The organism is Roseovarius pacificus (assembly GCF_900142665.1).
Taxonomy (GTDB): domain Bacteria; phylum Pseudomonadota; class Alphaproteobacteria; order Rhodobacterales; family Rhodobacteraceae; genus Roseovarius; species Roseovarius pacificus.
In genome coordinates this window covers 1-55,969 of sequence record NZ_FRBR01000003.1, presented here as the reverse complement: position 1 = coordinate 55,969, position 55,969 = coordinate 1, and the positions used below count along the sequence as shown (strand labels likewise).

Here is a 55,969-nt window from a genome sequence, read left to right as displayed (position 1 = left end):
GGGGATCATGGCCTGCATATGCGTCTCTGTGCCTCTGGTTGCGCGGGGAAGTCAATCCTTGTCCCGTCGGATACGAAGGCTCATATAGGGGTGAACGTAACGCCGGAGAAACCCATGCAAACCCGCAACAAGGTGCTCGACGACATTTCGCAGCTGATGACCAACGCCATGGGCGTGGCCCAGGGCGCCCGGAACGAGGCCGAAACGGCCATGAAATCCATGATAGACCGCTGGCTGGCCGACCGTGATTTCGTCACGCGCGAGGAATTCGACGCCGTCCGCGCCATGGCCCAGAAAGCCCGCGAGGAAAACGAGACCCTCAAGGCCCGGATCGAAGCGCTGGAAAACGCCGCGAAGTAATCCCCTCGCGCGGCCCGCCCCCCCTGCGTGATCCGGGGAGGGCGGTTTCCATGCCGGAATTTCAGCCCGGCATGGCAAGACCCCTTCACTGGCTTCGAATATGATCTGCACCCCACAGGGGGACCGGCCAGGGAACATGGCCGGGGCAGGGGTTTCACCGACCTGAAGACAGCGATTGAACGCGCGGCCCGACCGGGCCGGGGTGTCGTCCGGCAGGCGGTCGAACTGGCCGGGCAGGCTGCTTCGGACCGCCCGGCGTCCGGTTTGCGTCCACAATGGACGCACCTTCCCTTCAGGCCCCTCGGTTTCGTACAAAACCCGCGTACACATCGTACGTTTTGTACGAAACGGCAGGGGGCGTGTGCGGTTGGGCAGAAAAGGTGCCTGATCTTGCGGCCTTTTTTGAGTCATCCACAACTTATTGCGGTTATCCCCAACAAATAGCTTTACAGGTGCTTCCAAACTGCGCACCATATTTAGTAGGACAGGCGGAATTCTCCCCTGTCTGTTGAGCAGGCACCTAGCGCTTGGGGCGCTGCCAAGCCCCGGCGCTACGTAAAAAACGAGGTGGCGCCATGGCATTGTCCGAGCAGTTCTTGCAAGAAGACCTTCATCCCATTGATATCGTTGAATATCTCGCCGAACACCACGAGTGGGATTTCGACAGGATCGCTGACGATCAGATCGCCATGGCGGTCGAGGGCCAGTGGCGCACCTACTCCATCACCCTCGCCTGGTCGGCTTATGACGAAACCCTGCGCATGGTTTGCACCTTTGAAATGGAGCCGCCAGAGGATAAAATTCCTGCGTTATATCATATACTTAACGATGTGAACGATCAGTGCTGGGCCGGCGCGTTCACCTATTGGGCCGAGCAGAAGCTGATGGTTTATCGCTACGGTCTGGTGATGACCGGCGCGCAATCCGTCAGCCCCGAACAGGTCGATACGCTGATCCGTGCCGCCGTCACCAATGCCGAGAGATTTTATCCGGCATTTCAATTGGTTATCTGGGGCGACCAGCATCCGAAGAACGCTATTCAGGCCGCCATTGCCGAAGCCTACGGCCGCGCCTGACCCCACCACCCCGCAGGGCGCCATTGCAGAGACCCGGCGCCCCGCGTATCTCTTGCCTTGGGAATTTTGCGAACAGGCAAGAGGGAATTAGTCATGGATATGCAGGACCTGGCCCGCAAAGGCCTTGTTTTATTGGGGTGTGGCAAGATGGGCTCGGCCATGCTGCAAGGCTGGCTCGATGGCGGATTGCCCGCCGGATCGGTCTGGGTGATCGACCCCAACCCGTCGGACTGGCTGCAATCCCGTGGCGTTCACATCAATGCCGACCTGCCCGAAACCCCTGCCATCGTCCTGATCGCCGTCAAACCGCAGATGATGGGCGATGCCCTGCCCGCCATCGCGGCCATGGGAAACGGCGAAACCCTGTTCGTTTCGGTCGCTGCGGGAACGCCGATTTCCTCTTTTGAACAAGCACTTGGCGCGCAAAGCCCGATCATCCGCGCGATGCCCAACACCCCCGCTGCCGTGGGCCGCGGGATCACCGCCGTCATCGGGAACGACCATGCAAAGGCCGGGCATCTGGACATGGCCGAACAACTGCTCAGCTCGGTGGGGCAGGTGGTGCGCCTTGATAACGAGGACCAGATGGATGCGGTGACCGGCGTGTCCGGCTCCGGCCCGGCTTATGTGTTTCACATGATCGAATGTCTGGCCCGTGCAGGTGAGGCGCAAGGGCTGGCCCCCGATCTGGCGATGCAACTGGCCAAGGCGACTGTCGCCGGGGCCGGGGCTCTGGCGGAGGCCGCCGATGAAACGCCCGCGCAGTTGCGGGTCAACGTCACCAGCCCCAATGGCACGACGCAGGCGGGGCTTGAGGTTTTGATGAATGAAGACAATGGCTTACCGCCATTGATGACAGATACGGTCCGGGCCGCCGCCGACCGTTCAAGGGAGTTACGCAATGACTGATCCGATCGGTGTCGAGGATTTTCTCAAGGTCGATATCCGTGTGGGAACCGTGGTGCGCGCCAAATCCTTCCCCGAGGCGCGCAAGCCAGCGATCAAGCTGTGGATCGATTTCGGCCCCGAATTGGGCGAGAAGAAAACCAGTGCCCAGATCACCGCTCATTACACGCCCGAGGAATTGCAGGGGCGGCAGGTGATCGCCGTGACCAATTTCCCGCCGCGCCAGATCGGGCCCTTCATGTCCGAGGTTCTGGTTCTGGGCCTGTCGGATACGAATGGCGATATCGTGCTTTTGGGGCCTGACAGTAACATTCCCAACGGGGAGAGAATGCATTGAGCCGTGTTTACCTGACCCGCCCGCTGCCCGAGGCGGTTCTCACGCGGGCGCGGGCGTTGTTCGACGAGGTCGAAGTGCGCCACGATACCGCACCGCTGAAGATCGGCCAGATGCGCGCCGCCCTGACGCTCTATGACGGGGTGCTGCCGACGCTGGGAGATATGTTCTCGGCCGAGGTGTTTCGCGATGCCGAAAGTCCACGCTGCAAGGTGCTGGCGAATTTCGGGGTGGGTTATAACCATATCGATGTGGCTGCCGCCAGGGCCGCCGGGGTCATGGTGACCAACACGCCGGGCGCGGTCACCGACGCGACCGCCGACATCGCCATGACGCTGATCCTGATGAGTGCGCGCCGCGCCGGAGAGGGTGAAAGGCTGGTGCGCGCCGGTGGTTGGGCCGGATGGCATCCGACGCAGATGCTGGGCCTGCACGTGACGGGCAAGACGGTGGGCATTATCGGTATGGGCCGGATAGGTCAGGCCATCGCGCGCCGATGTCATTTCGGGTTCGGCATGAACGTCATCTATTACAATCGCTCCGAAAAGGATCTGGGTTTTGACGCCGACCGTGCCGAAACGATGCAGGATCTGGCCGCCAAGGCGGATATTGTGGTGGTGGCGGTGCCGGGTGGGGTCGAGACGCATCACCTGATCGGCGCCGATCTGTTTTCCGCGATGAAACCCACGGCGCATTTCGTCAACATCGCACGCGGTGATATCGTGGATGAGGCCGCGTTGATTGCCGCTCTTGGGAGCGGACAGATCGCAGGGGCAGGGCTGGACGTGTACGAGCATGAGCCGAAGGTGCCCGATGCCCTGCGAGCCCTGGAGAATGTCGTGCTTTTGCCGCATCTGGGAACGGCAGCGCTGGAAGTGCGCGAGGCGATGGGGCTGATGGCGGTGGAAAACCTGAGCGCGGCCCTGAATGGCGAAACGCCTCCCAACCTGATATCCTGAAGGCCACCCTGATCAATGCGGTCGTCAGGTTCGGGGATACCCTGCCGCGTCGTCACACTTGACGCGGGGGCAGGGCTGCGTTGATCTTGCGGGACGTTTTGGAAAGGTCCGCCGATGTTTCAGCCTGCGATCACAGGTTCCGGGGTTTTCACGCCCGACCAGGTCATCACCAATGAAGAACTGGTCGCGACCTTCAACGCCTATGCCGAGGCGTTCAACGCCCAGAATGCCGCGGCCATTGCTGCGGGCGAGGTCGAGGCCAAGGGAGTGTCGTCGCCCGAGTTCATTGTCAGGGCATCCGGGATCGAACAGCGCTATGTGATGGACAAGACCGGGGTTCTGGACCCCGCAGTCATGCACCCGCTGCTGCGTCAGCGCAGCGATGATGAGCCTTCGATCATGGCCGAAATGGCACTGGATGCATGCGGCAAAGCGTTGAATCAGGCCGGATGCGATGCGGGCGAGGTCGATCTGGTGATCTGCGCCGCCTCGAACCACGAGCGCCCCTATCCGGCGATCGCGATCGAGATACAGCAATTGCTGGGTGCAGGCGGTTTTGCGTTCGACATGAACGTGGCCTGTTCCTCGGCCACGTTCGGCATTCAGGCGGCGGCGGATATGATCCGGTCAGGGTCGGTGCGCCGTGCGCTGGTGGTGAACCCCGAGATATGTTCGGGCCATCTGGAATGGCGTGATCGCGATTGTCATTTCATTTTCGGCGATGTCTGCACCGCCGTGGTGCTGGAACGGGCCGAAGATGCAAACGGTGCGCATTTTGTGATCCGCTCGACCCGTTGTGCGACGCAGTTTTCCAATAACATCCGCAACAACAATGGCTTCCTGCGCCGTACCCGTCCCGACGGAATGGCGGACCGGCGTGATATGCAGTTCATGCAAGAGGGGCGCAAGGTGTTCAAGGAGGTGCTGCCGCTGGTATCGCGTCATATTGCGCAGCATCTGGAGGAGGACGATGTTGCGCCCGATGAATTGCGGCGTCTGTGGCTGCATCAGGCCAACAAGTCGATGAACGATTTCATTGGGAAGAAAGTTCTGGGGCGTGTGCCCGCTCCCGGAGAGCAGCCGAATATTCTTCAGGACTATGCCAATACATCGTCCGCAGGGTCGATCATCGCGTTTTCCAGGTACTCCGATGACCTTGAGAGCGGGGATAACGGCCTGATCTGTTCGTTCGGGGCTGGTTATTCCGTCGGGTCTGTTCTGTTGGAAAGGGCCTGATCGGAATTTTCGGCTGCGAGGGGCTTTGGATGATCAAGGTGGGGTGGGGTCCGGCCCCGCCTGTGCACACCTGTTGGAAGTCGCCTTCCGGGGATGACAGATGCGCAATTGGCAAGGGCCGGGCCAAAACCCTGACCCCACCCCCGCCCCGCAAGGGGTTGCGGGGCATTCAGAACCCGGCCCTGAACGACCACGGGATTGCGTTATCAGTTACATTTCGAGATAAAGCGCTAAATGGGAAAACCCCCTTGGGATTCCCCGCCAAGGCGGGCACCTGTAAGGATGAGTGTATGTCGACAATTGGAAGTTACCTCAAGAAGCACACCGAGGCGCTGGTCAAGGACGTGGGAATCGAACCGGCATGCCAGTTGACCGGCAAGTCAAAGGCAACCTTGGGGCGTTATTATTCCGACCATGAAGAGCACGCAGACCGCTTTATGCCGATTGACGCCGTCGCGGCTCTGGAAGAGGCCGCCGCCTATCCGCATGTAACCGGTGCTTTGGCAGAATTGCAGGGGATCGGGCTGAATTTCAACTCGGAGCGCCGGAACACCGAGCGATCGGGCGGTGTGAACAGCGATGTCATCGCCCTGTCTCAGCGGTTCGCCATGTTGATGGCGGAATACCAGCAATCTATCGAGGACGGCGTCATCACGGTCAACGAGGCCAAGAGATTGCTGCGCGAAACCACGCAGCTTCAGCAGGTTCTGATCGATATGAAACTGCATCTCGAAGAAGAAACCGGCTAAGGATCATGGCGTTCTGGCCGGTGCCGTTTCCGGCGGAATCAGACATCACACTGCCGCCTTTGGGCTTTCCCGTATATTCGATTCGGTTTACATATCGCCTTGCTTCGGTCCGGGCGGCTTTTTCCGTCCGGTGAAAAGGGAACACGGTGCGGCGCCGTTACCGGTGCCAATTCCGCGACTGCCCCCGCAACTGTAGGCGGCGAGCGAAGCCGGACCAATGTCATTGCCTTGGCCTGCATCACGGCGAGACGATCCGGCCAAGCCATGACCCGCAAGTCAGGAGACCTGCCGAAGTGATCACCCTGTCCGGGCGCGGGGCGCGCGCTGGACAACGGAATTTTCCGTCATTGGTGATATTTCACCGTCGGCGGAGGAGTGTCTTCTTCCTTACGACTGTCGTTCGAAACGGGCCGGTACGGCCAAGGAAGGGGCAAAAAACATGCACCTTAAATTTCTGGTATTTCTACTGACGGGGTCCGCGCTGTCGGCACAAACGACGTTTGCGCAAGAGGTTATCGACCTCGACCCGATCATCGTATCCGGTGGCCTCGCGCCGGTGAGCGCGTCCAAATATGGGCGTGCCGCGACCGTGATCACCGCCCAAGACCTCGAGGCGCGCGGGGTGGCGCATGTCTCCGAAGCGCTGCGCGCCGTGCCGGGGGTATCGGTCTCTCAAACGGGTACATTGGGAGGGCAGACGGTTGTGCGATTGCGTGGCCACGAAAGCAACCACACGCTTGTACTGATCGACGGGATCGAGGTCGCGGCGCAGCAAACCGGAGATTACGATTTCGGAGGGCTGGTTGTCTCCGATATCGAGCGGATCGAGGTGCTGCGCGGGGCTCAATCGGCGCTCTATGGATCAGAGGCGATCGGCGGGGTGATTTCGATCACCACCAAGCGTGCGACCGAACCGGGGGTAACAGGGCGCGCAGCGTTTGAAGTGGGATCAGACGGGAGCACGAATATCGAGACGGCTCTGAGAGCCAGGGGCGCGCGTGGAGAGTTGAGTTTTTCGACCGCGCGTCGCGATTATGGCGGGTTCGACATTTCCGGCGACCCGGGCGGTCTCGACGATGGCGGCCAGAACGTCACGTACAACCTGAACGGACGGTATTACCTGACCGACACCGTGACGGTCGGCGGCACTTTGCGTTATGTGGACCGGCGCACTGATATCGACATCTTCAATTACGCAGCCCCGACACGGGCGGCTTTGGTGACAGACGGGATCGGGCAGTCGGAGACGCAGGAAACCTATGGCGCGCTTTTCGCCGATGCACAGCTTTGGGGCGGTCGGCTGTCGAACCGGCTGACCTATTCCTTCTCCCATATCGACCAGCAGGGCCGCAATGGCGCTGGAATCAAGGATCAGGATAACACGGGCACGCGCAACAAAATCGCTTATCAGGCTACGCTTGCGCTGGATGCCGCGACGCTGGATGCCTCCAATCACAAGCTGAGTTTCGCTGCCGAATTCGAGCGGCTGACCTATCGTGAAAACGATGCCAGTATCGTTTTCATGCCCGGACAGTTGGTCAAGCGCGAGCAGGAGCAGGTGGCGTATGCACTGGAATATCAGGGCGATTTCACCAACGGCTTGTCTATTCAGGCGGGTATGCGGCATGACGAAAATGACAAGTTCAGCGACTTCACCACCTATTCGCTTGGCGCGTCGTACCTGTTGGCGAACGGAACGACCCGTTTGCATGCGTCCTATGGTACCGGGGTGCAGAATCCCACGTTGATCGAGCAGTTCGGTTTTGCCACGGATTTCGCGGGCAACCCGAACCTGAAGCCGGAGCAAAGCGAGGGGTGGGATATCGGGATCGAGCAGCAGTTTCTGGACGGTCGCGGCGTGATCGACGTGACTTGGTTTGACGAAACCCTGACCGACGAGATCGGCTCGCGCTTCGATCCGGCGATCGGCAAGACCGTCCCGGTGAACAACGATGGGAAAAGCGATCGGCGTGGGCTGGAAGTGTCGGCCAGTCTGGACGTGACTGACCGGCTTGGTGTGTCACTCGGCTATACATGGCTGGATGCGAACGAGCCGGTTTCCGTCCCTGTGATGGCGCGTATGACCGCTGTCGAGGTGCGGCGCCCGGAACACGAATTGTCGCTTGGGGTGGATTATCGCCTGCCCAATGACAGAACGCAATTTCGACTGGACGTAACCCATGTCGCGGGCCTCTACGATACGAACTTCAAAACGGCGAGCTTCTTGCCAGGCGGTGTCCCGAGCGATGATTTCGACCGGATCAAGCTGGATGATTACACCGTGGTCAATCTTGGATTCACCCATGATATTAATGACCGTGTCCAGTTGACGGGGCGGATATCGAATCTTCTGGATGAGAAGTACGAAGAACTGGAAGGCTATGCCACACAGGGGCGTACCGTCTATTTCGGTGTGGCGGCGAAGTTCTGAAAAGGATCGGCATGACGCGTATCCAAAGGATACTGGCAGGCACCGTGGCCCTTTTTGTGGCTGCGGTGCAACCGGTGCAGGCCGATGCGCCGGGTCGTGTCGTGTCGATCAACCTGTGTACCGATCAGTTGGCGATGATGCTGGCCGCACCCGGTCAGCTTTTGTCGGTTTCGCATGTGGCAAGCGATCCCCGGTCATCCGCCATGGCCGGTCAGGCCGGGAACTACAGAATGAACCACGGGCTGGCCGAGGAAATCTATGTCTTGCAACCCGACCTGGTGGTTGCCGGAACGTGGACGCCGCACAGCACGGTTTCAATGCTGGAACGCCTTGGCGTGCCGGTGGCCGTGTTTCAGCCTGCGCGCACCTTGGCCGATATACGTGAAAGACTCGTGCAGATGGGCGAGGTTCTGGGGCGTCCGGCTGTCGCCGAAACCATGGTGGCCGAATTCGATGTCCGGCTGGCCGCCCTGCAAGAGGACATGTCAGATCGCCCGCGTGCAGCGTTGTATTATGCCAACGGTTATACGGCGGGGGATCAGACTCTGGCCGGGCAAATCCTGTTGGCCGCCGGGTTTGCCAATGCCGCAGACGAAGCGGGGTATCGTGCGGGCATGAAGATGCCGCTGGAGATGCTGGCCATGATCGCCCCCGAAACAGTGATTGCCGCGCGCCGTTATCCGGGCGGATCGCGCTCGGAGGAGATATTGGATCATCCTGTGCTTGGGGCGTTTCGGAGCGGTTCGACGATGACGGCCATGACCGATCAGGATTGGGTTTGCGGGACACCCTATGTGTTACGAGCCGTCGAAGATCTGGCTCGGACCCGACGTGGTATGACGGGAGCGGATCGGTAATGCGACTGGTGCTGCCTCTTGTCCTTCTCGTGTTCGTGTTGTTTGCGGCTTCTTTGTTGATCGGACCGGCGGGGATCGGCGTGTGGGAAGGTCTCAGCGCCCTGTTCACGATGGATGAAAGCCCACAGGCACTGGTGATGCGTGAAATCCGCCTGCCACGCGCATTGTTGGCCGTGATGATCGGGGCCGGTCTGGGGGTGTCGGGGGCGGCGATGCAGGGGTATTTGCGAAATCCCCTGGCCGAACCCGGCTTGATCGGTGTGTCGGGCTCTGCCGCTCTGGGGGCGGTGATCGCAATTCAGACCGGGGCGGCCACGGCCTTTGCGCTGGCCTTGCCAATGGCGGCATTGGCCGGGGCCTTGGGCGGCGTTTTGGTGGTCGTGGCGTTGGCCGGACCGCGAGGCACGTCACTCACGCTGATACTGGCGGGTATTGCGGTATCGGCTATGGCCGGGGCGCTGACCTCGCTGGTGTTGAACCTGTCGCCCAATCCCTTTGCCGCCAGCGAGATCGTGTTCTGGATGATGGGATCGCTGGCAGATCGCTCGATGACGCATGTGTGGCTGGCGTTGCCGTTCATGGTGATCGGTGGCGGTTTGCTGGCTGCAACTGGCCGTGGCCTTGATGCCATGACCCTGGGTGAGGATGCCGCCGAGGCGATGGGGATCAGCATGGGGCGGTTGCGGCTTGCGGTTGTCATCGGCACCGCCTGTATCGTCGGGGCGGGAACGGCGGTAGCCGGAGCCATCGGTTTTGTCGGGCTGGTCGTGCCGCATGTATTGCGGCCCCTGGTGGGCGGCAGGCCGGGGCGGCTGTTGTGGGCATCGGCGCTTGGCGGGGCGGCAATGCTGTTGGCCGCCGATATCGCGGTGCGCATCGTGCTGCCCGAACGCGACCTGAAGCTGGGTGTGTTGACGGCACTGGTCGGCGCACCGTTGTTCCTGCATCTGATCCTCAAGCTGCGGGGGACGCGGATATGACGGTGATGGAGCTAAGCAACCTGTCGGTCACCTTGCGTCGGCGCGACGTGATCCGTGACGTATCGCTGTCCGTAGGCAAAGGCGAGTTCATCGGGTTGATCGGTCCGAACGGGGCGGGCAAGACGACGCTGATGCGCGCGGCCCTCGGTCTGATCCCGTTTGTCGGGAACAGTTCGCTTGCTGCGATGCCGCTGGCCGAACGGGCGATGGCCGTCGCATGGATGCCGCAACAGCGCGAGATCGCATGGCCCGTCACGGTTGAAACGCTGGTCATGCTGGGCCGAACGCCGCATGTCGGGGCACTGGCCAGCCCCACCGATCATGACCGTTCTCAGGTGGATGCGGCGATCCGTTGGATGGGGTTGGACGACATGCGCCAAAGGGCCGCCACACGCCTTTCCGGAGGAGAGCAGGCGCGCGTTCTGATTGCCCGTGCCCTGGCGCAGGATACGCCTTTTGTCATGGCGGATGAGCCGGTTGCCGGGTTGGATCCGGCGCATCAGATATCGACCATGCAGACGTTTGCGCGGCTGGCGGAACAGGGCAAATCCTCGCTGGTGTCCCTGCACGATCTGGGGCTTGCTGCGCGTCATTGCACGCGCCTTGTCCTGATGAGTGAGGGCCGCCTGATCGCCGATGGCTGCCCGGCACATGTGCTGACGCCCGAGCGACTGGCCGAGGTGTTCGGGATCAGCGCGTGGTATCAGGACACGGAGCAGGGGCCGGTTTGTCAACCGCTCGAGGTAATCCGGTGAGCGATCTCATTCTGAATCATCCGTGGCTGGAGTTCGATCTTGGCGCCGAGATGCGGGTGCTGAGTTGGTCCATCAACCGTCCCGGTTGCGTGAGCGCGCGGCGCATCCTCTGGCGAGAGGTACACAATTCCGATCTGCGGCCCGATGTGGATGTGTCCGACTGGCTGGAGGGGCACCTTTCGGCGCGGGGGGCGTGCGATGCCGTGGCGTTTCTGACCTCTTGCGACATTCGGCGCTATCAGCGGTCCGAAGCGGTGGTGGGCAATGCACATGCGCAGGTTATCGCAACGGTTGGACTGTCGAATGCCGAACGTGTCGGGCATCGGCTGGAGCGGCCCTTGGTCGAGTGGGGTACAATCAACGTGGCGCTGAAAGTGAATAGTGGTCTGAGTGAGTCCGCTTTTCTGGAATTGATGAGCATCGCCACACAGGCGCGCACCGCTGCGGTGATGGATCTGGACCTGCCGCTTTCGGTCGGACGGGCTACCGGAACCGGCACGGATTGCGTGGCCGTCGCGGCTCCGCCTGGCAGTGAAACCTATGCAGGGCTGCATACTGAAATCGGCGAGGCCGCGGGTCGCGCGGTGTATTCTGCCGTGCTCGAGGGCGGGCGCGGTTGGATGGCGAGTATCGGAGCCAGAATTTCGGTGGCGACCTAGGTTGGACTGCCTTCAGCTATAGGTGCGGTTCTCCATCGGTGTGGCTTCTACTGTTTCCAGCAGGCGATTTAGCAGGGATTGCTCGGCCCGGTTCAGGCTGGCCTTGGGATTCCACACGATATGCACGTCGATGGCCGGTGCGTTCTGGTATGGGGGAAGTTGCCACATGACGCCGTCCTGAACATCGCGTTTGGCAATATGCAGGGGCAAGGGGCCGATCCCGAGCCCGGCGATGATCATGCGGCGCACTTCCTCGAGGTGGCTGGACGTACCGACAACCAGTTCGCCCATATCGGCTTCGGCGCGCATCAGGGTTACGGCTTTCAGTGCATCCTGTAGCCTGTCGGTTTCAAAGCTGACAGCGGAGTGTCCAGCCAGATCGGCCCGTACCAGCCCCTCACGCCCGAACAGGGGGTGTGGGGGACCACAGAACAGGCCGAAGAACTCGCGGTAGATGCGCAGGTATTCGAGTTTCGGGTTCCGTCGATGCACAAGGCAGACGGCGAACGACGAAAACCGGCCCGAGACGCTGTTTACCGCCTCGGCCGAGGACAGCACGTCGATCGACAGGGTGGCGTGGGGGTGCTCGGCATGGAATTCGGCCAGCACCTGATCGAAAAGCGGGCAGATCACATGCGAGGCGAGGGCGATGCGCACATGGCCTGTCACCTCGTCGGTCATTTCACGCATCAGGGTAGAAAGGCGCAAAATCGACCCCTGAATGTCCATGGCTTCGCGATAAAGCACCTGCCCTGCCTCGGTCAGTTCGAAATGCCCCGGTTTGCGGTCGATCAGTCGGCGCCCGACGCGATCTTCCAACCGTTTAAGGGCCGTCGATACGGAAGGCTGTGTCAGACGCAGCTTGTGTGCCGCTTCGGTGACCGAGCGGGATTGCGCCAGTACGACGAAGCTGCGCAGCAGGTTCCAGTCCAGTTCGCGCATCAGCCGGTCGGCGCTGTCCGAGGGATTCATTGATTTCATCAATAGTCACAATTCTGAATATCTATTTGATTAATGATTGCCCGCTTTGCATCGTCAAATCAAGCTCGGTGATAACGGGCCGAGGACAAGGGGAGTTAAATGTCGGTCGAAGCCCGCGAGGCGCGACAACCGTGGATTTTGCTGTCACCGGCCCTGACGGCCGTGGCGCTGCTGTTGTTCGTGCCGCTGCTTTTTATCATGATCTATTCTTTCTGGCTGCGCACGGCGACGGGTGCGGATCAGGTGGGGTTCTTTCTGGACAACTGGCAAGAGGCCCTGACCGATGCGTTCTACCGCGACATTCTCCTGAATACGCTCAAGATTGCCGCGATCACCACGGTGGTTTGCGCGGTGATGGGGTATCCGGCGGCGTATTTCATCGCCCGGTCGAAGGGCAACAAGGGGATTTTGCTGCTTCTCCTGATGCTGCCGTTCTGGATCAGCTACATCATCCGCACGATGAGCTGGATCAACATCCTGGGTGTTTCGGGAGCGTTCAATTCGGCGCTGATGGCTCTGGGGATCGTCAGTGAACCGATCCAGATGCTGTATAACGAAACCACGGTCATTCTGGGGCTTGTGCATTTCCTGCTGCCCTTCATGGTGCTGAACGTCTTCGTCAGCCTCGACGGAATCGACACCAATCTGGAGGACGCGGCCAATTCCCTGGGCGCGACCCGCTGGCAAGCTTTTATGCAGGTGACCCTGCCCTTGTCGCTGCCCGGTCTGGCCGCTGGTGGGCTGCTGTGTTTCGTGCTGGGCGCGGGCACGTATATCACGCCGCTGGTTCTGGGCGGCCCGACCGATGCGATGTTCGCCAACCTCGTGTTCGAGGCAATCATCACACAGCTCAACTGGCCGCTCGGTTCGGCGCTCAGCCTGATGTTGCTGGTGGTGCTGGGGGCGCTGGTGCTGATCTACAACCGCTATCTGGGCATGGCGCAACTGATGAAGGGCTTGGGCTGATGGGGTGGCAGATCGTTCGCGCCTGGACCGTACTGGTCTATCTGTTCATGTTCCTGCCGGTGGCGGTCGTGGTCCTGTTGTCCTTCAATGCCAGCCAGTTCGGCAGTTTTCCGATGACAGGGTTTTCCTTCCGCTGGTTCGTGGAACTGGCGCAGAACGAAGCGATCCTGCGGGCCTTTCGCACGTCGGTGGTTCTGGGCCTTCTGACGGCGCTGATTTCGACAACCCTGGGGGTTCTGGCCAGTCTGGCGCTGGTACGGTATCGCGTGGCAGGGGCAAATCTGATCTCGACCTTGTTGATCGCGCCGATCCTCGTGCCCGAGGTGGTGCTGGCCGTGGCGCTGCTGTTGTTCCTGAACTTCCTTCAGATCAACAAGAGTTTCACGCTGCTTCTGCTTGGCCACGTGATTTTCACGCTGCCTTTCGTGATCCTGGTGGTGCAGGCGCGGCTGGTCAGCATCAAGCGGGATGTGGAAGAGGCCGCGATGAGCCTTGGCGCAAGCCCGCAACAGACGTTCTTTCAGGTGACGTTGCCGCTGATGCTGCCTGCGGTTCTGGCCGGGGCGCTGTTCGCCTTCACCATCAGTTTCGACGACATTACCGGCACGCTGTTCTGGAAACCGGGCGGGGTGGAAACCGTGCCGACGCAGATTTTCGCCATGCTGCGCAACTCGATCAGCCCCGAGATCAACGCATTGGGAACGGTGATGATCGTGATGACCGTGGGCTTGCCCCTGCTGGGGCTGGCCATTGCCCGCAAACTTTCAACCAAGGGCGGCAACTAGAACCGCCCGGATATTCAGGACCATTCCAACAAGGAGAAACACATGACCAGAAAAATGGACAATACAACCCGCTATGAGCGCCTGCGCGAACGGTATATGAACGGCGATCTGGATCGTCGTTCATTCCTAGGGCTGATCGGCGCGGCCGGTCTGGCCTATGGGGTGCAGACGCCCTTTGCCAGGTTTGCCCACGCTCAGGGGGTCAAGCAGGTTCGCTTTGACGGCTGGGGCGGTGTCGTGTCCGAGGCGTTTCGTGAATATGCCTTCGACCCCTACGCCGAGGCGACAGGGATCGAGGTTGTCGACGGCACGTTCGGCGGGGGCGATGAATACCTGAGCCGCGTGAAGGCCAGCCAGGAGGGCGAATACAATATCGCGCACCTGTCGGGCGTATTCGACTATGCACGCTATCACAATCTGGGCCTGTCCACCGTTCTGAACGAGGATAACATCCCCAATCTGCAATACGTTATTCCCAAACTGGTTGACGTGTTCCGCGGCGTGACCGATGGCAAGCTGTCCTGCGTCCCTTATGACTATGGCACCACCGGGATCGCCTATAACCGCAAGCATATCTCGGATGACGAAGCCAGGGAAAAAGGCGCCAAGCTGCTGATCGACGAGGCCTACCAGGGCAAGATCGCCGGTTGGAGCGACTGGCGCACCCGCCTGTGGTATGCCGCCCTGCAAACCGGTCAGGACCCGAACAACATCGAAGATATCGACGCAGCCTGGGATGCTGTGCGCACGCATCGCGATCTCAGCCTGAAATATTGGGGGTCGGGCGCTGAACTGATGAGCCTGCTGGCCGAGGAAGAAGTTTATGTCACCGAAGGCTGGTCGGGCCGTATTTACGCCTTGCAGGATCAGGGCCATGACATGGGGTATATCGACCCGCCCAACGGCATGGGCTGGCAGGAATGCCTGTTCGTGATCAAGGGTAGCCCGATGGAGGCCTGCGAAGAGCTGCTGAACTTCATGCTGGCGCCAGAAACGTCGATCGCGGTGGCCGAGGGGCAGAATTATCCGCCCGCCCTCGATCCGCAGAAAGTGGACCTTGGCGACAAGATTCCGACCCTGCCCGCGTTCGATCCGACCGGCACGCTGGAAGGGCTGACCTTTGCCGATCCGGCCTACTGGAACGGCAACGAGCAGGAGTGGTCCAAGACCTTCGGCCGCGTTCAGAAGGGTTATTGATGCCTGAAATCAAAACCCCGCCCCGGCCTTTGCGCCGGGGCCTCGGACCGAACCGCGAGGCCTCGGGTTCATGCCCGGGGCGGGACCCCATGACGCCTGAGCGAGGACACCGCCGATGAGTTCCGTCACCCTGAACAATATCGTCAAGCGTTTCGGCAATTTCACCGCTGTGCATCGCTCGTCGTTGGAAATTCCCGAAGGGGCGTTTGTCACGCTTCTGGGGCCGTCCGGTTGCGGCAAGACGACGAACCTGCGGATGATCGCCGGTTTGCTGGACCCGACCGAGGGCGAAATCCTGATCGGCGGCAAACGCGTCAACGACGTGCCCATTCACAAGCGCAATCTGGGGCTGGTGTTTCAGAACTATGCTTTGTTCCCGCACAAGACGGTGGCCGATAATGTGGCATTCGGATTGAAATACCGTAATGTACCTGCCTCCGAAATTCCCAAACGGGTCTCGGACGCTCTGGAACTGGTGCAACTGCCGCATGTGGCGCATCGTTATCCCAAGGAATTGTCGGGAGGGCAGCAGCAACGTATCGCACTGGCCCGTGCCATCGTGATCGAACCCGATGTTCTGTTGCTGGACGAGCCTCTTTCCGCGCTCGATGCCAACTTGCGCGAAGACATGCGTGTCGAACTCAAGCGCATTCAGGAACGTATCGGCGTGACCACGGTTTTCGTGACCCATGACCAGTCCGAAGCGTTGGCGATGTCCGATCAGATCGTGGTGATGTCTGCCGGACGGGTCGAACAGGTCGGGGCGCCCGAAGAGGTCTACAACACTCCGGCCAGTGAATTCGTGGCGAATTTTCTTGGGGCCTCCAACATCTTTGACAGTCAATGCACCGCCATCGGCGGTGGATCGGTGACGGTCGACGCGCCGATCTTCGGGCAGGTTGCCATCCCTGCCGACAAGGCGCCGCGTATCGAGGGGCAGGGACCGGCCAAACTGGTGGTCCGGGCTGAAAAACTGCACTTGTCGCAGGACGCTGCCCCCGAAGGGGGTGTATCCGTCCCGGCGACGGTGGAAACGGTGGATTATCAGGGGCAGGCCGTCCGCTATTTCGTGCGGGCGGGGGACACGCAACTGCAGGCCATCAACATGATCGACGGCCATCCTTTCAATGAAGGGGATCAGGTCAATCTGCATCTGCGGCCGCAGGATTGTGCCGCTTTGCCGGGGTAAGGAAATGACTGAACGACCAAGCCACCTGTTCTATCAAGGGCGCCAACGCCGCCCGGTGCTGGATCAGGCCCGTGGCGTCTATATGTGGGATGTGGACGGCAAGCGTTATCTGGACGGGTCCAGCGGCGCGATGGTTTGCAATATCGGGCACTCGAATGAAAACGTGCTCGAGGCGATGCGCCGCCAGATGGAGAAATCCACCTTTGGCTACCGGCTGCATTTCGAAACCGAAGCCTCGGAGAATCTGGCGGCCAAGACGGCGGCGATCTGTCCCGAGGGATTGAACAGGGTGTTTTTCGTTTCCGGCGGGTCGGAAGCCGTGGAATCGGCCATGAAACTGGCGCGTCAGTATGCATTGGCCATCGGGCAGGAAAAACGTTGGAAAATCATCAGCCGCGCGCCCAGCTATCATGGTTGCACTCTCGGGGCGCTGGCGATCACCTCGTATGATCCGCTGACCAAGCCGTTCGATCCGATGATGCAGGCTATGCCCAAGGTGCCCGCGCCGCGCGCCTATCTCGATGGGCTGGACCCGGAGGATGAGGCGACGGGCCATCACTATGCCGATATGCTGGAAGCGAAGATTCTCGAAGAAGGGCCCGACAGCGTTCTGGCGTTTATCGTCGAACCCGTTGGCGGGGCTTCGACAGGGGCGCTGCCGCCCCCCAAGGGATATATGGAGCGGGTGCAGGAAATTTGCCGCAAGCATGATGTTCTGCTGATCCTCGATGAAGTCATGACCGGAGCAGGGCGCACCGGCAGGTTCCTGGCGTGCGACCACTGGAAGCTGGAGCCGGACATCATCGTCATGTCCAAAGGTTTTGCCGCAGGTTACGTACCGCTTGGCGCCATGGCCGCGCATGAGCGACTGGTCGAGGCGGTGCTGGATCAGGGTGGGTTCCTGCACGGTTATACCTATGCTGGCAATCCGTTGGCTTGCGCCGCCGGCGTTGCAGTGATCGACGAAATCGAACGGCAGGGACTGACACGGAACTCCGCTGTCATGGGCAAAAAGCTGATGGAGCGCCTGCGCGGGCTGATGCAGCGGTATCCCATTATCGGCGATGTGCGCGGTATGGGTCTGCTTACGGCGTTCGAATTCATGGCCGACAGGGGCACCAAGGCCCCTTTGCCCAAACACCTCAAGGCGTTCGACCGCTTCGTGAACATTGCATATGACAAAGGGCTGATCGTCTATTCGCGCCGTACACGCAACGGGGTCGAGGGTGATCATATCATCATTGCGCCGCCGATGATCGTCACTGAAACGCATCTCGACGAGATCACCGAGATGCTGGACACGTCGCTGGCACAGTTCACGGATGAAATCCGGCCCGAACTGGACAAGATCGCATAAGGACAGCCCATGTCAGGCATTATAATCACCTGCGCCGTCACGGGGTCGATCCATACTCCGTCGATGTCGCCCTATCTGCCGGTCACCGCCGAACAAATCACCGAACAGGCCGTTGGTGCGGCCGAGGCCGGGGCCTCCATCCTGCATCTGCATGCACGCGATCCGGAAACCGGGCAGCCTTCGGCCGCGGAAGAACACTTCATGGCCTTCCTGCCGCGTATTCATCAGGCCTGCGATGCGGTGCTGAACCTGTCCACGGGCGGGAGCGCGATCATGACCCTCGATCAGCGACTGGCCGCGCCTAAACGGGCCGAACCGGAAATGGCCTCGCTCAACATGGGCTCGATGAACTTTGCGCTCTACCCTATGGCCGACCGTATCAGCGATTGGAAAAACGACTGGGAAAAGCCGTTTCTGGAAGGCACCGACGACCTGGTGTTCAAGAACACGCCCCGCGATATCGCCCGCATACTCACGGAACTGGGCGAAGAGCGCGGCGCACGTTTCGAGTTCGAGTGTTATGATTTGTCTCATCTCTATATGCTGAAACACTTCGTGGACCGCGGACTGGTGCGTGCGCCGCTGTTCATTCAATTTGTCTTTGGCGTTTTGGGCGGGATGGGGCCGGACCCGGAGAACCTGACGCACATGATCCGCATCGCGGACAAGCTGTTTGGCGGCGATTACATGTTCTCGGTTCTTGCTGCGGGGCGTCATCAGATACCGCTGACGACCATGGCGGCGGCCATGGGCGGGCATGTCCGTGTGGGGCTGGAGGACAGCCTGAGCATCGCACGCGGACAACTGGCCGAAAGCAACGCGCAGCAGGTCGCCAGGATTCGTCGTATCGTCGAAGATCTGGGGCGCACGGTGGCCTCGCCCGAGGACGCGCGTGCGATGCTGGGCCTGAAAGGCCGCGACAGGACGGCGATCTGATCCCATGTCCGAGGTCTGCTTTCGTACGGTTCAAAGCGATGAGGATGTGGCTCTTCTGGACGAGGCCCTGCGCTGTCTCAGCGCGGATTTGGGGGATGACCATATCGCGGGCCACGATGCCCTGACCACGGCGTTGCGCGGGGCCTGTCCATCGGCGCATGGGATTGTCGCGCTCAAAGGGGCGGCATTGTGCGGTGCGGTCTTGTTCAGCCCGGTTTTTTCGACGGTCCGGGGTGCGCCGGGGCTTTACGTTTCCGATCTTTGGGTGTCGGATGAGGCCCGAGGAATGGGATTGGGGCCTCGCTTGCTGGCGTCCGCCGCCCGGCGGGCGGGGCAACTTTGGGGCGCGAATTGGCTGACATTGGCCGTCTACCACACCTCGCCCCGGTCGCGGCGGTTTTATGAGCGATTGGGGTTCAAAGCGGATACCGGGGCTTCGGTCATGAAACTGGGTGCCGAAGGTCTTGGACAACTGATGAGGGATGCAGGATGAAAGCGATTTTCGACGACCGCCAATGGCGACATGACCCCAAACACTTCATGGCCAACGGCAAGGTTATGCCAAGTCCCGAGCAACCCGCCCGCATCGAGAAGCTGACAGCAGGCGCGCAAGCCGCAGGCTGCACCATGCAGGGCTGTGACGATGCGGGTATGGGGCCGATCGCCGCGCTGCATTCCCCGGAATACCTGGTGTTCCTGCAAAATATCTATGAACGCTGGCAACGTATCCCCAATGCCGGGGCCGAGGTGATCCCGAATGTGCATCCTGCCAACAGAACCGACAATTATCCGCGATCCGCTGTGGGGCAGGCGGGGTTTCATCAGGCCGATACTGCCTGTCCGATCGGGGAGGGTACATGGGAGGCGGCTTATTGGTCGGCGCAAGTGGCAATAACCGGCGCGGATCTGCTGGCGGCTGGTGAGCGCGCGGCTTATGCCCTGTCGCGCCCGCCGGGACATCATGCCTATGGCGATATGGCCGGTGGGTTCTGTTTTCTGAACAATTCCGGGATCGCCGCAGAGCGTTTGCGCGCCAAGGGATTGCGGCCTGCCATTCTGGATGTGGATGTGCATCACGGAAACGGCACGCAAGGCATTTTCTATGATCGGGACGACGTGCTGACTGTCTCGCTTCATGCCGATCCAACGCGGTTCTATCCGTTCTTCTGGGGTCATGCCGATGAACGCGGCGAAGGGCGTGGGCTTGGCTATAATCTCAACCTGCCGCTGCCGCGCGGAACCGATGACACGGCCTATCTGAAATCGCTCGATGTCGCGCTGGATCGGATCGTGGCCTTCGGGGCCGATGTCGTGGTGGTGGCCCTTGGCCTTGATGCCTTTGAGGGCGATCCGTTCCAGGGCTTCGCCGTCACCACCCCCGGTTTCGCGCGGATCGGGGCGGCGATTGCCGGGCTTGAGTTGCCCACACTGTTCGTGCAGGAGGGCGGCTATTTGTGTGACGAACTGGGCGAAAACCTGACCTCGGTGCTGACCGGGTTCGAAGCGGCATGAGCCGGCATCCCGATATTATCGTGATCGGCGGCGGGATCGCCGGTGTCAGCGCGGCGGCTGAACTGGCGTCCTTTGCGCGGGTCACGTTGATCGAGGGTGAGGCGCAGCTTGGATACCATTCCACCGGTCGCTCGGCGGCGGTGTTCATTCGCAACTATGGCAATGCCACGCTGCGGGCGCTCAATGCCGCTGCCGCGCCGTTGCTGGAGGCGCCAGAGGGTGTATCGGACCAGTCCTTGCTGTCGCCGCGTGGTGAATTGATGATCGCCACGGAGGAGGAACAGGACGAACTGGAGAGCTATTGCGCAGGGGCGACCGGGATCGAACCACTTGCCCCGGACGAGGCCGTGAAAATGGTGCCCATCCTGCGGCGTGATCGTCTCGCGGCGGCGGCCATTGAACCCGATGCGCAGAATATCGACGTTGACCGCATGTTGCAGGGCTATGCCCGGCTCTTCAGGGCGCGTGGCGGGCAGGTTGTCACCGGGGCGCCGGTGCACGCCATCACCAGAGGTCATTCTGCCTGGCAGGTCGGTGTCGGGGACCAAACCCTGACCGCCCCGGTGATCGTCAACGCCTCGGGGGCGTGGGCGGATCAGGTTGCACGAATGGCGGGCGTTTCACCGGTGGGTATTCAGCCGTTCCGCCGCTCGGCGGCCATTATCCCCGCGCCCGAGGGGTATGATGTGGAAAGCTGGCCGGTGGTCGTGTCGGCCTCGGAATCCTGGTACGCGAAACCCGATGCCGGGAAACTGATGGTTTCGCCCGCCGACGAAGACCCGGTCGAGCCGCATGACGCCTGGGTCGACGATATGGTGTTGGCGGAGGGCCTTCATCGGTTCGAACAGGCCGTGACGATCCCGGTGACACGGGTAGAGCACAGTTGGGCCGGTTTGCGCAGTTTCGCGCCTGACCGCTCGCCGGTGGTCGGGTTCGCCCCGCAAGTCGAAGGGTTTTTCTGGCTGGCAGGGCAGGGCGGGTATGGCGTACAAACGGCCCCGGCACTGGCCCGTTTGACGGCGGCCCTGATCACAGGTGGCGTCGCAGAGATTGCCGACGAAACAATACGGGCATTGTCGCCCGACCGATTCCAGTAACCCGAAAGGACAGCTTGAAATGAGCGATATCACCCGTGCCCATGTGGGCCAACGCATGAGCCAGATCGTTACCCATAACGGTACGGTCTATCTGGCAGGTCAGGTCGGCAACCCCGGCGACAGCGTGGCGGAGCAGACTAGGACCTGTATTGAAAACATGGAAAAGCTGCTGGCCGAAGCCGGATCGGACGCCACGCGTATCCTGCAATGCACCATCTGGCTGGCCGATATGGCCGATTTCGCCGAGATGAATGCGGTATGGGATGCTTGGGTGCCCGAAGGTCACGCACCGGCGCGCGCCTGCGGCGAGGCAAAGCTGGCCACGCCCGACTACAAAGTCGAATTTCTGGTGACGGCTGCACAAGGCTGAACCGATGGACGGGGCGCTGCCTTTCGGCGTGGCCCGTCCCTTTCGCTGTTCCCGAAATACTTTCGTCGAAGGCGGCCTGCGTGTGCTCCCGGGTGCATGCGTCATGGCCGATGGACGCCGCGCGATGCTTGCGCTATCAGGCTCGTGATCCATTGACGAAAGGCGCGCCCATGTCCGGCCACGGCACCCCCATTCCGATGTCCTCTCACCGTTCCAAGGGCCTGAACGGTACGGCCGAGGTTCCCGGCGACAAGTCGATCTCGCATCGATCCCTGATCCTTGGCGCGCTGTCGGTCGGCGAAACCGTGATCACGGGGTTGCTGGAAGGGCAGGACGTGCTGGACACCGCCAAGGCCATGCAGGCCATGGGCGCCGAGGTCGTGCGCGATGACGATGGCACATGGCGGGTGCATGGTGTGGGTGTCGGAGGATTTGCCGAACCCGATCAGGTGATTGATTGCGGGAATTCCGGCACGGGTGTGCGGCTGATCATGGGGGCGATGGCCACATTGCCGATTGCGGCAACGTTCACCGGCGATGCCAGCCTGAACAAACGCCCGATGGCGCGGGTCACCGATCCGCTGGCGCTGTTCGGGGCGCAGGCGGTGGGCCGTTCCGGCGGGCGGCTGCCGATGACCATCGTCGGTGCGCATGATCCTTTGCCGGTGCGCTATACCGTGCCGGTGCCTTCGGCTCAGGTGAAATCCGCCGTGCTGCTGGCAGGCTTGAACGCGCCGGGGCAGACCGTGGTGATCGAACGCGAGGCCACGCGCGATCATACCGAACGTATGCTGGCCGGGTTCGGTGCTGAAATCACCACCGAGGACACCGACGAGGGCCGAGTCATCACCCTGACCGGCCAGCCCGAACTGATCCCGCAAGGCATTGCCGTACCGCGTGATCCGTCCTCGGCGGCGTTTCCGGTTTGCGCAGCGCTGATCACCGAAGGATCGGACGTTCTGGTGCCCAATATCGGGCTGAACCCCACGCGCGCGGGCCTGTTCACCACGCTGCGCGAGATGGGCGCCGACCTGAGTTATGAAAACGAACGCGAAGAAGGGGGCGAGCCGGTCGCCGATCTGCGCGCGCGCTTCTCGCCCGATATGAAGGGGATCGAGGTGCCGCCCGAGCGTGCGGCTTCGATGATCGACGAATACCCGGTTCTGTCGGTCGTTGCGGCCTTCGCCGAGGGTCAGACCGTCATGCGCGGCGTCAAGGAATTGCGGGTCAAGGAATCGGATCGTATCGAGGCAATGGCCACCGGCTTGCGCGCCAATGGCGTCGAGGTCGAGGACGGCCCCGATTGGTGGATCGTGCATGGCCGGGGGCAGGGAAACGTGCCGGGTGGGGCCACCTGCGCCAGCCACCTCGACCACCGGATCGCAATGTCGTTCCTTGTGATGGGGCTTGCAGCGCAGTCGCCTGTCAGCGTGGACGATGGCGGGCCGATCGCGACCTCGTTCCCGGTATTCGAACCGCTCATGGCAGCGCTTGGCGCGGATATTCGCCGCGGCTGATCCTTGTTGATCTTACGGGGCGCGGTGACAAGGCCGCATGGTATGTTTGGCATCAGATGATGCGTGCGCCCTGACTGCCCAACGCCTCTTGTACGGCTCTGAATGCCTGTTCGTCGCTGGCGGCGATGGCATCGCGGATCAGTTCAACCTCATAGCCGCGATTGAGGGCGGCTTGTGCGGTGCGTGCGACCGCCTCGGTGCCATCCCTGCCGGCGATGCGCAGGCGACCGACCCGCAGCACTTCCAGCAGTGTATCCAGCTCACCGGTTTCAAACCCGTCTTCCACCCGCTTGACGACGACATGGTCAGCCATGCCCTGAAACGGGGGCGCCAGTGCCACGTTGCGTCCATGTCTGAACGGTGCATCGGGCCGGGTGAAGCGTGCGATCAGGCGCGGAGCGATGCCTCCCCATTCCTGCCTGAGTGCAATGACGGGCTGATCGCGATGCCGGGCAAGTTCAACCTCGCGCGAAATGGCGGCCTCGACCCGTATACGTGTCGGGGCGTCATGATGTTGGTCGGTCCAGAACGCGTCCTGCGTTTCGATCAGCAACAACGCCGTGCCGGGGCGCGGCGGGATCGGCGTGCCCTGGGTGGCGCGCACAATGTAGCGTGTCGTTACCCACAGCCACAGACCCGTCAGCCCGGCCAGTATACCGAGAATCGTCCAGATCATTTATTGTGCCCCGTTGCCGTCAAACCTGCTGAACCTGTTCGCAATTCCAATTCTGTTGCCGCATTCGTGACCTGCACCGATTGTGTTCGTTTGGCAAGTCGGGCATGGCTTGATCCGTGTCAGGGCGTCGTTACGCTGCTGCTGTAGTCAGGGACCGTGACAATTTTGGAGAATGCGCATGACAGCCCCGCTGGATAACATCACCGTACTGGACCTGACCCATGTTCTGGCCGGTCCGTTCGCCTCGATGACCATGGTCGATCTGGGGGCAAAGGTGATCAAGGTGGAACGCCCCGGCGCGGGGGACGATACCCGCGCTTTTCCGCCGTTCAAAAATGACAAAAGCGCATATTTCGCGGCGCTGAATCACGGCAAGCAATCCATCGCCCTGGATTTGAAGGCCGAACAGGACCGCGCGCTGTTCGAACGGCTGCTGGCGCGGGCGGATGTGATCCTGGAAAACTACCGGCCCGGAACGATGGAGAAACTGGGCTATGGCTGGGACACATTGCATGCCCGGCATCCGGGCCTGATTTATGGCGCGGTCAGCGGATTCGGCCATACCGGCCCCGACGCGTTGCGCCCGGCCTATGACATGGTGGTGCAGGCGCGTGGCGGTGTCATGTCGATCACTGGCGAGAAAGATCGTGAGCCGGTGCGCGTGGGGGCCAGCATCGGGGATATTGTGGCGGGCATGTTCATGCTGCAAGGCGTGCTTGCCGCACTTTACGAGCGCGAGCGCACAGGGCTGGGCCGTAAGGTGGATGTCGGTATGCTGGACGGGCAACTGGCCATTCTGGAACATGCCGTCGCGATTACCTCGGTCACCGGCACGCCGCCGGGGCCGACAGGGGCGCGGCATCCGTCGATCACACCGTTCGAAACCTTTCATGCGTCGGATGGGCTGTTCGTGATCGCCGCGGGCAATGATGTGTTGTTTGAACGGTTGTGCGACACGCTCGGCCTGCCACTGGCCGACGATCCTCGGTTTGCCACCAACCCGGCGCGGTGTGAAAACGCGCGCCTTCTGAAGCGGCTGATCGAGGCGGTCACTTTGGACAACACCAAGGCCTACTGGATCGAAACGCTGGAAGCCGCCGGTGTGCCGACGGGGCCGATTCAGAACGTGGCCGAGGTCATGCAGGACCCACAGATCCTTGCACGTAACATGGTGGTGAATGTGCTGGATCATGCGGGGCAGCCAGCCTATACGACGGCTGGCTGCCCCATCAAGCTGAGCGGTCTGGAAGAGCGCCCGGATAGGCGCCCGGCCCCCGATCTGGATGGAGACCGGGCCTCGATCTTGACCTGGCTGGAGGGCGGCGAGGACTGACCCGCCGCCATCCCGATCATTCAGCGGCGCATTTCATCGGATTGTTAGGATGCGTCGTCCAGTTGGCGTAATCGTCGCTGACGGGCTTGCCGGTGCGCGGGTCGATTTCTCCGGCAGGCAGACGCTCCATCGTGATGCACCCTTCGATCGGGCAGACATTGACGCACAGGTTGCAGGCCACGCATTCTTCGTCAATCACGTCAAAGGTGCGGTCGTCCGACATGGAGATCGCCTGATGGCTGGTGTCTTCGCAGGCGGCAAAGCAGCGGCCACATTTGATGCACGCGTCCTGATCAATGCGGGCCTTGGTGATGTAGTTCAGGTTCAGATCCTGCCAGTTCACCACGTTGGGCACGGCGCGACCCACCAGATCGTCGACCGAGGCAAAGCCCTTTTCGTCCAGATATTGCGACAGCCCCGAGATCATTTCCTGCACGATCTTGAAGCCATATGTCATGGCGGCGGTGCAGACCTGCACGTTGCCCGCGCCAAGCGCCATGAATTCGGCAGCATCGCGCCAAGTGGTGACGCCACCGATGCCCGAGATGGGTAGCCCCTTCAGTGCAGGGTCGCGGGCGATCTCGGCGACCATGTTCAGCGCAATGGGTTTGACGGCCGGGCCACAATAGCCGCCATGCGCGCCCTGCCCGTCGATGGTGGGCTGCGGTGCGAACAGGTCCAGATCGACCGTCGTGATCGAGTTGATCGTATTGATCAGGCTGACCGCATCCGCGCCGCCGTCCTTGGCGGCCTGCGCCGGTTTGCGGATGTCCGAGATATTGGGTGTCAGTTTCACGATAACGGGCAGGTTGGAGTGCTTCTTGCACCATTCAGTGACCATCTGCACGTATTCGGGCACCTGCCCCACGGCGCTGCCCATCCCGCGTTCGCTCATCCCGTGGGGGCAGCCGAAATTCAGTTCCACCCCGTCGCAGCCCGTGTCGATCACGCGCGACAGGATGTCTTTCCAGCTGTCCTCGTTGACCGGCACCATCAGGCTGGCGATCAGGGCGTGGTCGGGGTAATCGCGCTTGACGCGCGTCATCTCGTCAAGGTTGGTCTGCAAGGGGCGGTCGGTGATCAACTCGATATTGTTGAGCCCCAACAGGCGGCGGTCCGCACCCCAGATCGCGCCATAGCGCGGGCCGTTGACGTTGACGACGGGCGGGCCTTCTTCGCCCAGTGTTTTCCAAACAACACCACCCCATCCGGCGTCAAAGGCACGCCGGACGTTGTATTCCTTGTCGGTCGGCGGGGCAGAAGCCAGCCAGAAGGGATTGGGGGATTTGATGCCGATGAAGTTCGATTCGAGATTGGCCATGTCGCTGATCTCCCTGTTTTATGATTGCGCTCAGCCCATCAGGCTGGCGTGGATGTCCTCGGCGGCGTCGCGCCCTTCGGCCACGGCGGTGACGGTCAGGTCGTCGCCACCCGCCGCGCAGTCGCCCCCGGCCCAGACCCCGGCGATACTGGTGCGGCCGGTGTCGGTGACGGCGATCTTGCGCCCGTCGAGGTCGGGTAAACCATCGCCGTCCAGCGTCTGGCCGATGGCCTTGAACACCTGATCTGCGGGCAGGCGGAAGGTCTGGCCGGTGGGTTTGAGATCGTCGTCGGCATATTCGAACTCGACCTCGCGCACCGCGCCATTGCCATGTATTGCAATCGGCTGTGCGTTGGTAATGATCCGTACACCTTTGGAGGCCGCCAGATCCTGCTCGAACGTGCTGGCGTTCATCCGCTCGCGGCCGCGCCTGTAGACGAGGCTGACATTGAGCGCACCTAGTAGTTTCGCTTGCACGGCGGCGTCCACCGCCGTCATGCCCCCGCCGATCACCACCACGTCACGCCCCACGGGCAGTTTGGCCAGATCACTGGCCTGGCGCAGGTCGGCGATGAAATCCACGGCGTTCGTGATGCCGTCCTTCTCCTCGGCTTCGAGGCCAAGCGCATTCACGCCGCCAAGGCCGATACCGAGAAACACAGCGTCATGATCGGCTTGCAGTTGCTTCAGTGTCAGGTCGTTGCCAAGGCGCTTGCCGGTCTCAACGGTAATTCCGCCGATCTGCAACAGCCACTCGACCTCGCGTTCGGCAAAATGATCGACCGACTTATAGGCGGCGATGCCGTATTCGTTCAGCCCACCGGGTTTGGCACGCCCGTCGAACACGGTCACGTCATGGCCGCGCATGGCCAGCCGGTGCGCACAGGACAGCCCGGCAGGCCCGGCGCCCACGACAGCGATCCGTTTGCCTGTTGCCTCGGCGCGAGCAAAGGGATGACTGCCCTGATCCATCAACACATCGGTGGCGTAGCGTTGAAGCTGACCAATGAGTACCGGCTTGCCCTCGGCGGTTTCGCGCACGCAGGCCTCTTCGCACAGGGTTTCTGTCGGGCATACGCGGGCACACATTCCGCCCAGGATATTCTGGCTCAGAATCGTTTTGGCCGCCGCTTCGGGCGTGCCCGTGGCGATCTGGCGGATGAAAAGCGGGATGTCGATATCCGTCGGGCAGGCGGTCACGCAGGGTGCGTCGTGGCAGAAATAGCAGCGGTCGGCTGCGACCAGTGCCTCGTGATCGTCCAGTCTGGGGTGCAGATCACCGAAGTTCTCGTCATAGGCGGCGGCATTCAGCCGGCCTGCCCTGATACCTGGGGTCAATGCGGTGTCACTCACGGGGGCCTCCACATGTTGGTTATGTACGATCAGTATTCCACGGATTTTATTTTTATCAAACGGTAAAATTTTAGCACAAAAATAAGTTACTTTGCAGGGCCTTGGCCCTTCAGCGTTGTCACCAACGAGAATTTTGCGGCAATTCCGGAGGCGGCGTCAGCGCGTTTTTTCGTGATCAAGCCGCTTTTTCGCGATGGATTCGTGCCGTTCGGCCTTTTGTTGATCAGCAAGGGCTTGTTCGACGAAATCCAGATGCGCAATGACAGCCGCGCGGGCCGCTTCGGCATCCCGGGCTTGCAGGGCGGTGTTGATCGCCCGGTGCTGATCCAGCAAGGCTCCGCGTGTCGTGCGCTGTTTGAACATGATCTGACGGTTATAGAAAACGCCCTGCTGCAACAGCTCGAACATCGAGCGCATCATATGCAGCATGACCACGTTATGGCTGGCCTCGATGATCCCCATGTGAAACTCGGCATCCAGGCGTGCCTCGTCCTTGGGATTGGGTTTGGTATGGGCCGTTTCCATCTTGTCGAACACCGTCTGAATGACCTTCAGATCGGTGTCCGAGGCCAGCCGTGCAGCGCGTTCAGCCGCCAGCCCTTCCAGATCGCGGCGAAAAGCGATGTAGTTGAATACGGCCTCGTCATGATCGGCAAACAACCGGATCAGGGCAGGCGAAAAGGCGCTGCCCAGAACATCGGCCACGAAAACCCCCGCCCCCGCACGGGTGACGAGCAGACCCTTGTCTTGCAGATCGGCCACCGCCTCGCGCAGCGACGGTCGGGAAACCCCCAACCGTTCCGCCAGTTCGCGTTCCGACGGCAGGCGCTCGCCCGGCCGCAGGATGCCCCGCAGGATCAGCTTCTCGATCTGGCGGGTGACGGCAGTGGATAATTTTTCCGGTGTGACACGTTCAAACGGCATGGCGCGATCCTGATGCAACTGGTCAAATTGTATGACCGGAACGCAGGCCCGACAAGCGGCGCGGTGATCAGGTTTCCGACAATCGCCAAACTCCGGTCTGATCGGGCAGGAAAACTTCGACTGCCGCCGTTGCAATCACCAGTGTCTCGCCGGTTTCGGGATTGGTCACGTCTTGTCCGCCCCTGACCGCGCTGACCGTGGCAAGCCCGCGCGGCAGGCCATTGGCCAATTCTTCGGTATTCAGTTTGTCCGGCGCCTGTACGCCCACCGTGACCTGAACCCGCATCTTCGCATGATCCAGCCCGGTCGCTTCAAAGATTGGCAGGGTAGAGTGACGTATCGCATCCTCGATCGCCCGTGCGGCGGCCTTTTGATAGTCCATCCCGTGCAGATCGTTGCCCATGCCCATTTCTATGATCACCCGCCGCTCAGACATCTATCCGCTCCATCATGAAGCTGACGGAAATCGCTGCGTTGGCGATGACCGTGGGGTTGCCCGTCCCCTCGGGGCGCGGGATGTCCAGACCACCCGTCGTGGCGGTAATGCTGACCTGCCCATACGGGAAGACTTCGGCCACCGCCTTGGTATCCACCGCATCGGGCTGCTGCACGGCGATCTCCACATCAAGAATCATTGCCGATTTATCGAAACCATATAGTTCGGCCATGTTGATGGAATTGCGCCACAGCGCGTCCTGCACCGCACGCCTGGCCGCCTGTGTATAGTCACGGCGGCGCAGAGACGTTCCCATGCCGAATTCGGTCAGGACGCGATGTTTGGGCATCAGTATTCCACCCCGATCTGTGCCTTGACGCCCGAACGGAACGGGTGCTTGATCAGTTCCATCTCGGTGACCAGATCGGCGATCTCGATCAACTCGTCCTTGGCATTGCGCCCGGTCAGAACGACATGGGTCATGTGCGGCTTTTCTTCGGCCAGGAATTGTACCACTTCGTCGATATCCAGATAATCGTAGCGCAGGGCGATATTGATTTCGTCCAGCAGGACCATCTTGTTGGTCTCGTCGCGGATCAACTCCTTGGCCTTCTCCCATGCCGCCTGCGCCATTTCGATATCCCGGTCGCGGTCCTGGGTTTCCCAGGTAAAGCCCTCGCCCATGGTGTGGAACGCGCAGCTATCGGAAAACTTCGACAGGATCAGATCACGCTCACCCGTACTCATCCCGCCCTTGATGAACTGCACCACGGCGCATTTCATGTCATGGGCGATACAGCGAAAGATCATCCCGAAGGCCGCACTGGATTTGCCCTTCCCCTTGCCGGTGTGGACGATGATCAGGCCCTTTTCGTCGGTCTTGGTGGCCATGATCTTGTCTCGGGCGGCCTTTTTCTTGGCCATCTTGGTGGCGTGGCGGTCGCTGTCGTCGGTCATGTGGCGCGTTTCCTTTCATTGGAACAGGCCCAAGACATAAGGCGCAATCAACGCGGTTAGCAAGGCGTCCAGCCCCATACCGGTCCCGGAAAGCGTTCTTTCGGTTCCAATGATCTGCCATGACTATAGATCTTGTGTGTCGCATGCAAAAAGGGCCGCCCGGTGTGCGGGACGGCCCTGAATGCTTCAGGTGGTGTCTGTTGAGTTATTCCGCGGCGACGGGGGCCGGGGTGTCGGCACGACTGAAATGTTTGCGGTTCAGTTTCAGAACCAGCCAGATCATCATGAATTGCGCGATGATCGCGATGCCTGTCAGCCCCCAGAACGCCAGCCCGAACTTGTCGATCACACCGGCGCTCACCAGCCCTTTGTTGATGAAAAAGTGCATCATGACCGCAAAGGCGACGCCGGGACAGATCAGCGCATAGGACCCGGCCGAGGCTTTCTGGCCCGAAATGAACTCGGCCCAATAGCCCTGCCGCTTCAGCACCAGCAGGCCAAGGGCGAGGAACAGGACTTCGATGGCCAGCAGACGAGACAGGAAGACCAGTGTTTCACCGGGTGTTCCGTGGGCGTCGAAGGCAACGTGCAGACCATGGTTCTGGCGCATGAACAGGATACCCAGCACGGTTACGATAGGAACTACGACCATCAGGGTCGGTCCTGACTCTTTCGCGGTGCCGTGATGCAGCATCGAGTTGAAGCCGGTGATCGCGGCGACCAGCGTGTAGATAATCGCGGTGACCCCGAAAAAGGTGCTCAGCACAAGGCTGACACCTACCGTCACGGTGTTTCCGCTCATGGCCGACGGGGCGGCCAGGCCGACGCCCACCATCGAGACGGCGAACGCGGGCAGAAGCTGTGCAAACGAGTTGTGAGCGGTGACGTCGAAGACACCACCCTGCGTCAACACGCGGCCCAGAAAGCCGCCGATCAGCCGCAAGGCCCAGATTCCGAGGCCGAGGAAGGCCAGCAGCGCCATAGGGAACATGTATTCCACGATACTCCAAAGGCCGGGCACGAATACCAGCCCGACAATGAAGCCCACATTGATCGTCATCGCACTGGCCAGCGGTGCGGCCAACAGGGTGGTTTCGCCGTTGCTTTGGCGCAGCGCCTCGTAGCTTTCGGTCTTCTGGAAGGCGCGTAAGGCGGCGAAGTTCCAGATCAGCAATTTGACGTTCAGAAAGGCCATTGCCGCGATGCCAATCAATGCAATCACGATGCCGGCCTGCAAGGCCGGGCTGCCCGAGACCAGGGCGCCGGTCACATCCTCGAACACCGGTACGGGGCGGCCTTGGTACGGGACCCAGAACATCAGGTACATGAAGAAGGTAACCACCAGCCCCCCTGCGCCAAGAGATGCGAGAAAGTAGAGTGGCGAATAAGTGTCTGCGGGTCGTGTGGTATATTGGGTCATAGGTGGCTCCTGCATTCACATAGTGAATTTGGAATGTATAATACATTCTGGAAAAATTATGTATCTGGGGTGGAATGTCGCGGAGAATTCGGCTGCGCTAACGATTTGTTAACCGACTATGCGCATGTTGCCGCGATGTTGCGTTACTCGGTGCTTTTGGTGATTTGCCTGCTCGTCGCAGGTTGCAACACGCCCGGCCCCGCGTTTCGCGGGGCCGAGCCCATACGTATATCGGTCGATCAAAGCACCTTTGACGTGCGTGTCGATGGTGATCGGGCACAGGCGATTCGGCTGAATATGGAATGGGCACCGCGCGTCGCTGTTGTTGCACCTCGCGCGGTGGCTGCGATCGAACGGGTCAGCGGGTGCGCTGTCAGTCGGCTGAGGGGCGATCAGGCGGTCTTCGTGGCCAGTCTGGATTGCGGGGCAGGGTCGCCCCCAAGGCAGATTTTCCCGCTGGATCTTGAATGCGATGCCTATGACCTGAAAGACGGGTACGGTACGTTGGAATGCCGCCCTTATCCCTGAGGACACCCCGGCAGCGCCTCGGGAATCCACGACAGCCGCTCGTCCGCGTGAAAGACTTCGTCAGGCGACAGCGTGTCGGGATCGTCCAGCAGCACCGCATGGAAATGCATCTCATCCGGCTCGCGGTCTGAACGGTAGGCAACCGAACTCCCGCAGGTCGCGCAGAAATATCGGTGATTGCCGGGCGAGGATTCATAGTGTTTCGGCTCTGTTCCGGTCCATTGCCAATTGCCGTCGGGATGGCCGACAAACGTGACCAAAGGGGCGCCTGTCGCGCGGCGGCAACTGTCGCAATGGCAATGTCCGATCCAGTTATGGCTGCCGTTCAGCTCAAACGTGACTGCGCCGCACAGGCAATGACCTTTTCGTTTCATGGTCGGCCTCCTTGCCGTTTCTCTGAGCCGCTCGATTATGGCGTGTTCCGGCCTTTCACTGCTGCCTCGATCCGCGCGCGCGCCGAGTTCGAGCGCGGCATCCACATGCCCCGTTCGATTGCCTCTTGCAGGCGCAGTGCGATTTCGCGCAGGGCGGGGGCGTTGTGCTCTTCGATGAAATCGCGTGTGTCTTCGTCCTCGAGAAACGCCGCCTCGACCATATCGAAGTGATGGCTGCGAACCGCGCCGGTGGTTGCGGCGAACGCGAACATGTAATCCACCGTCGCCGCGATCTCGAACGCCCCTTTGTAGCCGTGCCGCTTGATCCCTTCGATCCATTTCGGGTTGACCACGCGCGAACGGATCACGCGCCCGATCTCGTCCTCCAATGTGCGGATGACCGGGCGTTCCGGGCGGGAATGGTCGTTGTGATAGATCGGCCTGTCCTGCCCTTGCAGCGTGCTGACCGCCGCCGCCGCCCCGCCCTCGAACTGGTAATAATCATCCGAATCCAGCAGGTCATGTTCACGGTTGTCCTGATTTTGCACGATGGCCTCGGTCTGGCGCAAACGGGTTTCGAACCCTTCGCGGTCTGCGCGACCTTCCTCCTGTGCGCCATAAGCATAGCTGCCCCATGTGAGGTAAGCCTCTGCCAGATCGGCCTTGTCGGACCATAACTGTTCGTCGATCATTGCCTGTAGGCCCGCGCCGTAGGCCCCCGGCTTGGCGCCGTAGATGCGCGTGGTGTTACCTTCGGTCCGGGCACGGCTGGCGGCGGGGTTCAAATCCTCGGGTTCATCCATGTTCATCACCGCGCGCGCGGCGCTGTCGAACAGCGTGATAAGCTGGGGAAAGGCATCGCGGAAAAACCCCGAGATGCGCAGGGTGACGTCCACACGCGGGCGGCCAAGCACCCCTTGCGGCAGAACCTCGAAGCCGGTGACCCGCCGGTTGGCGGCGTCCCATTTCGGTTTCACCCCCATCAGGGCCATGGCCTGCGCGATATCGTCCCCACCCGTGCGCATGTTGGCGGTGCCCCATGCGGTCAACAACATCGTGCGGGGCCAGTCACCATGCGTTTGCAGGTGCTTCTCGATCAGCAGATTGGCCGATTTCCACCCCAGGGCCCAGGCGGTTGGCGTTGGCACGGCGCGGCTGTCTACGCTGTAGAAATTGCGCCCGGTGGGGAGTGTATCCAGACGCCCGCGTGTCGGTGCGCCTGACGGAGCAGGAGAAACGAACCGCCCCGCAAGGGCGGTCAGTAGCCCGCGCCCCTCGTCAGGACCACATGAGCGCAGGACCGGAAGAACCATATTATGCAACTCTTCCAGCACCGGGCGCGTCTGGTGGAACTGCTCAGGCGCTTCTTTCCAGTTGAACGCCTGTCGCGCCAGCAATTCCAGCCGTTCGACCGTGTCGCCGTTGCTGCGCCAAGGACCGGCGTCCAATCCCTTCAGGATCGTATTGCGCGGACCGTCATAGGGTGCGGCCATGTCACAATCGAGCGGGTCGATGGGTACACCGCAATCCACTGCCAAGGCCCGGATCAGCGACGCCTCGCTGCCTTTGCCCTCGCCGCGCGGAACGCGCAACAGGGCGATGGCCAGATCCCGTTCTTGCTCGCCTTCCGGAGACTGTCCGAATATATGCAGCCCGTCGCGAATCTGCGCCTCCTTCAACTCGCACAGATAGGCATCCAGTTTGGCCAGATCGGTTTCGTCGTCGTCGCCGGTCAGGCCGACATCCTTGTCCAGCCCCGTGGCCGAACTCAGCGACAGGATTTCCCGGCGCAGATAGTCGATGCGCCGCGGATCGACGCCTGCCGCCTCGTAATATTCATCGACCAGCGCCTCTAGATCCTTGAGCGGGCCATAGGTTTCGGCGCGTGTCAGGGGCGGGGTCAGGTGGTCGATGATCACGGCCTGCGCACGGCGCTTGGCTTGCGTGCCCTCGCCCGGATCGTTGACGATGAACGGATAGATATGCGGCATCGGTCCCAGCACGGCCTCGGGCCAGCACTCTTTCGACAGGGCCAATGCCTTGCCCGGCAACCACTCGAGATTGCCGTGCTTGCCCATATGCACGATGGCCTGCGCCCGGAACTGGTGGCGCAGCCATATGTAGAAGGCCAGGTAATTATGCGGCGGGACCAGATCGGGCGAATGGTAGGTGTCGGTCGGGTCGATATTGTAGCCGCGCGCAGGCTGGATGCCCACGACCACATTGCCGAATTCCAGAACCGACAGGGCGAAATGCCCGCAATCCACCTCGCCGGGGGTATAGAACGGGTCCGCTTCGGGCGGACCCCACCGGCTTTCCATGGCCTCGCGCAAAAGCCACGGCAACTGGCCGTACTCGATCTGGTATTCGGCCATCGACAGCTGCACGCCACCCCGCCGCGCAACGCGATCGGTCAGCCAGTTGGTCGGACCGGCCATGATCGCCTGCATCAGCGCATCGCTGTCTTCGGGGGCGTCGGTCACCCGGTATCCGACCTCTTGCAGCAGGCGCAACACATGCACGGTGCCCGCAGGCGTATCCAGCCCCACGCCATTGGCCAGCCGTCCGTCCTTGTTGGGATAGTTCGCCAGCACCAACGCCACCTTGCGCTTGTCCTCGGTCGTGGCGCGCAGGGTGGCCCAGTTCTTCGCCAGCTCGGCCACGAACTCCACCCGATCGCCTTGTGCACGGTAAGTGGCGATGGGGCACTCGGTTGCGTCGTCGAAAAACGCCTCGCCCTTGAAGCTGACCGCGCGGGAGAGCACCCGGCCATCGACCTCGGGCAGGGCCACGTTCATCGCGATGTCACGGGCCGAAAGCCCGGTCAGCCCCTCGCTCCAGGCCTCTTCGCCAGAGCCGGCCAATACCACTTGAAACACTGGCGCCCCTTGGGTCGCCTGCATGGTCAGGGGGTTGTCGGGGCTGTCATCGCCCGCATGGGGGGAGCCCACTGCAAAAGACGTGCAGTTCAGGATAACCGAAGGCGGCGCGGCGCTAAAAAGATGTTCCAGCGTTGCGACCGAAACCGGGTCTTTCAGAGAGGCCACAAAAACGGGCAGGGGGTTCAGACCGGCGCGCAGCAGCGACCTGACCAGACGGTTGATCGGGTTCAGTCCCGCGCCTTGTACCAGGGCCCGGTAGAAAACCAACGGTACGACTGGCGCGCCATTCGTCCATGCCTCCTGTGCCGCCGACAGATCGGCCACGCCCGCTCCGGGCCAGTAGACCCCGGCACGCAACAGAGGGCTGGCAGCGGCGGGCTTTTCGCCACCCTCCAGCATTGCATGGGTGTAGGACAGAAAATTGGTGGCATTCTCGGGGCCGCCTTCGACCAGATAGGCCCAAAGCGCATCGTAATCCGTGTCGTCCACGGTGGACAGGCCGCGCAGTTCCGCATCGGGTTTGTCGTCGCCGGGCAATAGCGCCAGCGGCACGCCTGCCTCGTGAAGCCGTGCCGCGTATTGCTCGGCCCCGTATTTCCAGTACCCGACGCCTCCCAGAACCCGCGCGATCACCAGTCGGGATTTCGTCGCGCAATTGTCCAGATGCAGGTCGACCGACATCGGATGCTGTAAATGGGTCAGGTTGGCCAGCCGCAGTGTCGGCGGTGTCTCCATCTCGGCCCGCGCCCCGGACAGCGCGGCCAGTTCCGTATCGGCAGCCGAGACAAACACGACATCCGCCGGGGTCTGGCCAGGATCGACGGGCTCTTGCCCGTCGTCGATCTGTCCCGGAGTGGCGGCAAGCAGGTGCACGAGGAGTCAGCCTTTCGCATGCGGCGGCGGCGCGCCATTGAGCGTTTGCACCGGAAAAAGGCCAGGGCGCACTCTACGCCCTGCCTGTCACAGGGTAACCGTCAGGCAGACAATGCCCGTTCGATGGCGGTTCGGTCCAGCCCCGATTGTCCGATGACCACCAGCCGGGTTTCCCGCGGGTCTGTGCCGAACGGGCGGTCGAAATAGCTGTCGACGCGTGGGCCGACGGCTTGCAGGGTCAGGCGCATCGGCTTGCCCGCGACGGCGGCAAACCCTTTCAGGCGCAGGATATCATGTGCGCGGATCACTTCGGCAACCTGTTCGGCAAAGGTTGCCGGGTCACTGATCTCGGGGCGGGTGACCACGAAGGATTCGAACTCGTCGTGATCGTGATCATGGTGGTGATCGTCCTCCTCATCGTCATGATGATGGTGATGCAGCTCGTGGCGGGCGTCCATATCCGTTTCGGCACCGATGCCCTGCCCAAGTAAGACATCGACCGGCAACGCGCCCATGGTCGATTTGACCACCTGCACGCCATCGCGGCTGTCATCGCGCAATTGCGCGACAAGGGTTGTGGCCTCGTCCTCACCCAACAAATCTGCCTTGTTCACCACGATCATGTCTGCGCAGGCCACCTGATCGGCGAACAGTTCGGACAGGGGTGTTTCGTGATCGAGGTTCTCGTCCTGCGCGCGCTGGGCATCCACCGCGGCGATGTCATGGGCAAACCGGCCTTCGGTCACGGCCTTGCCATCCACCACCGTGACCACCCCGTCCACGGTGACGCGAGTGGATATCTCGGGCCAGTTGAATGCGCGCACCAGGGGCTGGGGCAGAGCCAGCCCCGAGGTTTCGATCACGATGTGATCGGGGGCGTCTTCGCGCTCCAGCAGTTTCTGCATGGTGGGGATGAAATCCTCGGCCACGGTGCAGCAGATACACCCGTTGGACAATTCCATCACGTCGTCCTCGGCGCAGCCCTCGATGCCGCAGCCCTTGAGGATGCCGCCATCCACGCCCAGATCGCCGAATTCGTTGATGATCAGCGCGATGCGCTTGCCATTCGCGTTTTCCAGCATGTGACGGATCAGCGTGGTTTTTCCGGCGCCCAGAAATCCGGTGACGACGGTTGCGGGTATTTTTGCGGGCATCTGGTCAACTCCTCAGAAGGGCTTGTCAGCAGGGTGGCCTTGGCCTAGGGCACCCGTGAAAGGACGGCGCACATGCACCGGATTGTGGTTTGTTCAACATGCGACGGGGTGGACGGCAAGGGCTTTGCCGCCCGGCTGCGCATTGCGCTGGTGCAACGGGGGCTGGCATTCGAGGTGCAGGACCATGCCTGCATGTCGAACTGCGCACGGCCCCTCTCGGTGGCCTTTACGGCACCGGGCAAGGCCACGTATCTTTTTGCCGATATCGACCCCGCGATTGATCTGGACGATACACTGGCCTTTGCGGCCATGTATGCCGATTGTGCCGACGGCTGGATCGAGGACGCCCGCGATGCGGGGCGCCTGCGATTTTGCCTCGTGGGCAGGGTGCCGGCATAGGCCATCATTCGATCACCACCTGCGCTGTGGCCTCGATCGGTTCGCCGTTGCTGACCAGTTGGGAATGGTCGTTGGTATATAGCGCGACACGTATGTCATGGGGCCCCACAGGCAAGGCCTGAAGCTGCATCCAAGGTCCATAGGCACGCGCGACCTTGACGCCGTCCACATAGACATGGGCGTGTCCTTTCCCCGGCACGTGCGGGCCGTTGACGCCTTCGGGATCGAAGGTAAACCCGGTCACGTCGATATGCAGGTTGCGGCTCTGGGGGCCATCGGGATGCAAGGCGATCCTGAGCGTCGGGGCAGGGGTGCCCGCTTCGACCATACGGGAATGATCGTGACCGTTCATATCGCCCTGGCCATGATCGTGCGCGGCATGATCGTGCACATCGTCACCATGGTGATGACCTTCGAGCTGCACCCCGGTGCCCGCCGCAAGAAGAAAGCCGAAACCGGTTCCGAAAAACAGGCCGATCAGCAGGAAGACAAAGGTACGAGGCATGAGAAAACTCGTTCGTGGGGCCCCGACGGGTATCCGCCGGGGCCGGTTAGAGGATCAGGCCGACGCCTGTTCTTCGCGTTGCCAGAAGTAACCGGCGAACAATCCAAGAAGCGCCCAGGCGAAAAATCCGATGCCAAGGGCGCGCGCAGCAAAGAGCGCAGCAATCTCCGGTGGAACCGGGCCGGAAAACTCATCCGGATGCGGTGCGCCGATGACATGCGGCGCCAACAGCAGGATGGCCGCCACGCTCCACATCAGCCAGCCCTTGCCGAACGCGATCAATGCAAGCGCGCAGGCCGTGGCCGCTACGGTGCCCCACCACCAGATCTGGCGTATCGCCACATCGGCAGCCGCCACGCCCGGCACTTCGGGCGGCAGCGAAATCGCCGGTGCAAAGTGGAACGCGACGAATCCCGCAATCCCCCAGAGAATCCCGGTGCGTGCCGTGATGGCAACGCCCCGTGCCTCTGCAAGCCCCATCGCGGCGACCAGCAACAGCGCGTAACCCACGTAGATGAGCGTGGTGAACAGAATGCTCAGACCGTCGCGCACAGGGTCGAACCCCGGCAATTCGGGATGGGCGCTCACTGCGTCGGCGCCGAAATGAATCAGATCGCCCCCTTCATATAGCTCTGCATGAAGCAGAACCGGCTGCACAAAAAACAACTGCAACGCGGCCGCACTCAGCCCCGCGCAGAATCCAGCGAGCAACGCGCTGGTCAGAATTTTCTGAAACATGGTTCAGTGGCAGGGAAAGCCGGTGGCGTGGCGCACGTCATGGGCGGCATCGTGCAGCGTCGATGCCTGAACGTGCCCGGCGATCGTGATGATGCCGAGGCCCAGTACCATGGCGGCCACGAACGGCAGAACCGAAGATTTTGCAGCGGATTGAACCAGTGCGGTCATTGTCTTTTCTCCTTCTTCGCCTCTCACCCGAGGCGGCGGGTTAGGTCCATGCGATGGCTGGTCTCCTGGCTTGCGGGTCATCGCCGTTCTGCCGCCTTCCCAAGGTGTTACCCCCAGTGGCATTGTGGCAGTGGCTCTCCGCTTACAGTCGCGGGGGCGGCTGACGGTTAAGCGCCCTGTTTGGGTCCGCTGTCACGTCATTCCCAATTCTTCCCGGAACGCTTTGCGCTCATATGGGAACCATTGCCTCACCAATCTGCCCGGAGGACTCGAACCCGTCAAGGCCGATTCCGACGGCCCGCTGCCCGTCCGCGCCATGGCGGGGACGACGGGGCGACACCTGCACCGGTATCTTCAACCTGGTCCGGGCAAGGCCGATGAAAGGCAAGGAATGGCTGAATTTCGCATATATCTTGTGGATAAGTCCCTCTGCGCACCCATATCGTGGGGTTTGCCGTTGACAGACGCCCCGGCACCCCGTCACATTTTGAGAACGACGGAATCACACGCCCGAGGTGCCCTTGCAGTTCTCCAAGCTCAGACTGACCGGCTTCAAAAGCTTCGTCGACCCGACGGACCTGCATATCGCGCACGGTCTGACCGGGGTGGTGGGGCCGAATGGCTGTGGCAAGTCGAACCTGCTGGAAGCACTGCGTTGGGTCATGGGGGAAAACCGCCCCACCGCGATGCGCGGCGGCGGGATGGAAGACGTGATCTTTGCCGGTGCCGCCTCGCGTCCGGCGCGCAACTTTGCCGAGGTGGCGTTGCAGATCGACAATTCGGACCGTCTGGCGCCGTCGGGCTTCAACGACAGCGACGTTCTCGATGTCGTGCGCCGGATCACCCGTGACGTGGGCAGCGCCTACAAGGTCAATGGCAAGGACGTGCGCGCACGTGACGTGCAGATGCTCTTTGCCGATGCCTCAACGGGGGCGCATTCGCCCGCGCTGGTCCGGCAGGGCCAGATTTCGGAACTGATCAACGCCAAGCCCAAGGCCCGCCGCCGCATTCTGGAAGAGGCTGCCGGGATTTCGGGCCTCTATCAGCGTCGGCACGAGGCCGAACTGAAACTGAAAGGCGCCGAGCAGAACCTGACCCGCGTCGATGATGTGATCGAACAACTGGCCGGGCAACTGGCGCAACTGGCCCGGCAGGCCCGGCAGGCCGCCCGCTATCGCGCTATCGGTGAAGAGTTGCGCCAGGCCGAAGGGCTGTTGCTCTATCGTCGTTGGAAAGAAGCGGATTCTGCCCGTGCCCGCGCCGAAGAGGAACTGCGTGATCGTACCACTGCTGCCGCGCAGGCCGAATCCGCAGCCCGCGAAGCCGCCAAGGCCCGCGCCAGGGCCGAGGACGCCCTGCCGCCCTTGCGCGAGGAAGAGGCGATTGCCGCCGCTATCCTGCAACGTCTTCAGGTCCAGCGCGATACCCTGAACGAGCAGGAGCAAAACGCCCGTACGCGGATCGAAACCCTGCACAGCCGGATCGAACAGCTGGGCCGGGATATCGACCGTGAATCGGGCCTGAACCGCGATGCGGGCGAAACCATCGAGCGCCTCGAATGGGAGGCCCGCGAACTGGCCAAGGCCAGCGAGGGACAGTCCGACAAGCTGGCCGCTGCTGCCGAGGCCTCGCACGAGGCGGCACAGGTGTTGCAGGATCGCGAAACCGATCTCAGCCAGTTGACCGAAGATGTTGCGCGTCTTGCGGCACGGCATCAATCGGCGCAGCGATTTCTGGAGGACAGCCGCAAGACCCTCCATAAAAGCGAGGCTGAGGCCGAGCGCGCCCGCAGTGCGGCGCAATCCGCCAGGGATGCGCTGGCGCGCGCCGGACAGGATTACGAGGCTGCGCAAACCGCCGAGACCGCCGCGCTCAAGGCCGCCGAGGCCGCCGAGGAAACGCTGAACGCCGCCGAAGCCGCCCGCGCCGAAACACAGGCGCGCGAAACGACAGCGCGCGCCGAACGCTCCGAAGCCGAAGGCGAGGTCAACGCCCTGTCCGCCGAGGTGACGGCGTTGGCGCGGCTGGTGGATCGTGACACCGCCGAAGGCGGGCAAATCCTTGATCGTTTGCAGGTCGAGCAGGGCTTTGAAAAGGCGCTTGGTGCGGCCCTGGCCGACGATCTGCGCGCCCCCGAAGTGGACGAGGACGGCCCTTCAGGCTGGCTGGTTCTGCCGGGGTATCAGGCCGCACAAACCCTGCCCGAAGGCGTGACCGCGCTGACCAATCACGTTTCGGTTCCCGAAGTACTGGCGCGGCGCATGTCCCAGATCGGTCTGGTTGAGGCCGAGGACGGCCCGCGCCTGCAACCCTTGCTCAAGCCCGGTCAGCGCCTTGTCACCCGCGAGGGCGATCTGTGGCGGTGGGACGGATACAGGGCCTGGGCCGAGGATGCGCCATCGGCTGCCGCGTTGCGCCTGCAACAATTGAACCGGCTTGAAGAGCTCAAGCAGGAACTGGCCCATGCCACGGCGCGGGCCGAGGGGGCGTCACATGCCCATGAAACCCTGCGTGCGAAACTGGCCGACCTGGCCGAGGCCGACAAACAGGCCCGCGAAGCGCGCCGCGCCGCGGATACCGATCTCAATCAGGCCAACCGCGCCCTCAGCCGGGCCGAGGCCGACCGCAATCTGGCGCAATCCAAGCTGGAATCGATGGGGCTTGCCGTCACCCGCCATGAGGAAGAGGCGCTCGCCGCCCGTCAGCAACTTGCCGAGGCTGAAAAGGGCGTGCAGGATCTGGGCGATCTCGACGCCGCCCGCGCCGAGGTCGAAGATGTTAAGATGACGGTCGAAGCCGCGCGGATGACCATGATGGCCCGACGGTCGGGGCATGACGAATTGCGCCGCGAGGGCGAGGCGCGCACCCGGCGCGCGCAAGAGGTCACCAAGGAGATCAGCGGCTGGCGTCACCGTCTGGAAACCGCCGAAAAGCGCAGCGCCGAACTGGCCGAACGCAAGGCCGCCTCCGAGGACGAACTGGCCGAGGCCAACGCCGCCCCCGAGGAAATCGCAGCCAAGCGCGCCGAGTTGAGTTCGGAAATCGACAAGGCCGAGGCCCGCCGGGCCGAGGCCGCCGATGCGCTGTCCTCTGGCGAAGGGGCTGCGCGCGAAGCCGTGGCTGCCGAGCGCGATGCCGAACGCACCGCGTCCGAGGCGCGCGAAGCCCGCGCCCGGTCCGAAGCCCGCGCCGATGCCGCCCGCGAGGCGCAGGCCTATGCCGCCGAGCGCATCGCGGACGATCAGGAGACCACGCCCGAGAACCTTCTGGAGCAGTTGCAGGCCGATTCCGAAAAGATGCCGGCATCAGAGGCGATCGAGGCCGACGTGAACCGCCTGAAACGGCAACGCGACGCGCTTGGCGCGGTCAACCTGCGCGCCGAGGAAGACGCCCGGGAGGTACAGGAAGAGCACGACTCGCTGGTTACCGAAAAAGCCGATCTCGAAGGCGCGATCCGTGAATTGCGCAACGGGATCGCCAGCCTGAACCGCGAGGGGCGCGAACGCCTGCTGACCGCATTTGAGCAGGTGAATTCCAACTTCGCCATGCTGTTCACCCATCTCTTCGGCGGCGGCGAGGCCAATCTCGTCATGGTCGAGAGCGACGATCCACTGGATGCCGGGCTTGAAATCATGTGTCAGCCTCCGGGCAAGAAACTGGCCACGCTGTCCCTGCTGTCGGGTGGTGAGCAGACGCTGACGGCACTTGCCCTGATCTTTGCGGTGTTCCTGGCGAATCCCGCGCCGATCTGTGTGCTTGACGAGGTCGACGCGCCGCTGGACGATGCCAATGTGGGCCGGTTCTGCGATATGCTGGACGAAATGTGCCGCCGCACCGAAACCCGCTTCCTGATCATTACCCACCATGCCGTCACCATGAGCCGCATGGACCGCCTGTTTGGCGTCACCATGGCCGAACAGGGCGTCAGTCAGCTGGTGTCGGTCGATCTCAAGAAGGCCGAGGCGATGGTGGCCTGATCACTCTGAATTTTTCGTACAATTTAACCTTTCCTTCAGCGCCGGGGCCGATGTTCAATCCGCTGTGAACCTTCGCAGCGGAAGGAGGTGGTCAGACTGACCGAAAGGAACTTCCGAAAATGGATGGTTGCGATTGCAGCGGGAACGCTGCTGATTGCCGTCATCCGGCTTTGGATAGGGCGATGACGCCCTGACAAGGAAAGACCCGGCAGAGGCGCATCTCTGCCGGGTCAACTGTTCAGTGGAAAAACTGACAGAACTTCCGATATGCCCAGCATGATGCGTAATCCTTGCCAAAAAGTAAAGAACACCGCGCGCATCGTGGTTAACGCCGCTGTTTCCTTCCCATCACATCCGCGCGGGTTCTCGCCGGGCTGTCTCGACATCCGCTGATGCGCCCGATAGCTCTTTGGGATGACGCAGTTTTACCCGGTCAGGACGATGCCACCGATGCAGCTTTTCTTGCGCTTTTTTGCTTTTCTTGGCCTCGTGGCCCTCGCCGCCTGCGGAACCCCGCGCCCCGATGGCCCGCCACCGCCCGGCACCGCGCGGGATGTGGCGCGGCTCGAACAGGCGATCCTTGCCCTCGGCCCCGAGGTCGATCCGAAAGAAGCGCACCGCGCCGCGCGCATCTCCTATGAACATACGCACCGGCTGGCATTGGAATATCAGATCACCGATCCGCCAATCATCCATAACACCAAGGTCAATATGGGTATTAAACCTCGCGGTCTGTGCTGGCATTGGGCCAAGGACATGGAAACCCGCCTGAAACAAGAGGATTTCCAGACGCTGGACCTGCATCGCGCCATCGCCAACGCCAAGAACCCGATCCTGCTGGAACACAGCACCGTGATCATCAGCCGTGGTGGTGATACCATGTATGATGGGATCGTACTGGACCCCTGGCGCGAGGGGGGTGTGTTGTTCTGGTCCCCGACACGCGACGATCATCGCTACACCTGGCACCCCAGGGCCGAGATTCTGGCCTGGAAGCTGGGCCATGACCGCGCTCAGCAATTGCTGGCGACCTCAGGAAACTGATCCGCCCGACCCTCAAAGCCTGTTCAGCAAATCCCGTGTCGGCCATGCGTCGGCGGGCAGCCCGAGTTCCTGCTGTACGTCCTGCACGGCGGCGCGGGTGCCCGCACCGAGGATTCCGTCGATCTCGCCCACGTCATAGCCCCGTGCGGCCAGCTTGCGCTGCAAATCCTTCATCTGTGTATCCGACAACCCTCGCGCGGGAGTGCCCGCATTGAACACTGGTGCACCCTCCAGACGGTTGGCGAAATAGGCGGCGGTCAGGACGTAGACGAAACTCTGGTTCCATTCGAAATAGACCCGGAAATTCGGATAGGCCAGAAAGGCCGGGCCGTTGCGCCCCTGCGGCAGCAACAGGCTGGCGGGCAGGTCGCCTGCGATCTGCCCGTGTCGGGCCTGCACCCCCATCCCCGCCCACTCCGAGGCCGGTTTCACCGTGCGCAGCCCGGTTTGTGCCCAGTCCATCCCTTGCGGCAGGGTCACCTCCTGTAGCCAGGGTTCGTTCGGACGCCAGCCAAGCTCGCTCAGCATCTTCGCGCCCGACATCAGCGCATCGGGGGCCGATGTTTTAAGGCTCACATGCCCGTCGCCATCGCCATCCACCCCGTTGTCCAGAATGTCGCGCGGCAGCATCTGCACCATGCCGATTTCACCGGCCCATGCCCCGGTCGTCCTGGCCGGGCTGAAATCGCCCTTTTCGAACAGTTCCAGCGCGGCAAAAATCTGAGGGCGGAACAATTCGGGGCGACGGCAATCATGCGACAGCGTGACCAATGCGTTCAGCGTGTTGAAATCCCCCTGAACCGCGCCGTAATCGGTCTCGAACGCCCAGAAGGCCAGTAACACACCGCGGCTGATGCCGTACTCGCGTTTGATCCGCTCAAAGGTCGCATCGTACTGCTTTGCCAGTTGCCGGCCCTTCTGCATGCGGTTCGCGCTGATCAGGCGACGCGCGAAATCGACGAAGGGCATCTGAAACACACCCTGTTTCCGGTCGGCCGTGATGACGGCGGGATCGTGCCGCACGGGCGCGAAAAACCGTGTCACGCTGTCGGGGGCATGACCCCGCGCGATGGCCTCTTGTCGCAACGCGTCGACAAATCCACCGAAACTGCCGCCACAGGTTTGGGCGCTGGCAGGCCCTGCAAGGCAAAGGGCAAGAAAAAGGGGCAACGGGCGCATTAGGGTACCTTCGTGACGGATTGATTCACGACCCAGCCTATTAGATCGCCCCGCAATCCGAAAGCGCATGATCCGGGTCGCCCTGCGCCGCGCTTCGTGGGCACTCTGACGCTCTCACATACCATCGCCCGAGGCCACCATGATCGACTGGACCCTGACTTTGCTGATTTTCCTGTTCCCGCTGGCCTACAGCCCCGGACCCGGCAACATGGTCTTTGCCGCCAATGGTGCGCGGTTCGGCATGTTGCGCACGGTCCCGGCCAGCGCCGGGTACCACGCTGCGACATGGCTGGTGACACTGGCCATCGGTTATGGGTTTGCCACCGGTCTGAGCCGGCTCCCAAGCCTGATGATGGGGCTGCAATGGGCAGGTGCGGCGTGGCTGCTCTATCTGGCCTGGGGCTTCCTGCGCGCGGGCCGGGTCGGGGTCACGCCCGAAGCCCGGCCTCTTGGGGCAGGGGGCGGTGTGTTGTTGCTGGTTCTCAACCCCAAGGCTTACATGATCATCGCGCTGATGTTCTCGCAATTCCTGCCGGGCGCACCGGGCGGGCCGGTGATGTCGGTGATCTGGATCACCACGCTGTTCACGCTCAACAATCTATTGGCTTTCACCATATGGACGGCGGCGGGTGTCCGGCTTGCCCGCGCGTTCGGCCGGGAGGATCAGGCGCGCAGGCTCAATGCCGGGTTCGGGCTGGCGCTGGCCGGGGCGGCACTCTGGCTGATGCTGGGTTAAACCGCACAGCCGATCAGCGCCAGCACGACGACACTGGCGAATGCCGCCCCCCATGCCCGCCAAAGGGCGGCACAGGCCGCTTCGACCTGCCCCGCGCCGATATCCTTGTGCCCAAAGCGATGTACCCACGGGAAATGCTTCAGCGTTCCGTCATAGGATCGCGGCCCCGACAGCGCCACGTTCAGGGCGCGGGCCATGGCCGCCTCGGGCCAGCCTGCGTTGGGCGACCGGTGCTGGCGTGCATCGGCCATGATTGCCCGCCACTCGCGCAGCCCCCAATGGGTGAGCGCGATCAGTGCCGCGGTCAGGCGTGCGGGGATCACGTTCAGCACATCGTCCAGCCGCGCCGCCGCCCATCCGAAGGCCGCAAAGCGTTCGTTGCGATAGCCGATCATCGAATCCGCCGTGTTCGTGACCTTGTACAAGAGCAGCCCCGGCAGCCCCGCCACCAGAAACCAGAAGGCCGGGGCAATCACCCCGTCGCTCAGGTTTTCGGCGGCGGATTCGATCGCGGCGCGGGCAATATCGGCGTCGTCCATCTCTCGCGTATCGCGCCCCACGATCATGCCCACGGCGCGGCGCGCCTCACCGGTTGACAGGCGCAACCCATCGGCAACCGCGCGCACATGATCCACGAGAGAGCGTTGCGCCAGCAAAATGGCGACCACGATCACCGCAACCGGCCAGCCGAACAGACTCAGGATCAGCCCCGCAAGCACCGCACCACACCCCAGCAGAACCATTGCAGCGATCCCCTTGGCCCGCCGCGCAGCGCCGGTGTTCAGCCGCTCTTCCAGCCAGCCAATCGCGCGCCCCATCAGAACCGCCGGATGCGGCACCCGGTTCCACAGCCAACGCGGTTCACCCAGAAGGGCGTCCAGCAGCATGGCGCAGATCAGAACGGTTGCCGTGGTCATAACGCTGCCTCCAGTCGCGCCCACTGATCCGGTGCAGGCAGACCCAGCCTGAGCCATTCCGGGGAATAGGGAAAGACGCGGCTCCAGATGCGGTGTTTCGCCAACTGGTCCTGCCAGCCCTGCGCGTCCTCGGTGCGATAGAGACGAAACAGCGGGCATCCCCCCTCGACGGTGGCGCCCGCCCGCGTCATCAGGGAGTCCAGACGTGCGGCATCGGCGGCCAGACGTGCGCGGGTGTCTTCGGCCCAGCCGGTATCGTTCAGCGCGATGCGCCCGATCTCCAGCGCCGGTCCCGATACCGGCCACGGCCCCAGCATCCCGGCCAGCCGTGCAATCGTGTCGGGGGCGGCAATGGCAAAGCCCAGCCTCACCCCGGCCAGCCCCCAGAACTTGCCGAAACTCTTCAGCACGATAACACCGGGCCGCGCCGTGTGGGCAACAAGCGAACGGTCGGGGGCCACATCGGCAAAGCTTTCGTCGATGACGGTCAGCGACGCACCCGGTGCCGGCCTGTCATGCCATGCGCCCGTGGGATTGTTGGGGTGGACGATCACCGTCGCATCCGGGTTGTCGGCGCTCATGTCCCAGCCATGCGCGGCAAAGGCTGCGGCATGTTCGTTATAGGTGGGGCCGGGAATATGCACGCGCCCCGCCGATGTCAGCCCCGGAAGGCGGGCGATCAGGCTCGATGCGCCGGGCGCGGCCAGCACCGCCGCACCGTCCGGCACCTTCCAGAACCGCCGCGCGGCATCGTCCAGCGCCTGTTGCGCGGCGCGGTCGGGCAGGGCGGTCCAGGCTTCGGCTGGCAATACGGGGAGGGGATAGGGCACCGGGTTGATGCCGGTGGACAGGTCGATCCACGCAGCGCGTGTGCCGCCATGGCGCGCAACCGCGTCATCCAGCCCGCCCCCGTGATCGCGTCCGTCACTCACGGCTCAATCCCCGGACTTGGGCAGTGGCGGATGGCGGGTAACGAAATGCCCTTTCACCCCTTGCGGCCATTGCCGGTAGGGCACCTGTCCCGTGTCGCTGTCGGCGTGCAGTTCCGCATAGTCCACGATGGCTGCGGCAGACTCGGCATCGGGGCTGAAACGGCCAAGCGTATAGGCCAGCTTGCCCTCGGCCTGGATCGCCACGTTGCAGCCATGAGTACACCCCATCAGGCAGGACACGCGCCGCGTTTTCACGTTCCGCCCCTGTGCGTGGTGTTCCACCAGTTCGGCCATGTCCTCACCATGCGGGCGGTCATGGGTACTTGCGTCCCAATCTTCCCCTTTGCAGGTATCGCATACCGTGATCCAAGTGGTCATGTTGAGGGTCTCCTGATCGCTGATCGCCTTTGAACCGGGATTCGGGGCGCAAGACAAGCGGTCATTGGCCGATTGCCGCCACGCCCGGAAGACGGTTAAGATTTTATTAATCCTTGAGTCAAATTAAGGATACATTGAACAGGATTAAACCGGACGGCAGTTTCCAGCATGCTCCGGCAGAGGGAATAGATGAAGGTTCTTATTGTCGAAACCGCGCCTGAACTTGGCCGCCTGTGGCAACGCCACCTCGAGCGGCAGGGCATGGAAGTTCGGCTGGAACACGGCCAGTCCGGCGCTGCTGCGGCGCTGTCGGCTCAGCGGTTCGACGTGATTATCCTGAACGTCATTCTGGAGGAAGGCAGCGCCCTGGCCGTCGCGGACCTTGCCAGCTATCGCCACCCGGAGACACAGGTGATCTTCGTGACCAATACCTCGTTCTTCTCGGATGGGTCGATCTTTGCGCTCAACGCCAATGCCTGCGCCTTCGTGCAAAGCGATACGCCGCCAGACGATCTGGCGGCGATGGTCGAACATTACGGGCGGTCGGACTGATCCCGGCGGGAGGAGGCGTTACGCCCCGCCACCGGGTTCGATCATGAAACAGGTGACCTGCTTGGCCTGAAGACGGCGACAGGCCAGATCGGCGGTTTCGCGTGTCATCCCCATGAAATTGGCATCGAATCCGGTGGGGCGCTTGACGACCTTGCGCAGGCTGCCATCCAGCGTGGTCATCTCGTTCAGGGCCGTTTTCAGCAGGATCTTGCGCGCCTGATACTGGCTGGGATAGCGGCCCACATTGATTCCCCAGTTGCGCCCGCCCGAGGTGGACACGCGTGTCACGACCTCTTGTATCGGGTCTGCCGTGGGCTCTTCCAGCCGCGCCAGAACCAGATTCTCGGGCCGTTGCTCGGGGTTGATCTTGGGCAGGGGGGCGCGTGTTGAGCCCTTGGCCTCGGTTTCGGCCGGGGCTTCGACTGCGGCGGTTTCCACAGCGACATCGACATCGGCCTCTTGCGCGGCCAGAATCGCCTGTTCGATATCGGCTTTCGCCGCTACGACAACCGGCGCGGGCTCCTCGGCCACGCGGCGGGCCTGCGGGCGCAGGCTCTGCTTGACGGCGGCGGCCGCGACCAGACGTATCTTCTTGCCGTATCCGCCAGGTGTTCCGTCACCGCCGTCGACCTTGCCCATATAGGGCGGGCGGGCCGGTTTATGCAGAGCAACCTGACGCGGCGCGCGTTGGAATCCCATATCCAGCAATTCGGCCACCCTGGCGTTGCGCGTCGCTGTCGAGCGGCCGCCGAACACCGTTGCGATGATGCGCTCGCCGTTGCGGTCGGCACTGGCGACAAGGTTGAACCCGGCGGCGCGGGTGTACCCGGTCTTGATCCCGTCCGCACCGCGATAGCTGCTCAGAAGCTTGCGATTGGTGTGATACACCTTGCGCACGCCCGCATCCGCGGTGATGCGCGAGAACAGGTTGTAATATTCGGGATAGTCGTAAAACAGATGCCGGCCCAGAATGGTCATGTCCCGCGCCGTGGACAGGTGGCCGCTTTCGGTCAGGCCGTGGGCGTTCTTGAACGTGGTGCGCGTCATGCCGAGCGCCTTGGCGGTGCGGTTCATCCGGCGTGCAAACCGGGCTTCCGAGCCTTCGATCGCCTCGCCCAACGCGGTTGCGGCATCGTTGGCGGATTTCACCGCCGCCGCGCGGATCAGATAGCGCAGCTTGATCGTCTGGCCCGCCCGCAAGCCCAGTTTGCTGGGCGGTTCGCTGGCGGCATGGCTGGAAATCTTGACCGGGCTGTCCAGGCTGATCTCGCCGTTTTCGACCGCCTCGAAGACGATATAAAGCGTCATCATCTTGGTCAGCGAGGCCGGATGCAGCCGCGTATCGGCATTGCGCGAATGAAGGACTTCGCCGGATCGCGCGTCCATCACAAGCGCCGCATATGGCGCGGCCGCCGCACTGAGTGGGACAATCACCAGCATCCAAAACGTGGCCAACGCCACCAGACCCCAGCGGATGGGCTGCCTGCTCCGATCCTTCATGGAACTACTCTTCTCTGCCTCTCGCGCCGCCGATTTTTCGGCTGGCTTATGCTTTTGATTACCTGTCAGCGTAGCATAAGGGAGGGCTTGGTTAAAGTGCTTATTTCACAAGGGTTTCGCGCATGTTTCTCAACATGTTGGGGGTGCGGCGCAGCAATCCGCAACACTGGCGATTGTGGCGGGAATATGGTAGGCGCGCGATGCAAAACGGGGCGTGCTGTCGCACGCCCCGCGAGATTACCCTTTCGGGTGCCTGCAACTCAGTTCAGCGCCTTGTCGCTGATCACATGCGTCCAGGTGCCGTCTCCCGGATGCTTGGTGATCACCGGGTCCGATCCGCCCGACAGCAGCGACTCGACCGTGCGTTCGTAATCCGCCGGGTCCAGCGCGCCGTTCGATCCGGCGGTCAGCTTGGCGACCTCGCTCATCATGCGGATCTGGTGCTCTTCGGTCTGGGCGCCGGTCGCGTCATTGTCCAGCACGATCATCGCGGCCTCTTCGGGGTTTTCCTCGGCCCATTTCCAGCCCTTCATCGACGCCCGGACGAACCGCGCCAGCTTGTCGACCTCGGCAGGATCGTCCAGCTTGTCCTCAAGCACGTACAGCCCGTCTTCCAGTGTTGCCGATCCCTGATCCTCGTATTTGAAAGTGATCAGTTCCTCGGGCGTGATGCCCGCGTCGATCACCTGCCAGTACTCGTTATAGGTCATGGTCGAAATGCAATCGGCCTGCCCCTGCAACAGTGGATCGACATTGAACCCCTGTTTCAGAACCGTCACGCCATCCTCGCCGCCTTCGGTCGGAATGCCCAACTGGCTCATCCAGCTCAGGAAGGGGAACTCGTTGCCGAAGAACCAGACGCCAAGCGTGCGGCCCGGAAAATCCTCGGGAGTTTGCACGCCGGTGCTTTTCAGGCAGGTCAGCATCATGCCGGATTTCTTGAACGGCTGGGCGATATTGACCAGCGGCAGGCCCTTTTCCCGCGCCGACAGGGCGGCGGGCATCCATTCCACGGTCACATCCGCACCGCCCCCCGCGATCACCTGCGTCGGCGCAATGTCGGGCCCGCCGGGCTTGATCGTGACGTTCAGGTCTTCTTCTTCGTAGAAGCCCTGATCCTGCGCCACGTAATAACCCGCAAACTGCGCCTGCGTGACCCATTTCAGTTGCAGCGTCAGGTCATCGGCGGCCTGCGCCATGCCCGCGCACAGGCCGGCGATGGCCAGCCCCAGCGATGTCGTCAAAGTCTTGGTCTTCATCTTGCTTCTCCCGTGTTGAACATTGGGTTTTATGTTTTTTGTTATGCCCGGCCCCGTTGTGATGGATGCCAGAATGTCAGCGCCTTCTCCAACAGGGCGATCCCCCCGTAAAAGGCCGACCCGACAATCGCCGCCACGACGATTTCGGCCCAGACCAGATCCAGCGCCAGTTGTCCCACCGAGGTGGAAATGCGAAATCCCATGCCCTTGATCGGCGAGCCGAAGAATTCGGCCACGATGGCCCCGATCAGCGCCAGCGTACTGGCGATTTTCAGCCCGTTGAATATGAACGGCATCGCGGCGGGCAGGCGCAGCTTGAGCAGCGTTTTCCAGTACCCGGCGGCATAGGTGCGCATCAGGTCGCGCTGCATCGCGTCGGTATCGGCCAGCCCCTCGACCGTGTTCACCAGCATCGGAAAGAACACCATCACCACCACGACCGCCGCCTTGGATTGCCAGTCGAACCCGAACCACATCACCAGGATGGGCGCCATGCCGATGATCGGCAGCGCGGCCACGAAATTGCCCACCGGCAGCAAGCCGCGCTTGAGGAACGGAAACCGGTCCACCGCGATCGCCATCAGGAACGCCGCGCCACAGCCCAGGACATACCCCGTCAACGCGCCCTTGAGGACGGTTTGCACGAAATCTTCCCACAGGATGTGGGTCTTTGCGGCAAAGGTGGCGGCAATCTGCGTGGGCGGGGGCAGCAGAACCGGCGAAATCTCAAGTCCCCGCACCAGCGATTCCCAGATCACCACCACGGTCAGCCCGAAGATGACCGGCACCGCCAGCCCTGTGAACCGTGTCCTGGGCCTGTGCGACAGGACATGGTTCAGCCACCAGCCGCCGATCCATGCCAGAAATCCGAAGACCAGCCAGCTCATCACGCCATCCCCATCCGTTTCAGAACCATCCGCTGGATCATCCCGATCAGCCCCACCAGAACGGCGGCCAGCGTTGCGGCCATGATCAGCGCGCTCCAGATCTGGATGGTCTGGCCGTAATAGCTCCCGGCCAGCAGGCGCGCGCCCAGACCGGCCACCGCGCCGGTCGGCAACTCGCCCACGATCGCGCCGACAAGACTGGCCGCCATGCCGATCTTGAGCGAGGTGAACAGATACGGCATCGAGGACGGCAACCGCAGTTTCCAGAAGGTCTGCGCCGGTGTCGCGTTCCACGTGCGCATCTGGTCCAGTTGCATCGGCCCCGGACTGCGCAGCCCCTTCACCATGCCCACGACCACCGGGAAGAACGACAGGTACATCGAGATCATCGCCTTGGGCAGCAGCCCCGAAATCCCCACCGCGTTCAGAACCACGATGATCATCGGCGCAATGGCCAGAATCGGAATGGTCTGGCTGGCGATCACCCAGGGCATCACGCTCATGTCCATCGTGCGATTATAAACGATCCCGATGGCCAGCGCGATGCCAAGCGCCGTGCCCAGAACGAACCCCAGCCCCGTGGCGCTGAAGGTGATCCAGCTGTGATAGATCAGCGACCGCTTGGAAAACCCGCGCCCGTTGGCCACCATCTCGCCCGTGGTCTTCCACAGCTCGGCCCCCACCTGATGCGGTGCGGGCAGTTTGGGCTTGTTCTGGCTCCAGGTATCGGCGACCAGTTCGGAAAACGTCAGTTCGGTTCCCGCACGCTCGGCCTTGTTATGGGCCCAGGGCGCATTCAGCACGATGGCGGCGGCATACCATATCGCGAAAATGACGGCGACAACGGTCAGGACGGGCACGAGGTTGCGCATCATGCCGCTCCTGCCATCGCTGTAGCGGTCAGGCCCGGTTGCGGTGCGCGTTCAAACCTCATCGCCATGCCCCGCGCGCAGCCCATCGCGGACACGATGGGCGATCTCTATGAATTCGGGCGTGTCGCGGATATCCAGCGGTCGCTGCCGGGGCAGGGGGCTTTCGATCACGTCGGTGATCCGTCCGGGCCGCGGGCTCATGACCACGATTTTCGTACTCAGATACACCGCTTCGGGGATCGAGTGGGTAACGAAACAGATCGTCTTGTGGGTGCTGTCCCAGAGGTGCAGCAATTGCTCGTTCAGGTGATCGCGCACGATCTCGTCCAGCGCGCCAAAGGGCTCGTCCATCAGCAACAGGTCGGCGTCAAAGGCCAGCGCGCGGGCGATGCTGGCGCGTTGCTGCATGCCGCCCGACAATTGCCACGGGAATTTCTGCTCGAACCCGGCAAGGTCCACAAGGCTCAGCACCTCCTTGACGCGCCGGGCCTGCTCGGCCTTGTCATAGCCCATGATCTCCAGCGGCAGGCGGATATTGCCGCCGATGCTGCGCCACGGGTACAGCCCCGCCGCCTGAAATACATAGCCATAGGCGCGGGCGCGGCGCGCCTCTTGGGGGCTGACGCCGTTGACCGTGATCGTGCCGCCGGTGGGGTGCTCCAGATCGGCCATGCAGCGCAGGAACGTCGTCTTGCCACAACCCGACGGCCCGATGAAGCTGACGAAATCGCCCTTCTCGATCTCGAGGTTCACGCCCTTCAGCGCGTGCACCGGTCCGTCGTTGGTTTCAAAGGTCAGCGACAGATCTCTGGCACTGATCACTGTATTGCTTGTCACTCTGGGTCCCCCGCTTGCATCGGCGCCATTGCGCCGTGCTGGCTTGGTCTTGTCAATGGGCCACGCCAACCCGGTCGGGGGCGCAGCCGGTTTTCGTCAGATTCCCGCCGGAATATTCAGCGGGTCGCGGTTGATCTGCTTGGGTGCGGTCAGCTCTTTCCACCTGCTCAGCGCGGTATGTGCCGAAGGGAAGGCCGGGCGCGGCACGAACCGGCCCCGACCGGGCTGTGGCTGGCTGTTCTGCCCCCAGGCCCAGATCACCTCGCCGCGGCTGATCGTGTAACGTGCCTGCGCGGTCACGTCGAACCCCTCGAACACGTTGTAATCGAGGATCGAATGATGATTGCCCGCGCTGATCGTCTTGGAAATCTTCGGGTCCCAGACCACGATATCGGCATCCGCCCCTTCCACGATCGCGCCCTTCCTGGGGTAGATGTTCAGAATCTTCGCGACATTGGTCGAGGTGGCGGCAACAAACTCGTTCGGGGTCAGTCGCCCGGTTTCCACGCCCCGCGTCCACAGCACGGCCAGACGTTCCTCCAACCCGTTCGAGCCATTGGGAATCTTGGTGAAATCATCGACGCCCATGCGCTTCTGCTCGGTGCTGAAGGCAGCGTGATCGGTGGCCACCACCTGCAGGCTGCCCGCCTGCAACCCGGCCCACAGGCTGTCCTGATGTGCCTTGTTGCGGAAGGGCGGGCTCATCACGCGCCGCGCGGCATGGTCCCAGTCGGTGTTGAAATACTCGCTCTCGTCCAGCGTCAGGAACTGCACCAGCGGTTCGCCATATACCCGCATTCCCTTCTGGCGCGCGCGCCGGATCGCCTCATGCGCCTGTTCGCAACTGACATGCACGATATAAAGCGGAACACCGGCGGCATCGGCGATGGTGATCGCCCGGTTGGCCGCCTCGCCCTCGAATTCCGGCGGACGGGAATAGGCATGGCCCTCGGGGCCGGTGATACCCTGTTCCAGCATCTGTGCCTGCATGTCGGCCACCAGATCGCCGTTCTCGGCATGCACCATCGGCAGCGCGCCCAACTCCTTGCAGCGCTTGAAGCTGGCGAACATCTCGTCGTCCTCGATCATCAGCGCGCCCTTGTAGGCCATGAAATGCTTGAAGCTGTTCACGCCCATCTCGACGGCGTCCTTCATCTCGTCGAAGATGGTTTCGTTCCAGCCGGTGATCGCCATGTGATAGCCGATATCGCTGCAAATCTGCGGGGCCGACTTGCGGTGCCACTCGTTGATCGCGTTCCTGATCGACCCGTCCGCGCCCGGCAGGCAGAAATCCACCAGCATCGTGGTGCCCCCGCAGGCGGCGGCCCATGTGCCGGTCTCGAAGGTCTCGGCGGCGGTGGTGCCCATGAAGGGCATTTCCAGATGGGTGTGCGGATCGATCCCGCCGGGGATCACATAGGCGCCCTCGGCGTCGATATACTCATCGCCCTTCAGGTCCTCGCCGATCTGCCTGATCTTCTCGTCCTCGATCAGGACATCGGCCTTCCATGTCCGATCCGCCGTGCAGACGGTGCCGTTCTTGATGACTTTCGTGCTCATATCATGTCTCCCTGTTTTTTCAGCGGGTCGCGGGGTTTCTTCTTGCCGAAACATCCCGGGGGGTGAGGGGCGTCCCGGAAACGATCCGG

56 protein-coding genes and 2 riboswitches (1 of these 58 cut by a window edge) are annotated in these 55,969 nt (G+C 62.2%); of the genes, 30 read left to right on the top strand and 26 right to left on the bottom strand.

The genetic code is table 11. The annotated features are described in order from the left end of the window. Window positions 1-18 carry the 5' portion of a prolipoprotein diacylglyceryl transferase gene (gene lgt / locus BUB53_RS07595; RefSeq protein ID WP_073034118.1) on the bottom strand. 870 nt of this gene lie to the left of the window's left edge, so only the first 18 of its 888 coding nucleotides appear in the window; its start codon is at window positions 16-18; its stop codon lies off the left edge, out of view. Between the two features lie 96 nt (window positions 19-114). Here lgt and BUB53_RS07590 point away from each other — a divergent pair, with 96 nt between their 5' ends. The 12 genes from BUB53_RS07590 to BUB53_RS07535 all read left to right on the top strand — a co-directional run bounded on the left by BUB53_RS07590 (window position 115) and on the right by BUB53_RS07535 (window position 11,302). Next, the gene (locus BUB53_RS07590; RefSeq protein ID WP_073034117.1) at window positions 115-360 is read left to right on the top strand and encodes an accessory factor UbiK family protein; all 246 of its coding nucleotides are present in this window, start codon (window positions 115-117) and stop codon (window positions 358-360) included. A gap of 575 nt (window positions 361-935) precedes the next feature. Further along, window positions 936-1,436: a type III secretion system chaperone family protein gene (locus BUB53_RS07585; RefSeq protein ID WP_073034116.1), complete on the top strand. Its 501-nt coding sequence runs from the start codon at window positions 936-938 to the stop codon at window positions 1,434-1,436. Between the two features lie 93 nt (window positions 1,437-1,529). Next, entirely contained in the window at window positions 1,530-2,345 is an 816-nt protein-coding gene (gene proC / locus BUB53_RS07580; protein ID WP_073034115.1) for a pyrroline-5-carboxylate reductase, read from the top strand. Further along, on the top strand, window positions 2,338-2,679 hold the full coding sequence (locus tag BUB53_RS07575; RefSeq protein ID WP_073034114.1) for a tRNA-binding protein: 342 nt from the start codon (window positions 2,338-2,340) through the stop codon (window positions 2,677-2,679). The genes proC and BUB53_RS07575 overlap by 8 nt, the downstream gene beginning before the upstream one ends. Further along, window positions 2,676-3,635 (top strand): 2-hydroxyacid dehydrogenase, encoded by a 960-nt coding sequence (locus BUB53_RS07570; protein WP_073034113.1) that lies wholly within the window; start codon window positions 2,676-2,678, stop codon window positions 3,633-3,635. Before BUB53_RS07575 ends, BUB53_RS07570 begins: the two co-directional genes overlap by 4 nt. Window positions 3,636-3,749: 114 nt before the next feature. Further along, on the top strand, window positions 3,750-4,871 hold the full coding sequence (locus tag BUB53_RS07565) for a beta-ketoacyl-ACP synthase III (protein WP_073034112.1): 1,122 nt from the start codon (window positions 3,750-3,752) through the stop codon (window positions 4,869-4,871). Window positions 4,872-5,161: 290 nt separating this feature from the next. Further along, window positions 5,162-5,620: a hypothetical protein gene (locus tag BUB53_RS07560; protein WP_073034341.1), complete on the top strand. Its 459-nt coding sequence runs from the start codon at window positions 5,162-5,164 to the stop codon at window positions 5,618-5,620. Between the two features lie 88 nt (window positions 5,621-5,708). Next, window positions 5,709-5,927, top strand: a riboswitch (cobalamin riboswitch). Between the two features lie 132 nt (window positions 5,928-6,059). After that, entirely contained in the window at window positions 6,060-8,051 is a 1,992-nt protein-coding gene (locus BUB53_RS07555) for a TonB-dependent receptor plug domain-containing protein (protein WP_073034111.1), read from the top strand. 11 nt (window positions 8,052-8,062) lie between these two features. Then, window positions 8,063-8,908 (top strand): ABC transporter substrate-binding protein, encoded by an 846-nt coding sequence (locus BUB53_RS07550; RefSeq protein WP_073034110.1) that lies wholly within the window; start codon window positions 8,063-8,065, stop codon window positions 8,906-8,908. Then, window positions 8,908-9,888 carry a FecCD family ABC transporter permease gene (locus tag BUB53_RS07545; RefSeq protein WP_073034109.1) on the top strand — a complete coding sequence of 327 codons (981 nt, stop codon included), beginning with the start codon at window positions 8,908-8,910 and terminating at the stop codon, window positions 9,886-9,888. The genes BUB53_RS07550 and BUB53_RS07545 overlap by 1 nt, the downstream gene beginning before the upstream one ends. Then, complete coding sequence (locus BUB53_RS07540; protein WP_073034108.1) at window positions 9,885-10,643, top strand: ABC transporter ATP-binding protein; 759 nt, start codon at window positions 9,885-9,887, stop codon at window positions 10,641-10,643. The genes BUB53_RS07545 and BUB53_RS07540 overlap by 4 nt, the downstream gene beginning before the upstream one ends. Further along, window positions 10,640-11,302 carry an adenosylcobinamide amidohydrolase gene (locus tag BUB53_RS07535; protein ID WP_073034107.1) on the top strand — a complete coding sequence of 221 codons (663 nt, stop codon included), beginning with the start codon at window positions 10,640-10,642 and terminating at the stop codon, window positions 11,300-11,302. Before BUB53_RS07540 ends, BUB53_RS07535 begins: the two co-directional genes overlap by 4 nt. A gap of 12 nt (window positions 11,303-11,314) precedes the next feature. On the opposite strand, the gene BUB53_RS07530 is transcribed toward BUB53_RS07535, so the two are convergent. Next, window positions 11,315-12,283 carry a LysR family transcriptional regulator gene (locus BUB53_RS07530; protein WP_373285771.1) on the bottom strand — a complete coding sequence of 323 codons (969 nt, stop codon included), beginning with the start codon at window positions 12,281-12,283 and terminating at the stop codon, window positions 11,315-11,317. A gap of 99 nt (window positions 12,284-12,382) precedes the next feature. On the opposite strand from BUB53_RS07530, the gene BUB53_RS07525 reads away from it, so the two are divergent. The 11 genes from BUB53_RS07525 to aroA all read left to right on the top strand — a co-directional run bounded on the left by BUB53_RS07525 (window position 12,383) and on the right by aroA (window position 23,209). Continuing rightward, entirely contained in the window at window positions 12,383-13,249 is an 867-nt protein-coding gene (locus BUB53_RS07525) for an ABC transporter permease (protein ID WP_073034105.1), read from the top strand. After that, window positions 13,249-14,034, top strand: a complete 786-nt coding sequence (locus tag BUB53_RS07520) for an ABC transporter permease (protein WP_073034104.1) — start codon at window positions 13,249-13,251, stop codon at window positions 14,032-14,034. Before BUB53_RS07525 ends, BUB53_RS07520 begins: the two co-directional genes overlap by 1 nt. Window positions 14,035-14,088: 54 nt before the next feature. Then, window positions 14,089-15,231, top strand: a complete 1,143-nt coding sequence (locus BUB53_RS07515) for an extracellular solute-binding protein (RefSeq protein ID WP_073034340.1) — start codon at window positions 14,089-14,091, stop codon at window positions 15,229-15,231. Between the two features lie 115 nt (window positions 15,232-15,346). Further along, window positions 15,347-16,420 (top strand): ABC transporter ATP-binding protein, encoded by a 1,074-nt coding sequence (locus tag BUB53_RS07510; protein ID WP_073034103.1) that lies wholly within the window; start codon window positions 15,347-15,349, stop codon window positions 16,418-16,420. A gap of 4 nt (window positions 16,421-16,424) precedes the next feature. Further along, window positions 16,425-17,777 carry an aminotransferase family protein gene (locus BUB53_RS07505; RefSeq protein WP_073034102.1) on the top strand — a complete coding sequence of 451 codons (1,353 nt, stop codon included), beginning with the start codon at window positions 16,425-16,427 and terminating at the stop codon, window positions 17,775-17,777. 9 nt (window positions 17,778-17,786) lie between these two features. Further along, entirely contained in the window at window positions 17,787-18,713 is a 927-nt protein-coding gene (locus BUB53_RS07500) for a 3,5-dioxohexanoate:acetyl-CoA acetone transferase (protein ID WP_073034101.1), read from the top strand. A gap of 4 nt (window positions 18,714-18,717) precedes the next feature. Further along, the gene (locus tag BUB53_RS07495; RefSeq protein WP_073034100.1) at window positions 18,718-19,206 is read left to right on the top strand and encodes a GNAT family N-acetyltransferase; all 489 of its coding nucleotides are present in this window, start codon (window positions 18,718-18,720) and stop codon (window positions 19,204-19,206) included. Beyond that, on the top strand, window positions 19,203-20,225 hold the full coding sequence (locus BUB53_RS07490; RefSeq protein ID WP_073034099.1) for a histone deacetylase family protein: 1,023 nt from the start codon (window positions 19,203-19,205) through the stop codon (window positions 20,223-20,225). The genes BUB53_RS07495 and BUB53_RS07490 overlap by 4 nt, the downstream gene beginning before the upstream one ends. Next, entirely contained in the window at window positions 20,222-21,322 is a 1,101-nt protein-coding gene (locus tag BUB53_RS07485; protein ID WP_073034098.1) for an NAD(P)/FAD-dependent oxidoreductase, read from the top strand. Before BUB53_RS07490 ends, BUB53_RS07485 begins: the two co-directional genes overlap by 4 nt. Before the next feature lie 19 nt (window positions 21,323-21,341). Beyond that, complete coding sequence (locus BUB53_RS07480) at window positions 21,342-21,692, top strand: RidA family protein (protein ID WP_073034097.1); 351 nt, start codon at window positions 21,342-21,344, stop codon at window positions 21,690-21,692. A gap of 170 nt (window positions 21,693-21,862) precedes the next feature. Next, complete coding sequence (aroA, locus tag BUB53_RS07475) at window positions 21,863-23,209, top strand: 3-phosphoshikimate 1-carboxyvinyltransferase (protein WP_073034096.1); 1,347 nt, start codon at window positions 21,863-21,865, stop codon at window positions 23,207-23,209. A 52-nt stretch (window positions 23,210-23,261) separates the two neighbouring features. Here aroA and BUB53_RS07470 read toward each other — a convergent pair whose 3' ends face one another. Then, the gene (locus tag BUB53_RS07470; RefSeq protein ID WP_073034095.1) at window positions 23,262-23,885 is read right to left on the bottom strand and encodes a cysteine hydrolase family protein; all 624 of its coding nucleotides are present in this window, start codon (window positions 23,883-23,885) and stop codon (window positions 23,262-23,264) included. A gap of 178 nt (window positions 23,886-24,063) precedes the next feature. Between BUB53_RS07470 and BUB53_RS07465 the strand changes: the two genes are divergently transcribed. Beyond that, window positions 24,064-25,218: a CaiB/BaiF CoA transferase family protein gene (locus BUB53_RS07465; RefSeq protein ID WP_073034094.1), complete on the top strand. Its 1,155-nt coding sequence runs from the start codon at window positions 24,064-24,066 to the stop codon at window positions 25,216-25,218. 16 nt (window positions 25,219-25,234) lie between these two features. On the opposite strand, the gene preA is transcribed toward BUB53_RS07465, so the two are convergent. The 7 genes from preA to BUB53_RS07430 all read right to left on the bottom strand — a co-directional run bounded on the left by preA (window position 25,235) and on the right by BUB53_RS07430 (window position 31,629). Continuing rightward, window positions 25,235-26,539 carry an NAD-dependent dihydropyrimidine dehydrogenase subunit PreA gene (preA, locus tag BUB53_RS07460; RefSeq protein WP_073034093.1) on the bottom strand — a complete coding sequence of 435 codons (1,305 nt, stop codon included), beginning with the start codon at window positions 26,537-26,539 and terminating at the stop codon, window positions 25,235-25,237. 30 nt (window positions 26,540-26,569) lie between these two features. Next, a complete protein-coding gene (locus BUB53_RS07455) occupies window positions 26,570-27,892 on the bottom strand; it encodes an NAD(P)-dependent oxidoreductase (RefSeq protein WP_073034092.1) in 1,323 nt (440 codons plus the stop codon). A gap of 156 nt (window positions 27,893-28,048) precedes the next feature. Then, window positions 28,049-28,816 carry an FCD domain-containing protein gene (locus BUB53_RS07450; RefSeq protein WP_073034091.1) on the bottom strand — a complete coding sequence of 256 codons (768 nt, stop codon included), beginning with the start codon at window positions 28,814-28,816 and terminating at the stop codon, window positions 28,049-28,051. A 67-nt stretch (window positions 28,817-28,883) separates the two neighbouring features. Next, complete coding sequence (locus BUB53_RS07445) at window positions 28,884-29,252, bottom strand: Lin0512 family protein (protein ID WP_073034090.1); 369 nt, start codon at window positions 29,250-29,252, stop codon at window positions 28,884-28,886. Then, window positions 29,245-29,601 (bottom strand): Lin0512 family protein, encoded by a 357-nt coding sequence (locus tag BUB53_RS07440; protein ID WP_073034089.1) that lies wholly within the window; start codon window positions 29,599-29,601, stop codon window positions 29,245-29,247. The genes BUB53_RS07445 and BUB53_RS07440 overlap by 8 nt, the downstream gene beginning before the upstream one ends. Continuing rightward, a complete protein-coding gene (gene cobO, locus BUB53_RS07435) occupies window positions 29,601-30,209 on the bottom strand; it encodes a cob(I)yrinic acid a,c-diamide adenosyltransferase (protein ID WP_073034088.1) in 609 nt (202 codons plus the stop codon). The genes BUB53_RS07440 and cobO overlap by 1 nt, the downstream gene beginning before the upstream one ends. Before the next feature lie 205 nt (window positions 30,210-30,414). Further along, the gene (locus tag BUB53_RS07430; RefSeq protein WP_073034087.1) at window positions 30,415-31,629 is read right to left on the bottom strand and encodes a TsoY family (seleno)protein; all 1,215 of its coding nucleotides are present in this window, start codon (window positions 31,627-31,629) and stop codon (window positions 30,415-30,417) included. A 135-nt stretch (window positions 31,630-31,764) separates the two neighbouring features. On the opposite strand from BUB53_RS07430, the gene BUB53_RS07425 reads away from it, so the two are divergent. Further along, entirely contained in the window at window positions 31,765-32,157 is a 393-nt protein-coding gene (locus BUB53_RS07425) for a hypothetical protein (RefSeq protein ID WP_073034339.1), read from the top strand. On the opposite strand, the gene BUB53_RS07420 is transcribed toward BUB53_RS07425, so the two are convergent. The 3 genes from BUB53_RS07420 to cobW form a co-directional block, all read right to left on the bottom strand. After that, a complete protein-coding gene (locus tag BUB53_RS07420; RefSeq protein WP_073034086.1) occupies window positions 32,148-32,531 on the bottom strand; it encodes a GFA family protein in 384 nt (127 codons plus the stop codon). The two genes, BUB53_RS07425 and BUB53_RS07420, sit on opposite strands and share 10 nt — an antisense overlap. A gap of 35 nt (window positions 32,532-32,566) precedes the next feature. Continuing rightward, entirely contained in the window at window positions 32,567-36,286 is a 3,720-nt protein-coding gene (gene cobN, locus BUB53_RS07415) for a cobaltochelatase subunit CobN (RefSeq protein ID WP_073034085.1), read from the bottom strand. Window positions 36,287-36,387: 101 nt separating this feature from the next. Next, complete coding sequence (gene cobW, locus BUB53_RS07410) at window positions 36,388-37,440, bottom strand: cobalamin biosynthesis protein CobW (protein ID WP_073034084.1); 1,053 nt, start codon at window positions 37,438-37,440, stop codon at window positions 36,388-36,390. Window positions 37,441-37,512: 72 nt separating this feature from the next. Here cobW and BUB53_RS07405 point away from each other — a divergent pair, with 72 nt between their 5' ends. Then, window positions 37,513-37,839, top strand: a complete 327-nt coding sequence (locus tag BUB53_RS07405; protein ID WP_073034083.1) for a DUF1636 family protein — start codon at window positions 37,513-37,515, stop codon at window positions 37,837-37,839. Between the two features lie 4 nt (window positions 37,840-37,843). Here BUB53_RS07405 and BUB53_RS07400 read toward each other — a convergent pair whose 3' ends face one another. From BUB53_RS07400 to BUB53_RS07390, 3 genes are read right to left on the bottom strand one after another with little or no spacing between them, the layout of a single operon-like run. Next, complete coding sequence (locus tag BUB53_RS07400) at window positions 37,844-38,344, bottom strand: hypothetical protein (RefSeq protein ID WP_073034082.1); 501 nt, start codon at window positions 38,342-38,344, stop codon at window positions 37,844-37,846. 54 nt (window positions 38,345-38,398) lie between these two features. Beyond that, the gene (locus tag BUB53_RS07395; RefSeq protein WP_073034081.1) at window positions 38,399-39,082 is read right to left on the bottom strand and encodes a CbtA family protein; all 684 of its coding nucleotides are present in this window, start codon (window positions 39,080-39,082) and stop codon (window positions 38,399-38,401) included. Window positions 39,083-39,085: 3 nt separating this feature from the next. Then, on the bottom strand, window positions 39,086-39,250 hold the full coding sequence (locus BUB53_RS07390) for a CbtB domain-containing protein (RefSeq protein WP_073034080.1): 165 nt from the start codon (window positions 39,248-39,250) through the stop codon (window positions 39,086-39,088). A gap of 38 nt (window positions 39,251-39,288) precedes the next feature. After that, window positions 39,289-39,510, bottom strand: a riboswitch (cobalamin riboswitch). Between the two features lie 261 nt (window positions 39,511-39,771). Here BUB53_RS07390 and smc point away from each other — a divergent pair. Together smc and BUB53_RS07380 are read left to right on the top strand one after the other, a co-directional pair. Continuing rightward, window positions 39,772-43,227 (top strand): chromosome segregation protein SMC, encoded by a 3,456-nt coding sequence (smc, locus tag BUB53_RS07385; protein WP_073034079.1) that lies wholly within the window; start codon window positions 39,772-39,774, stop codon window positions 43,225-43,227. A gap of 450 nt (window positions 43,228-43,677) precedes the next feature. After that, window positions 43,678-44,271 carry a hypothetical protein gene (locus tag BUB53_RS07380; protein WP_073034078.1) on the top strand — a complete coding sequence of 198 codons (594 nt, stop codon included), beginning with the start codon at window positions 43,678-43,680 and terminating at the stop codon, window positions 44,269-44,271. 12 nt (window positions 44,272-44,283) lie between these two features. Here the strand turns inward: BUB53_RS07380 and BUB53_RS07375 are convergent, their stop codons facing one another. Beyond that, complete coding sequence (locus BUB53_RS07375; RefSeq protein ID WP_073034077.1) at window positions 44,284-45,450, bottom strand: lytic murein transglycosylase; 1,167 nt, start codon at window positions 45,448-45,450, stop codon at window positions 44,284-44,286. Window positions 45,451-45,589: 139 nt separating this feature from the next. Here BUB53_RS07375 and BUB53_RS07370 point away from each other — a divergent pair, with 139 nt between their 5' ends. Further along, complete coding sequence (locus BUB53_RS07370) at window positions 45,590-46,186, top strand: LysE family translocator (protein ID WP_073034076.1); 597 nt, start codon at window positions 45,590-45,592, stop codon at window positions 46,184-46,186. On the opposite strand, the gene cbiB is transcribed toward BUB53_RS07370, so the two are convergent. From cbiB to BUB53_RS07355, 3 genes are read right to left on the bottom strand one after another with little or no spacing between them, the layout of a single operon-like run. Then, a complete protein-coding gene (gene cbiB, locus BUB53_RS07365) occupies window positions 46,183-47,103 on the bottom strand; it encodes an adenosylcobinamide-phosphate synthase CbiB (RefSeq protein WP_073034075.1) in 921 nt (306 codons plus the stop codon). The genes BUB53_RS07370 and cbiB overlap by 4 nt on opposite strands. Then, window positions 47,100-48,035 (bottom strand): threonine-phosphate decarboxylase CobD, encoded by a 936-nt coding sequence (gene cobD / locus BUB53_RS07360; RefSeq protein WP_073034074.1) that lies wholly within the window; start codon window positions 48,033-48,035, stop codon window positions 47,100-47,102. The genes cbiB and cobD overlap by 4 nt, the downstream gene beginning before the upstream one ends. 3 nt (window positions 48,036-48,038) lie before the next feature. Continuing rightward, the gene (locus tag BUB53_RS07355; RefSeq protein ID WP_073034073.1) at window positions 48,039-48,413 is read right to left on the bottom strand and encodes a DUF1636 family protein; all 375 of its coding nucleotides are present in this window, start codon (window positions 48,411-48,413) and stop codon (window positions 48,039-48,041) included. A gap of 189 nt (window positions 48,414-48,602) precedes the next feature. Here BUB53_RS07355 and BUB53_RS07350 point away from each other — a divergent pair, with 189 nt between their 5' ends. After that, window positions 48,603-48,965, top strand: a complete 363-nt coding sequence (locus BUB53_RS07350; protein WP_073034072.1) for a response regulator — start codon at window positions 48,603-48,605, stop codon at window positions 48,963-48,965. An 18-nt stretch (window positions 48,966-48,983) separates the two neighbouring features. Here BUB53_RS07350 and BUB53_RS07345 read toward each other — a convergent pair whose 3' ends face one another. From BUB53_RS07345 to hydA, 6 genes are all read right to left on the bottom strand, one after another. Next, entirely contained in the window at window positions 48,984-50,465 is a 1,482-nt protein-coding gene (locus tag BUB53_RS07345; RefSeq protein ID WP_073034071.1) for a D-alanyl-D-alanine carboxypeptidase family protein, read from the bottom strand. A gap of 260 nt (window positions 50,466-50,725) precedes the next feature. After that, window positions 50,726-51,724: an ABC transporter substrate-binding protein gene (locus BUB53_RS07340; RefSeq protein ID WP_308424293.1), complete on the bottom strand. Its 999-nt coding sequence runs from the start codon at window positions 51,722-51,724 to the stop codon at window positions 50,726-50,728. A 41-nt stretch (window positions 51,725-51,765) separates the two neighbouring features. Then, window positions 51,766-52,611, bottom strand: a complete 846-nt coding sequence (locus tag BUB53_RS07335; protein WP_073034070.1) for an ABC transporter permease — start codon at window positions 52,609-52,611, stop codon at window positions 51,766-51,768. Beyond that, window positions 52,611-53,486, bottom strand: a complete 876-nt coding sequence (locus BUB53_RS07330) for an ABC transporter permease (RefSeq protein ID WP_073034069.1) — start codon at window positions 53,484-53,486, stop codon at window positions 52,611-52,613. Before BUB53_RS07330 ends, BUB53_RS07335 begins: the two co-directional genes overlap by 1 nt. Before the next feature lie 48 nt (window positions 53,487-53,534). Further along, window positions 53,535-54,320: an ABC transporter ATP-binding protein gene (locus tag BUB53_RS07325; protein ID WP_073034068.1), complete on the bottom strand. Its 786-nt coding sequence runs from the start codon at window positions 54,318-54,320 to the stop codon at window positions 53,535-53,537. Between the two features lie 96 nt (window positions 54,321-54,416). Then, a complete protein-coding gene (gene hydA / locus BUB53_RS07320) occupies window positions 54,417-55,880 on the bottom strand; it encodes a dihydropyrimidinase (RefSeq protein ID WP_073034067.1) in 1,464 nt (487 codons plus the stop codon). Window positions 55,881-55,969: the final 89 nt, after the last annotated feature.

Excerpts from the sequence above, each read along its gene's own strand:
- BUB53_RS07590 (WP_073034117.1), top strand. The coding sequence starts at position 115 with ATGCAAACCCGCAACAAGGTGCTCGACGACATTTCGCAGCTGATGACC.
- BUB53_RS07585 (WP_073034116.1), top strand. The coding sequence starts at position 936 with ATGGCATTGTCCGAGCAGTTCTTGCAAGAAGACCTTCATCCCATTGAT.
- proC (WP_073034115.1), top strand. The coding sequence starts at position 1,530 with ATGGATATGCAGGACCTGGCCCGCAAAGGCCTTGTTTTATTGGGGTGT.
- BUB53_RS07575 (WP_073034114.1), top strand. The coding sequence starts at position 2,338 with ATGACTGATCCGATCGGTGTCGAGGATTTTCTCAAGGTCGATATCCGT.
- BUB53_RS07565 (WP_073034112.1), top strand. The coding sequence starts at position 3,750 with ATGTTTCAGCCTGCGATCACAGGTTCCGGGGTTTTCACGCCCGACCAG.
- BUB53_RS07560 (WP_073034341.1), top strand. The coding sequence starts at position 5,162 with ATGTCGACAATTGGAAGTTACCTCAAGAAGCACACCGAGGCGCTGGTC.
- BUB53_RS07555 (WP_073034111.1), top strand. The coding sequence starts at position 6,060 with ATGCACCTTAAATTTCTGGTATTTCTACTGACGGGGTCCGCGCTGTCG.
- BUB53_RS07550 (WP_073034110.1), top strand. The coding sequence starts at position 8,063 with ATGACGCGTATCCAAAGGATACTGGCAGGCACCGTGGCCCTTTTTGTG.
- BUB53_RS07545 (WP_073034109.1), top strand. The coding sequence starts at position 8,908 with ATGCGACTGGTGCTGCCTCTTGTCCTTCTCGTGTTCGTGTTGTTTGCG.
- BUB53_RS07540 (WP_073034108.1), top strand. The coding sequence starts at position 9,885 with ATGACGGTGATGGAGCTAAGCAACCTGTCGGTCACCTTGCGTCGGCGC.
- BUB53_RS07530 (WP_373285771.1), bottom strand. The coding sequence starts at position 12,283 with ATGAAATCAATGAATCCCTCGGACAGCGCCGACCGGCTGATGCGCGAA.
- BUB53_RS07525 (WP_073034105.1), top strand. The coding sequence starts at position 12,383 with ATGTCGGTCGAAGCCCGCGAGGCGCGACAACCGTGGATTTTGCTGTCA.
- BUB53_RS07520 (WP_073034104.1), top strand. The coding sequence starts at position 13,249 with ATGGGGTGGCAGATCGTTCGCGCCTGGACCGTACTGGTCTATCTGTTC.
- BUB53_RS07515 (WP_073034340.1), top strand. The coding sequence starts at position 14,089 with ATGGACAATACAACCCGCTATGAGCGCCTGCGCGAACGGTATATGAAC.
- BUB53_RS07510 (WP_073034103.1), top strand. The coding sequence starts at position 15,347 with ATGAGTTCCGTCACCCTGAACAATATCGTCAAGCGTTTCGGCAATTTC.
- BUB53_RS07505 (WP_073034102.1), top strand. The coding sequence starts at position 16,425 with ATGACTGAACGACCAAGCCACCTGTTCTATCAAGGGCGCCAACGCCGC.
- BUB53_RS07500 (WP_073034101.1), top strand. The coding sequence starts at position 17,787 with ATGTCAGGCATTATAATCACCTGCGCCGTCACGGGGTCGATCCATACT.
- BUB53_RS07495 (WP_073034100.1), top strand. The coding sequence starts at position 18,718 with ATGTCCGAGGTCTGCTTTCGTACGGTTCAAAGCGATGAGGATGTGGCT.
- BUB53_RS07490 (WP_073034099.1), top strand. The coding sequence starts at position 19,203 with ATGAAAGCGATTTTCGACGACCGCCAATGGCGACATGACCCCAAACAC.
- BUB53_RS07485 (WP_073034098.1), top strand. The coding sequence starts at position 20,222 with ATGAGCCGGCATCCCGATATTATCGTGATCGGCGGCGGGATCGCCGGT.
- BUB53_RS07480 (WP_073034097.1), top strand. The coding sequence starts at position 21,342 with ATGAGCGATATCACCCGTGCCCATGTGGGCCAACGCATGAGCCAGATC.
- aroA (WP_073034096.1), top strand. The coding sequence starts at position 21,863 with ATGTCCGGCCACGGCACCCCCATTCCGATGTCCTCTCACCGTTCCAAG.
- BUB53_RS07470 (WP_073034095.1), bottom strand. The coding sequence starts at position 23,885 with ATGATCTGGACGATTCTCGGTATACTGGCCGGGCTGACGGGTCTGTGG.
- BUB53_RS07465 (WP_073034094.1), top strand. The coding sequence starts at position 24,064 with ATGACAGCCCCGCTGGATAACATCACCGTACTGGACCTGACCCATGTT.
- preA (WP_073034093.1), bottom strand. The coding sequence starts at position 26,539 with ATGGCCAATCTCGAATCGAACTTCATCGGCATCAAATCCCCCAATCCC.
- BUB53_RS07450 (WP_073034091.1), bottom strand. The coding sequence starts at position 28,816 with ATGCCGTTTGAACGTGTCACACCGGAAAAATTATCCACTGCCGTCACC.
- BUB53_RS07445 (WP_073034090.1), bottom strand. The coding sequence starts at position 29,252 with ATGTCTGAGCGGCGGGTGATCATAGAAATGGGCATGGGCAACGATCTG.
- BUB53_RS07440 (WP_073034089.1), bottom strand. The coding sequence starts at position 29,601 with ATGCCCAAACATCGCGTCCTGACCGAATTCGGCATGGGAACGTCTCTG.
- cobO (WP_073034088.1), bottom strand. The coding sequence starts at position 30,209 with ATGACCGACGACAGCGACCGCCACGCCACCAAGATGGCCAAGAAAAAG.
- BUB53_RS07430 (WP_073034087.1), bottom strand. The coding sequence starts at position 31,629 with ATGACCCAATATACCACACGACCCGCAGACACTTATTCGCCACTCTAC.
- BUB53_RS07425 (WP_073034339.1), top strand. The coding sequence starts at position 31,765 with ATGTTGCGTTACTCGGTGCTTTTGGTGATTTGCCTGCTCGTCGCAGGT.
- BUB53_RS07420 (WP_073034086.1), bottom strand. The coding sequence starts at position 32,531 with ATGAAACGAAAAGGTCATTGCCTGTGCGGCGCAGTCACGTTTGAGCTG.
- cobW (WP_073034084.1), bottom strand. The coding sequence starts at position 37,440 with ATGCCCGCAAAAATACCCGCAACCGTCGTCACCGGATTTCTGGGCGCC.
- BUB53_RS07405 (WP_073034083.1), top strand. The coding sequence starts at position 37,513 with ATGCACCGGATTGTGGTTTGTTCAACATGCGACGGGGTGGACGGCAAG.
- BUB53_RS07400 (WP_073034082.1), bottom strand. The coding sequence starts at position 38,344 with ATGCCTCGTACCTTTGTCTTCCTGCTGATCGGCCTGTTTTTCGGAACC.
- BUB53_RS07395 (WP_073034081.1), bottom strand. The coding sequence starts at position 39,082 with ATGTTTCAGAAAATTCTGACCAGCGCGTTGCTCGCTGGATTCTGCGCG.
- BUB53_RS07390 (WP_073034080.1), bottom strand. The coding sequence starts at position 39,250 with ATGACCGCACTGGTTCAATCCGCTGCAAAATCTTCGGTTCTGCCGTTC.
- BUB53_RS07380 (WP_073034078.1), top strand. The coding sequence starts at position 43,678 with ATGCAGCTTTTCTTGCGCTTTTTTGCTTTTCTTGGCCTCGTGGCCCTC.
- BUB53_RS07375 (WP_073034077.1), bottom strand. The coding sequence starts at position 45,450 with ATGCGCCCGTTGCCCCTTTTTCTTGCCCTTTGCCTTGCAGGGCCTGCC.
- BUB53_RS07370 (WP_073034076.1), top strand. The coding sequence starts at position 45,590 with ATGATCGACTGGACCCTGACTTTGCTGATTTTCCTGTTCCCGCTGGCC.
- cbiB (WP_073034075.1), bottom strand. The coding sequence starts at position 47,103 with ATGACCACGGCAACCGTTCTGATCTGCGCCATGCTGCTGGACGCCCTT.
- BUB53_RS07355 (WP_073034073.1), bottom strand. The coding sequence starts at position 48,413 with ATGACCACTTGGATCACGGTATGCGATACCTGCAAAGGGGAAGATTGG.
- BUB53_RS07350 (WP_073034072.1), top strand. The coding sequence starts at position 48,603 with ATGAAGGTTCTTATTGTCGAAACCGCGCCTGAACTTGGCCGCCTGTGG.
- BUB53_RS07345 (WP_073034071.1), bottom strand. The coding sequence starts at position 50,465 with ATGAAGGATCGGAGCAGGCAGCCCATCCGCTGGGGTCTGGTGGCGTTG.
- BUB53_RS07340 (WP_308424293.1), bottom strand. The coding sequence starts at position 51,724 with ATGAAGACCAAGACTTTGACGACATCGCTGGGGCTGGCCATCGCCGGC.
- BUB53_RS07335 (WP_073034070.1), bottom strand. The coding sequence starts at position 52,611 with ATGAGCTGGCTGGTCTTCGGATTTCTGGCATGGATCGGCGGCTGGTGG.
- BUB53_RS07330 (WP_073034069.1), bottom strand. The coding sequence starts at position 53,486 with ATGATGCGCAACCTCGTGCCCGTCCTGACCGTTGTCGCCGTCATTTTC.
- hydA (WP_073034067.1), bottom strand. The coding sequence starts at position 55,880 with ATGAGCACGAAAGTCATCAAGAACGGCACCGTCTGCACGGCGGATCGG.